This is a genomic window from Xanthomonas theicola (genome assembly GCF_014236795.1).
GTDB classification, from domain to species: Bacteria; Pseudomonadota; Gammaproteobacteria; order Xanthomonadales; family Xanthomonadaceae; genus Xanthomonas_A; species Xanthomonas_A theicola.
Genome location: NZ_CP049017.1, coordinates 3,564,977 through 3,621,042, shown reverse-complemented (window position 1 = coordinate 3,621,042; position 56,066 = coordinate 3,564,977). Strand labels below are relative to the sequence as shown.

The 56,066-nt window shown below is 67.1% G+C and carries 49 protein-coding genes, 11 pseudogenes, 1 riboswitch and 1 other annotated feature (2 of these 62 running past the window's edge); of the genes and pseudogenes, 36 read left to right on the top strand and 24 right to left on the bottom strand.

The genetic code is table 11. The features are described 5' to 3' along the window. Both G4Q83_RS23615 and G4Q83_RS16850 read right to left on the bottom strand, forming a co-directional pair. On the bottom strand, positions 1-38 hold the 5' end (the start) of the coding sequence (locus G4Q83_RS23615) for a hypothetical protein (protein WP_246432135.1). It extends 193 nt beyond the left edge of the window; only the first 38 of its 231 coding nucleotides appear in the window; its start codon is at positions 36-38; its stop codon lies beyond the left edge, outside the window. Between the two features lie 512 nt (positions 39-550). After that, positions 551-1,477: a phosphoribosylaminoimidazolesuccinocarboxamide synthase gene (locus G4Q83_RS16850; protein ID WP_170069150.1), complete on the bottom strand. Its 927-nt coding sequence runs from the start codon at positions 1,475-1,477 to the stop codon at positions 551-553. Between the two features lie 143 nt (positions 1,478-1,620). Here G4Q83_RS16850 and G4Q83_RS16845 point away from each other — a divergent pair, with 143 nt between their 5' ends. The 7 genes and pseudogenes from G4Q83_RS16845 to G4Q83_RS16815 form a co-directional block, all read left to right on the top strand. Beyond that, positions 1,621-1,953 (top strand): J domain-containing protein, encoded by a 333-nt coding sequence (locus G4Q83_RS16845; RefSeq protein WP_128419691.1) that lies wholly within the window; start codon positions 1,621-1,623, stop codon positions 1,951-1,953. A 9-nt stretch (positions 1,954-1,962) separates the two neighbouring features. After that, the gene (rpe, locus tag G4Q83_RS16840) at positions 1,963-2,631 is read left to right on the top strand and encodes a ribulose-phosphate 3-epimerase (RefSeq protein ID WP_128419690.1); all 669 of its coding nucleotides are present in this window, start codon (positions 1,963-1,965) and stop codon (positions 2,629-2,631) included. 1 nt (position 2,632) lies between these two features. Next, the gene (locus tag G4Q83_RS16835; RefSeq protein WP_128419689.1) at positions 2,633-3,115 is read left to right on the top strand and encodes a GNAT family N-acetyltransferase; all 483 of its coding nucleotides are present in this window, start codon (positions 2,633-2,635) and stop codon (positions 3,113-3,115) included. Between the two features lie 117 nt (positions 3,116-3,232). Next, a pseudogene (locus G4Q83_RS23610) lies at positions 3,233-4,378 on the top strand (ISL3 family transposase). Between the two features lie 301 nt (positions 4,379-4,679). Next, the gene (gene yegS / locus G4Q83_RS16825; RefSeq protein ID WP_128421823.1) at positions 4,680-5,618 is read left to right on the top strand and encodes a lipid kinase YegS; all 939 of its coding nucleotides are present in this window, start codon (positions 4,680-4,682) and stop codon (positions 5,616-5,618) included. A gap of 165 nt (positions 5,619-5,783) precedes the next feature. After that, the gene (gene trpE / locus G4Q83_RS16820; protein WP_128421822.1) at positions 5,784-7,259 is read left to right on the top strand and encodes an anthranilate synthase component I; all 1,476 of its coding nucleotides are present in this window, start codon (positions 5,784-5,786) and stop codon (positions 7,257-7,259) included. After that, a pseudogene (locus G4Q83_RS16815) lies at positions 7,256-8,178 on the top strand (threonine aldolase family protein); the annotation flags it as partial. The gene trpE and the pseudogene G4Q83_RS16815, both read left to right, overlap by 4 nt. 1,230 nt (positions 8,179-9,408) lie before the next feature. Here G4Q83_RS16815 and G4Q83_RS16810 read toward each other — a convergent pair. From G4Q83_RS16810 to G4Q83_RS16785, 6 genes are all read right to left on the bottom strand, one after another. Further along, on the bottom strand, positions 9,409-10,179 hold the full coding sequence (locus G4Q83_RS16810; protein WP_128421820.1) for a hypothetical protein: 771 nt from the start codon (positions 10,177-10,179) through the stop codon (positions 9,409-9,411). Between the two features lie 39 nt (positions 10,180-10,218). Beyond that, positions 10,219-11,025, bottom strand: coding sequence for an IS5 family transposase (locus G4Q83_RS16805; RefSeq protein ID WP_185817193.1), 807 nt, complete (start codon positions 11,023-11,025; stop codon positions 10,219-10,221). A gap of 90 nt (positions 11,026-11,115) precedes the next feature. Next, positions 11,116-11,970, bottom strand: coding sequence for a peptidylprolyl isomerase (locus G4Q83_RS16800; RefSeq protein WP_128421632.1), 855 nt, complete (start codon positions 11,968-11,970; stop codon positions 11,116-11,118). Between the two features lie 61 nt (positions 11,971-12,031). Beyond that, the gene (locus G4Q83_RS16795; protein ID WP_128421633.1) at positions 12,032-13,147 is read right to left on the bottom strand and encodes a glycerophosphodiester phosphodiesterase family protein; all 1,116 of its coding nucleotides are present in this window, start codon (positions 13,145-13,147) and stop codon (positions 12,032-12,034) included. An 842-nt stretch (positions 13,148-13,989) separates the two neighbouring features. Beyond that, positions 13,990-15,219, bottom strand: a complete 1,230-nt coding sequence (locus G4Q83_RS16790) for a phosphodiester glycosidase family protein (RefSeq protein WP_246432134.1) — start codon at positions 15,217-15,219, stop codon at positions 13,990-13,992. Then, complete coding sequence (locus G4Q83_RS16785) at positions 15,209-17,902, bottom strand: TonB-dependent receptor (RefSeq protein ID WP_128421634.1); 2,694 nt, start codon at positions 17,900-17,902, stop codon at positions 15,209-15,211. The genes G4Q83_RS16790 and G4Q83_RS16785 overlap by 11 nt, the downstream gene beginning before the upstream one ends. A 106-nt stretch (positions 17,903-18,008) precedes the next feature. On the opposite strand from G4Q83_RS16785, the gene G4Q83_RS16780 reads away from it, so the two are divergent. From G4Q83_RS16780 to G4Q83_RS16750, 7 genes and pseudogenes are all read left to right on the top strand, one after another. Further along, a complete protein-coding gene (locus tag G4Q83_RS16780) occupies positions 18,009-19,169 on the top strand; it encodes an ROK family transcriptional regulator (RefSeq protein ID WP_170069203.1) in 1,161 nt (386 codons plus the stop codon). Positions 19,170-19,427: 258 nt separating this feature from the next. Next, positions 19,428-20,113, top strand: a pseudogene (locus G4Q83_RS16775) (IS5 family transposase); the annotation flags it as partial. A gap of 99 nt (positions 20,114-20,212) precedes the next feature. Then, a complete protein-coding gene (locus G4Q83_RS16770; protein ID WP_128421996.1) occupies positions 20,213-21,250 on the top strand; it encodes an IS630 family transposase in 1,038 nt (345 codons plus the stop codon). Between the two features lie 123 nt (positions 21,251-21,373). After that, a complete protein-coding gene (locus tag G4Q83_RS16765) occupies positions 21,374-22,357 on the top strand; it encodes an IS5 family transposase (RefSeq protein ID WP_185817191.1) in 984 nt (327 codons plus the stop codon). Positions 22,358-22,610: 253 nt separating this feature from the next. After that, positions 22,611-23,042: pseudogene (gene tnpA / locus G4Q83_RS16760) on the top strand (IS200/IS605 family transposase). Positions 23,043-23,111: 69 nt separating this feature from the next. Further along, positions 23,112-23,881 (top strand): IS5 family transposase gene (locus tag G4Q83_RS16755; protein WP_246432384.1). Its coding sequence is split into 2 segments (ribosomal slippage): positions 23,112-23,433 and positions 23,433-23,881, totalling 771 coding nucleotides; the frame shifts between segments, so codons are not numbered across the junction. A gap of 319 nt (positions 23,882-24,200) precedes the next feature. Continuing rightward, positions 24,201-24,338, top strand: a complete 138-nt coding sequence (locus G4Q83_RS16750; protein ID WP_158255084.1) for a hypothetical protein — start codon at positions 24,201-24,203, stop codon at positions 24,336-24,338. Here the strand turns inward: G4Q83_RS16750 and G4Q83_RS16745 are convergent. After that, on the bottom strand, positions 24,323-24,514 hold the full coding sequence (locus tag G4Q83_RS16745) for a hypothetical protein (RefSeq protein ID WP_128421873.1): 192 nt from the start codon (positions 24,512-24,514) through the stop codon (positions 24,323-24,325). The two genes, G4Q83_RS16750 and G4Q83_RS16745, sit on opposite strands and share 16 nt — an antisense overlap. Positions 24,515-24,700: 186 nt before the next feature. On the opposite strand from G4Q83_RS16745, the gene G4Q83_RS16740 reads away from it, so the two are divergent. Next, complete coding sequence (locus tag G4Q83_RS16740; RefSeq protein WP_128421874.1) at positions 24,701-24,988, top strand: hypothetical protein; 288 nt, start codon at positions 24,701-24,703, stop codon at positions 24,986-24,988. Here G4Q83_RS16740 and G4Q83_RS16735 read toward each other — a convergent pair. The 6 genes and pseudogenes from G4Q83_RS16735 to G4Q83_RS16710 form a co-directional block, all read right to left on the bottom strand. Beyond that, positions 24,946-25,839, bottom strand: a complete 894-nt coding sequence (locus G4Q83_RS16735) for a lysylphosphatidylglycerol synthase domain-containing protein (protein WP_246432133.1) — start codon at positions 25,837-25,839, stop codon at positions 24,946-24,948. The two genes, G4Q83_RS16740 and G4Q83_RS16735, sit on opposite strands and share 43 nt — an antisense overlap. Before the next feature lie 55 nt (positions 25,840-25,894). Then, a complete protein-coding gene (locus G4Q83_RS16730; protein WP_128421876.1) occupies positions 25,895-26,638 on the bottom strand; it encodes an endonuclease/exonuclease/phosphatase family protein in 744 nt (247 codons plus the stop codon). 503 nt (positions 26,639-27,141) lie between these two features. Further along, positions 27,142-27,279 carry a hypothetical protein gene (locus tag G4Q83_RS24780; protein WP_386272966.1) on the bottom strand — a complete coding sequence of 46 codons (138 nt, stop codon included), beginning with the start codon at positions 27,277-27,279 and terminating at the stop codon, positions 27,142-27,144. Then, the gene (locus tag G4Q83_RS22655) at positions 27,218-27,760 is read right to left on the bottom strand and encodes a transposase (RefSeq protein ID WP_221893088.1); all 543 of its coding nucleotides are present in this window, start codon (positions 27,758-27,760) and stop codon (positions 27,218-27,220) included. The genes G4Q83_RS24780 and G4Q83_RS22655 overlap by 62 nt, the downstream gene beginning before the upstream one ends. Positions 27,761-28,226: 466 nt before the next feature. Beyond that, positions 28,227-30,143, bottom strand: a complete 1,917-nt coding sequence (gene thiC, locus G4Q83_RS16715; RefSeq protein ID WP_185817243.1) for a phosphomethylpyrimidine synthase ThiC — start codon at positions 30,141-30,143, stop codon at positions 28,227-28,229. Positions 30,144-30,254: 111 nt separating this feature from the next. Further along, a riboswitch (TPP riboswitch) is annotated at positions 30,255-30,355 on the bottom strand. 73 nt (positions 30,356-30,428) lie between these two features. Beyond that, positions 30,429-30,701, bottom strand: a pseudogene (locus G4Q83_RS16710) (IS30 family transposase); the annotation flags it as partial. Positions 30,702-30,952: 251 nt separating this feature from the next. On the opposite strand from G4Q83_RS16710, the pseudogene G4Q83_RS24270 reads away from it, so the two are divergent. The 12 genes and pseudogenes from G4Q83_RS24270 to G4Q83_RS16650 form a co-directional block, all read left to right on the top strand. Continuing rightward, a pseudogene (locus G4Q83_RS24270) lies at positions 30,953-31,072 on the top strand (BCCT family transporter); the annotation flags it as partial. A 668-nt stretch (positions 31,073-31,740) separates the two neighbouring features. Beyond that, on the top strand, positions 31,741-32,748 hold the full coding sequence (gene ilvC / locus G4Q83_RS16700; protein WP_128421738.1) for a ketol-acid reductoisomerase: 1,008 nt from the start codon (positions 31,741-31,743) through the stop codon (positions 32,746-32,748). Between the two features lie 43 nt (positions 32,749-32,791). After that, positions 32,792-34,513: an acetolactate synthase 2 catalytic subunit gene (ilvG, locus tag G4Q83_RS16695; RefSeq protein WP_128421739.1), complete on the top strand. Its 1,722-nt coding sequence runs from the start codon at positions 32,792-32,794 to the stop codon at positions 34,511-34,513. Further along, a complete protein-coding gene (locus G4Q83_RS16690; RefSeq protein WP_128421740.1) occupies positions 34,497-34,745 on the top strand; it encodes an ACT domain-containing protein in 249 nt (82 codons plus the stop codon). Before ilvG ends, G4Q83_RS16690 begins: the two co-directional genes overlap by 17 nt. 195 nt (positions 34,746-34,940) lie before the next feature. After that, positions 34,941-36,047 carry a threonine dehydratase gene (locus tag G4Q83_RS16685; RefSeq protein WP_185817242.1) on the top strand — a complete coding sequence of 369 codons (1,107 nt, stop codon included), beginning with the start codon at positions 34,941-34,943 and terminating at the stop codon, positions 36,045-36,047. Continuing rightward, positions 36,044-37,603 carry a 2-isopropylmalate synthase gene (locus G4Q83_RS16680; protein WP_128421833.1) on the top strand — a complete coding sequence of 520 codons (1,560 nt, stop codon included), beginning with the start codon at positions 36,044-36,046 and terminating at the stop codon, positions 37,601-37,603. Before G4Q83_RS16685 ends, G4Q83_RS16680 begins: the two co-directional genes overlap by 4 nt. Before the next feature lie 4 nt (positions 37,604-37,607). Further along, positions 37,608-38,390: a class I SAM-dependent methyltransferase gene (locus tag G4Q83_RS16675; RefSeq protein WP_128421834.1), complete on the top strand. Its 783-nt coding sequence runs from the start codon at positions 37,608-37,610 to the stop codon at positions 38,388-38,390. Positions 38,391-38,426: 36 nt separating this feature from the next. After that, entirely contained in the window at positions 38,427-39,842 is a 1,416-nt protein-coding gene (leuC, locus tag G4Q83_RS16670; protein WP_128421835.1) for a 3-isopropylmalate dehydratase large subunit, read from the top strand. Then, positions 39,842-39,985: a hypothetical protein gene (locus G4Q83_RS16665; RefSeq protein WP_170069208.1), complete on the top strand. Its 144-nt coding sequence runs from the start codon at positions 39,842-39,844 to the stop codon at positions 39,983-39,985. Before leuC ends, G4Q83_RS16665 begins: the two co-directional genes overlap by 1 nt. Beyond that, positions 39,985-40,563: a 3-isopropylmalate dehydratase small subunit gene (leuD, locus tag G4Q83_RS16660; protein ID WP_128421836.1), complete on the top strand. Its 579-nt coding sequence runs from the start codon at positions 39,985-39,987 to the stop codon at positions 40,561-40,563. The genes G4Q83_RS16665 and leuD overlap by 1 nt, the downstream gene beginning before the upstream one ends. Next, complete coding sequence (gene leuB / locus G4Q83_RS16655; RefSeq protein WP_128421837.1) at positions 40,553-41,632, top strand: 3-isopropylmalate dehydrogenase; 1,080 nt, start codon at positions 40,553-40,555, stop codon at positions 41,630-41,632. The genes leuD and leuB overlap by 11 nt, the downstream gene beginning before the upstream one ends. A gap of 69 nt (positions 41,633-41,701) precedes the next feature. Continuing rightward, positions 41,702-42,492 (top strand): annotated as a pseudogene (locus G4Q83_RS16650) (transposase); the annotation flags it as partial. Then, positions 41,987-42,107, top strand: a sequence feature (AL1L pseudoknot). It overlaps the preceding pseudogene by 121 nt. A 48-nt stretch (positions 42,493-42,540) precedes the next feature. Here G4Q83_RS16650 and G4Q83_RS23600 read toward each other — a convergent pair. Beyond that, positions 42,541-43,300, bottom strand: a pseudogene (locus G4Q83_RS23600) (IS701 family transposase); the annotation flags it as partial. 228 nt (positions 43,301-43,528) lie between these two features. On the opposite strand from G4Q83_RS23600, the gene G4Q83_RS16640 reads away from it, so the two are divergent. The 4 genes from G4Q83_RS16640 (at position 43,529) to G4Q83_RS24775 (ending at position 45,741) form a co-directional block, all read left to right on the top strand. Beyond that, positions 43,529-43,711 (top strand): hypothetical protein, encoded by a 183-nt coding sequence (locus G4Q83_RS16640; RefSeq protein WP_128421755.1) that lies wholly within the window; start codon positions 43,529-43,531, stop codon positions 43,709-43,711. A gap of 609 nt (positions 43,712-44,320) precedes the next feature. Continuing rightward, entirely contained in the window at positions 44,321-45,262 is a 942-nt protein-coding gene (locus tag G4Q83_RS16635) for a CgnE/CgnB domain-containing protein (protein WP_128421751.1), read from the top strand. Continuing rightward, positions 45,252-45,542, top strand: a complete 291-nt coding sequence (locus G4Q83_RS16630; RefSeq protein WP_170069207.1) for a PqqD family protein — start codon at positions 45,252-45,254, stop codon at positions 45,540-45,542. The genes G4Q83_RS16635 and G4Q83_RS16630 overlap by 11 nt, the downstream gene beginning before the upstream one ends. Before the next feature lie 22 nt (positions 45,543-45,564). Then, positions 45,565-45,741 carry a hypothetical protein gene (locus tag G4Q83_RS24775; protein ID WP_425480340.1) on the top strand — a complete coding sequence of 59 codons (177 nt, stop codon included), beginning with the start codon at positions 45,565-45,567 and terminating at the stop codon, positions 45,739-45,741. Between the two features lie 137 nt (positions 45,742-45,878). Here G4Q83_RS24775 and G4Q83_RS23595 read toward each other — a convergent pair. The 4 genes and pseudogenes from G4Q83_RS23595 to G4Q83_RS16615 form a co-directional block, all read right to left on the bottom strand. Then, positions 45,879-46,046: pseudogene (locus tag G4Q83_RS23595) on the bottom strand (peptidoglycan-binding domain-containing protein); the annotation flags it as partial. A gap of 45 nt (positions 46,047-46,091) precedes the next feature. After that, a protein-coding gene (locus G4Q83_RS16625) for an IS3 family transposase (protein ID WP_386273600.1) occupies positions 46,092-47,107 on the bottom strand; the annotation gives its coding sequence in 2 pieces (ribosomal slippage) (positions 46,092-46,909 and positions 46,909-47,107; 1,017 coding nt in all). Between the two features lie 425 nt (positions 47,108-47,532). Next, positions 47,533-48,102: a flavodoxin family protein gene (locus G4Q83_RS16620; protein WP_128421753.1), complete on the bottom strand. Its 570-nt coding sequence runs from the start codon at positions 48,100-48,102 to the stop codon at positions 47,533-47,535. Between the two features lie 162 nt (positions 48,103-48,264). Beyond that, positions 48,265-49,135, bottom strand: a pseudogene (locus tag G4Q83_RS16615) (LysR family transcriptional regulator); the annotation flags it as partial. Positions 49,136-49,254: 119 nt separating this feature from the next. Between G4Q83_RS16615 and G4Q83_RS16610 the strand changes: the two are divergent. The 4 genes and pseudogenes from G4Q83_RS16610 to G4Q83_RS16600 all read left to right on the top strand — a co-directional run bounded on the left by G4Q83_RS16610 (position 49,255) and on the right by G4Q83_RS16600 (position 52,556). Further along, the gene (locus tag G4Q83_RS16610; protein WP_128421754.1) at positions 49,255-50,061 is read left to right on the top strand and encodes a DODA-type extradiol aromatic ring-opening family dioxygenase; all 807 of its coding nucleotides are present in this window, start codon (positions 49,255-49,257) and stop codon (positions 50,059-50,061) included. 101 nt (positions 50,062-50,162) lie between these two features. Next, positions 50,163-51,296, top strand: a pseudogene (locus tag G4Q83_RS16605) (putative DNA modification/repair radical SAM protein); the annotation flags it as partial. Positions 51,297-52,074: 778 nt separating this feature from the next. Next, complete coding sequence (locus tag G4Q83_RS24770) at positions 52,075-52,368, top strand: helix-turn-helix domain-containing protein (RefSeq protein ID WP_128422014.1); 294 nt, start codon at positions 52,075-52,077, stop codon at positions 52,366-52,368. Beyond that, on the top strand, positions 52,257-52,556 hold the full coding sequence (locus G4Q83_RS16600) for a transposase (protein WP_425509774.1): 300 nt from the start codon (positions 52,257-52,259) through the stop codon (positions 52,554-52,556). Before G4Q83_RS24770 ends, G4Q83_RS16600 begins: the two co-directional genes overlap by 112 nt. 70 nt (positions 52,557-52,626) lie before the next feature. On the opposite strand, the gene tatC is transcribed toward G4Q83_RS16600, so the two are convergent. The 4 genes from tatC to G4Q83_RS16580 all read right to left on the bottom strand — a co-directional run bounded on the left by tatC (position 52,627) and on the right by G4Q83_RS16580 (position 55,276). Further along, positions 52,627-53,367: a twin-arginine translocase subunit TatC gene (gene tatC / locus G4Q83_RS16595; protein ID WP_128421126.1), complete on the bottom strand. Its 741-nt coding sequence runs from the start codon at positions 53,365-53,367 to the stop codon at positions 52,627-52,629. Further along, complete coding sequence (gene tatB, locus G4Q83_RS16590) at positions 53,364-53,888, bottom strand: Sec-independent protein translocase protein TatB (protein ID WP_128421127.1); 525 nt, start codon at positions 53,886-53,888, stop codon at positions 53,364-53,366. The genes tatC and tatB overlap by 4 nt, the downstream gene beginning before the upstream one ends. 16 nt (positions 53,889-53,904) lie before the next feature. Beyond that, the gene (gene tatA, locus G4Q83_RS16585; protein ID WP_128421128.1) at positions 53,905-54,132 is read right to left on the bottom strand and encodes a Sec-independent protein translocase subunit TatA; all 228 of its coding nucleotides are present in this window, start codon (positions 54,130-54,132) and stop codon (positions 53,905-53,907) included. A gap of 265 nt (positions 54,133-54,397) precedes the next feature. Further along, entirely contained in the window at positions 54,398-55,276 is an 879-nt protein-coding gene (locus G4Q83_RS16580; RefSeq protein ID WP_128421129.1) for a lipid-binding SYLF domain-containing protein, read from the bottom strand. Positions 55,277-55,439: 163 nt separating this feature from the next. Here G4Q83_RS16580 and hemH point away from each other — a divergent pair, with 163 nt between their 5' ends. Further along, a protein-coding gene (hemH, locus tag G4Q83_RS16575; protein WP_128421130.1) for a ferrochelatase crosses the window boundary here: on the top strand, positions 55,440-56,066 show its 5' portion. It continues 333 nt past the right edge of the window; the window shows 627 of its 960 coding nt (coding positions 1-627); it begins with the start codon at positions 55,440-55,442; its stop codon lies off the right edge, out of view.

Genomic DNA, 56,066 nt, shown 5'->3' with positions numbered 1-56,066 from the left:
TACAGCGGGTTCTGCGCGGTGCGGGTGATGCCCTGCACGCACACCAGCTCCCTTGCGCGAAGCGGGCGCGCGGCCGCGCGGCGCTGGCGCTGTCCGGGATGCGCTCGGACACGTCCACGTCCATGGCGACGCCGGCAAAGAAATCGCCTTTGCCGCAGTCGACGTCCAGGTCCACGCTGTAGCGCTCGCCTGCGGCGCTACAGCGCTGTAGGTGGCGGTGTCGCAACGGGCACCGCTGGCCCGGATCAGCGCTTGCAGCCGATCGCCCGCGGCGCTGGCGGCACCTGCGGCCGCTGCCTTTGCCGGCGCCTGTGCGGGCGCGGCAGGGCCAGGAGGGTCGCCCGGTGCGCATGCGCCCAGGCCGAGCAGCCGCCCGGCGCTGCACAGGCCAGGCAGAAAACGCGAGCGGATCGGCATGTTTGCATCGTGAGACCTTTGCGTGGGAGGAGCCCAGGCTTGGCAGGTATGCGCGCCGCGCACCGACGCCATCGCGGTTCGCGCGGCGGCGCCTGGCGGCGCCAGGGGCGCGGCGGCCTCGTCCCGGTGCGTGTCAGTCGACCGAAATCCCCGCCAGCCGCTGCAGCGCTTCAGCATACTTGCCGCGGGTGCGGTCGATCACCTCCTGCGGCAGGCGCGGGCCGGGCGCGGTCTTGCCCCAGTCCAGCGTCTCCAGGTAGTCGCGCACGAACTGCTTGTCGTAGCTGGGCGGGCTGGTGCCCACGGCGTACGCGTCGGCCGGCCAGTAACGCGAGGAATCCGGGGTCAGCATCTCGTCCATGATGTACAGGCGGCCGTCGGCGTCGGTACCGAATTCGAATTTGGTATCGGCCAGCAGGATGCCGCGCTCGGCGGCGAAATCGGCGGCGAAGCGGTAGATGCGCAGGGTAGCGTCGCGCACGCGCTCGGCCAGTTCGGCGCCGACCGTGTTGACCATGGCGTCGAAGTCGATGTTCTCGTCGTGGTCGCCGACCGCGGCCTTGGTCGACGGAGTGAAGATCGGTTCGGCCAGTTTCTCGGCCTGGCGCAGGCCGTCGGGCAGCTCGATGCCGCCGACCTTGCCGGTGCGATGGTAGTCCTTCCAGCCGCTGCCGATCAGGTAGCCGCGGGCGATGGCCTCCACCGGCACCGGCTTGAGCTTCTTGGTCACCACCGCGCGCCTGGCGTACAGCGCCGGGTCCACGCTGGCGGGCAGCACCGCGGCCACGTCGATGGTGGTGAGGTGGTTGGGCATCAGGTGCTCGGTCTTCTTGAACCAGAAGTTGGAGACCTGGCACAGCATTTCGCCCTTGCCGGGAATCGGATCGGGCAGCACCACGTCGAACGCCGACAGGCGGTCGGTGGCGACCATCAGCAGGTAGTCCCCGGGCGGGGCATCGGCAGGCAGGCGCTCGCGGGGAAGATCGAATACGTCGCGGACCTTGCCCCGGTGACGCAACGGCAGGCCGGGCAGATCGGATTGCAACAGCGTGGTGGACACAGGCACTCCTACGGACTTCGCAATGGCGGCTGTCCCGGAACCCGGCGAGCCGGCGGCTGGACAGCGGGCCGCGTAGTGTACGGCCGGAAAGGCCCGCTGTGCCGTAAAATGCGCGGCCTTGTCCGCCGAGCCCGCCCTCGCCCATGCACTGGTACGGAAAACTGCTCGGCGCGATCGCCGGGGCGCTGCTGTTGCGGCCCAATCCGGTGTTCGGCGCGGCGCTCGGGCTGCTGATCGGGCACGCCCTGGACGCCGACTGGTTCAAGCTCGGCCAGCGCGAGGATCCCTACCGCGAACTGGGCGTGACCCGCGACGCCAGCGACGCCGAGATCGAACTGGCCTACCGCCGGCTGATCTCCCAGTACCACCCCGACAAGGTCGCCGGCGGCGCCCCGGAGTTGCGCGCGCGCGCCGAGAAGAAGGCCAGCCAGCTCAACACCGCCTACGACCGCATCCGCACCCTGCGCAAGCGCTGAGACCTCGCCATGACCGATTGCATCATTTCCCCGTCCATCCTCTCCGCCGACTTCGCCCGCCTCGGCGCGGAAGTGGACGCCGTGCTGACCGCCGGCGCCGACTGGATCCATTTCGATGTGATGGACAACCACTACGTGCCGAACCTGACCATTGGCCCGATGGTGTGCCAGGCCCTGCGCAGGCACGGCGTCACCGCGCCGATCGACGTGCACCTGATGGTCAAGCCGGTGGACCGGCTGATCCCGGATTTTGCCGAGGCCGGCGCCAGCCTCATTAGCTTCCATCCCGAGGCCAGCCGCCACGTGCACCGCAGCATCCAGCTGATCCAGTCGCACGGCTGCAAGGCCGGGCTGGTGCTGAACCCGGCCACCCCGGTCGACATCCTCGACTGGGTGCTCGACGACCTGGACCTGGTGCTGGTGATGTCGGTCAACCCGGGCTTCGGCGGCCAGGCCTTCATTCCCTCGGCGCTGGACAAGCTGCGCGCGATCCGCGCCAGGATCGACGCCAGCGGCAAGCCTATCCGCCTGGAGATCGACGGCGGGGTCAAGCCGGACAACATCGCCGCGATCGCCGCCGCCGGCGCCGACACCTTCGTCGCCGGCTCGGCCATCTTCAATGCGCCGGACTATGCCGCGGTGATCGCGCAGATGCGCGCCGCGGTGGCGGCGCGCTGAGATGGCCGCGCTGCGCATCCGCCCGGCCACGGCCGACGACGCCGCGCTGATCCTGCGCCTGATCCGCGACCTGGCCCGCTACGAGCGCGCCGAGGAGGCGGTGCAGACCGACGAGGCCGGCCTGCGCGCCAGTCTGTTCGGGCCCGGCGCCACCGCGCACGCGCTGATCTGCGAAGCCGATGTGCAGCCGATCGGCTATGCGGTGTACTTCTACAACTACTCGACCTGGCTCGGCCGCAACGGCCTGTACCTGGAAGACCTGTACGTGGACCCGGCGCACCGCGGCAGCGGCGCCGGCACGGCCATGCTGCGACATCTGGCCAGGCAGACGCTGGCCGATGGCTGCGGCCGTTTCGAATGGTCGGTGCTGGACTGGAACCAGCTGGCGATCGACTTCTACGAAGCGGCCGGCGCGCGCGCGCAGCACGAGTGGACCGTGTACCGCCTGCAGGGCGAGGCGCTGGCCAGGTTCGCGGCCGGCTGAGCGGCGTGCAAAAAGAGGTTCATCGCCCAACTGAGTGGAGAGGCGCACGGCCGACCGGTCGGACTTGCTGTTGTCCAGGCAACCCACTGAAGGTCGGCCGCGGCCGAGCAGGATTGTATGTCCCGGCTGGGCGGCTGGGAGGGGTGCGGTGTCCGCAAGCGGCGGCATGCGTCCCGTGGGCAGCAGCGTTGGGGAGTGATCGACCTGGAGCCGGCGCCGGGTGCGCAACGGCACTGCATGGGCTGCGGGCAGACGGTGACAGCGATTGATGACCGCACGATGCGGCGCATCGGCGAGTTGCCGGTATTCGGCGATCCGGTGGAGTTGCATGTGCCGTGTCTGCGCCTGGCTTGTCCGAGGGGCGGCCCCCGGCGGCAGCGGCTGGACTGGCTGGATCGGCATGGCCGGGCGACACGACGGCTGGCCGAGAGCGTGGCGCGGCCATGCGCGGCGACCTCGGTACTGCACGCCGCCCGTTGGCATGGGATCGACTGGAAGACGGCCAAGACAATCGCTTTCAGGACCCTGGAGCGCACGCTGGGGCCGCTGGAGCTGGACGGGGTACGCGCGATCGCGATGGACCAGTTCGCGGTGCACAAGGGCCATCGCTACGCCACCGTCGTGGTGGACGTGGAGCGCAAGCCGGTGCTGTGGGTGGGACGGGGCCGCCCACGGGTCCAGGTCAGAGCCTTCTTCGAACTGCTCGGCCCCCAGCGCTGTGCCGACATCCAGGCGGTGGCGATGGACATGAACGCCGCCTAGGACCTGGAAGTGCGCCAGCACCGCCCAAACGCGCGCGTGGTCTACGACCTGTTCCATGTCATCGCCGAAGACGGCCGCGAGGTCATCGGCCGGGGGCGGGTGGATGCGGCCAACCCCCTGCGCCACGACAAGCCGGCGCGCAAGGCGGTCGAGCGTGCGCACTGGCTCCTGTTGCGCAATCGGGCCAACCTGGCCGAGTCCGAACGGATCCAGCTGAGCGAGGTGCTGCAAGCCAACCAGACGTTGATGACGGTCTACGCGATGAAGGAACAACGCAAGGCGCTGTGGAATGCAGGTACGGCCCGGGCCTGGCGCCGTGCCTGGAGGCAGTGGCGACGCCACGCCCGGGAGAGTGCGATCCCGGCCCTGATGCACTTCGCCAGGTGCCTGCGGCCCGACTGGCGCGGCATCCTCCGTCGGGTACGCTGGCCGAGGCACACCGGCTTGCTCGAAGGCATCCACAACAAGATCAAGGTCATCAAGCCCATCGCCTACGGCTAACGCGATGACGCCCACTTCTTCCTCAAGATCGCGCTGCCTTCCACGCAGTTGGGAGATGAACCAAAAAAGAGCCGCACTGTCGCCAGTGCGGCTCTGGGTAGAGAGCGGAGGCCGATCCTGCCTCCATCCGTCGTCCTTGCTATGGACTCCCATGGTCCGCGCGATCGGTGACGTGCGGATGACAGCACGGGGACATCGCAGCGGCGGTCGCGCGCTGGCGCGGCGCCGGCCCGCCGCGCGCATTCACGATTCCCGCATCCGCCGCCGGCTAGGCTGCGCGCCTGATCCCGGGAAGGTCTGCATGGCAGCACCGCATTGGCGTCTGATCCTCAATGGCAAGTCGGCGGGCGAGGAGCCGCTGCGCGAGGCCGTGGCCGCATTGCGCGCGCGCGGCATCCAACTGCAGGTGCGGGTGACCTGGGAGGAGGGCGACGCCGAACGCTACGTGGCCGAGGCCGTGGCCGATGGCGCGGACTGCATCGTCGCCGCCGGCGGCGACGGCACTTTGAGCGAAGTGGCCAGCGCGCTGGCGCACCATGATGCCGATGCCGCGGCGCTGCCGGCGCTGGGCCTGGTGCCGCTGGGCACCGCCAACGATTTCGCCACTGCCGCCGGCATTCCCGACACGCCGCTGGCGGCGCTGGAGCTGGTCGCGCAGGCGCCGGCGCTGGCCATCGACCTGCTGCGCATCGAGGCCGAGCACGGGCCGCACTGGTGCGCCAACGTCGCCAGCGGCGGCTTCGGCACCCAGGTGACGGTGGAAACCGACGAGGGTCTGAAGAAGATGCTCGGCGGCCTGGCCTACCTGATCACCGGCATGAGCCGGCTGGGCCGGATCGATCCGATCCAGGCGCGGTTCGAGGGGCCGGATTTCCGCTGGGAAGGCGAATTCATCGCGCTGGGCCTGGGCAACGGGCGCCAGGCCGGCGGCGGCCAAGCGCTGTGCCCGGACGCGCTGCTCGACGACGGCCTGCTCGACCTGACCATCGTCCCGGAGATGACCGGCGCGGTCGCCGCCACGCTGGGCACGCTGGTCACCGCCGGCAAGCAGGCCGCGCTGGAGCGGGTCGCGGTGCGCGCGCGCCTGCCCTGGCTGCGCATCGACGCGGCGATGCCGCTGACCTTGAACCTGGATGGCGAGCCGGAGACCTCGCGGCACTTCCGCGTCGATTGCGTCGCCGGCCGCCTGCGCATGCACCTGCCGCCACACTCGGCATTGCTGCGCGGCCGGGCAGGCTAGCGGCGCGCGCGGCTGCAACCGTTGCCAGTCGCCGCAGTTGCGGTAAAGTAACCGCCGTGTCCAGCCTGACGACCCCGCTTTCCCTCACTTCCGCTCGCCGTGCGTGGCGATGGTGGCCTGCAGCCGTCGTCTGCCCCGCCACCGCGTCCTGGAAGGAAAGCCGTCTTGATCACCCGCGAGCAGTTCCAGCGCTACGCCGCTGAAGGCCACACCCGCATCCCCGTCGTCCGCGAAGTGCTGTCCGACCTGGATACGCCGCTGTCGGTCTATCTCAAGCTCGCCGACGCACCGCACACCTATCTGTTCGAATCGGTGGAAGGCGGCGAACGCTTCGGCCGCTATTCGATCATCGGCCTGCCGGCGCGCCGCGTCTACACCTTCCGCGGGCATACGCTGGAAGTGCGCGATCGCGGCGAACTGGTCGAGCGCCGCGAGGTCGCCGATCCGTTCGCCGAGGTCGAGGCGCTGCGCTCGGCGCATTCGGTGCCCAAGCTCGACGGCGTGCCTGGCTTCACCGGCGGCCTGGTCGGCTGGTTCGGCTTCGAATGCATCGGCTACATCGAGCCGCGCCTGGCCAGCGGCGACAAGCGCAACGAGCTGGACACCCCCGACATCCTGTTGATGCTGTCCGAGGAAGTGGCGGTGTTCGACAACCTCAAGGGCCGCCTGTACCTGAGCGTGCACGCCGATCCGCGCGACGCCCAGGCCTGGGAACGGGCGCAGGCGCGGCTGGACACGCTGACCGCCACCCTGCGCCGGCCCGGCGCCGGCTATCCGGCGCCGCTGGCGCGCGAGGTGCTCGACGAACGCGACTTCGTGTCCGGCTTCACCCGCGAGGGCTTCATCGACGCGGTGGAGAAATCCAAGGAATACATCCGCGCCGGCGACATCTTCCAGGTGGTGCTGAGCCAGCGCCTGAGCGTGCCGTTCGGCGCGCGCCCGGTGGACGTGTACCGCGCGCTGCGCGCGCTCAATCCGTCGCCGTACATGTACTTCCTCGACGTCGGCGACACCCAGGTGGTCGGTTCCTCGCCGGAGATCCTGGTGCGGCTGGAAGCGGGTCAAGTCACCGTGCGCCCGATCGCCGGCACCCGACCGCGCGGCAGGACCGTGGAAGAGGACCTGGCATTGGAAGCGGAGCTGCTGGCCGATCCGAAGGAGCGCGCCGAGCACCTGATGCTGATCGACCTGGGCCGTAACGATGCCGGCCGGGTGTCGCAGGCCGGCACCGTCGCGGTCGGCGAGCGCTTCGTGATCGAGCGCTACAGCCACGTCATGCACATCGTCAGCGAGGTCACCGGCACGCTGCTGCCCGGGCTCAGCTATGCCGACGTTCTGCGCGCCACGTTCCCGGCCGGCACCGTCAGCGGCGCGCCGAAGATCCGCGCACTGGAAGTGATCCGCGAGTTGGAGCCGATCCAGCGCAACGTCTATGCCGGCAGCATTGGCTACCTGGGCTGGCACGGCGATGCCGACACCGCCATCGCGATCCGCACCGCGGTGATCAAGCATGGCCGCCTGCACGTGCAGGCGGGCGCCGGCATCGTCTACGACTCCGATCCGCAGAAGGAATGGGACGAGACCATGAACAAGGGCCGCGCGCTGTTCCGCGCGGTGGCCGAGGCGGCGAAAGGGTTGTGAGCGGGATCGTGCCGAGCGCGCGCATCAGCTTCCGCAACGACTACAGCCAAGGCGCGCATCCGCGCCTGCTCGCCGCGCTGGCCGCGGCCGGCGCCGCGCAGCACGGCGGCTACGGCCTGGACCGGCGCCGCGCCGCGCGGCGCCGCTGATCCACCGCCAGATCGCCTGCGCCCGCATCAGGCGGCGATCGCCGCCTGATGCGGGCCATGCCACCCACGAAACCGGCGCGATCGAGGCCGCCGGGCACAAGGTGCCGACGGTCGAGGCGGCCGACGGCCGGCTCGCGCCGGCGCTGGTCGTGCCGCTGCTGGCCGAGCACGGCAACGAGCACAGGGTGCAGCCGCGGCGGCTGTACGTATCCAACACCACCGAGGTCGGCACGCTCTACCGCAAGCGCGAGCTGCAGGTCCTGCGTGCATTCTGCGACGCGCACCGGTTGTGGCTGTTCCTGGACCGCGCGCACCTCGGTAGCGCACTGACCGCCGTGGGCAACGACCTGCAGCTGGCCGACATCGCCGCGCGGACCGATGCGTTCTACATCGGCGTTACCAAGAACGGCGCGTTGCTCGGCCAGGCGCTGGTGATCGCGAGCCCGACACGCAGTCCGACTTCCGCTACCTGCTCAAGCAGCGCCGCGTGCTGCTGGCCAAAGGCATGGTGCTGGGCGTGCAGTCCGCCGCGCTGTTCGAGGACGGCCTGTCCTACCCACTGGCCGCGCACGCCAGCCGCATGGCCGCGCGCCTGCGCGCAGTTCGCCTCGGACTCGCCGACCAACCAGCTGTTGATGGCCCTGCCCGCCGTCGCGGCGCTGGCGCAGCGCTACGATTTCGAGCGCTGGCAGCGGCTCGCCGATGGCCGCTGGGGGATCCGCCTGGCGACCTCGTGGGCCACGCAGGCGGAAGCGGTCGATGCATTGTGTCGCGTTTCGCCGCGCTTGCGGTTCCCCCGGCGCGCAGCGCGCGGCCGGATGACAACGCGATCGCGCCCGGCGCAGTGGGAGCCGGAGCGCGTCTGCGCCCTGGCCCAGGCGCCGGCCGCCAGCGCCGCGCGCAGGCCCGGCGCAGCATGCCGCCGGCGGCATGCTGCGCCGGGGCCGCACGTTAAGGCTTGGGGTCGCGATGCTGCGGCGATCAACGGCGGTGCGCTGCCATCAATGGGACGGACCGCCCCCGCCTCTTCGCGGATGTCACTGGACTGCCAGGCAATGGTCGTGGCGATGCGGCGATCTTTGAGATTGCCCGCTGAATCCCCGGCCTCGTTCTATCGCTTGTCTTCGAGGTAGGAACAGGACTATGAATTCGCCTAGCATGTGGGGTCGGTAGAAGTGATTCTGAGAAACCAGCGCCGCAGGCGCTGGTCCCTCGCCGGGAAGGCAGCCTTGGTGCGGCGCACCTACGAACCCGGACGAGCGTGTCGGAAGCCGTGGAGTGCGCCGCGGAAAACTAGAGTGGATTGCGCGCTCGTCCTTGAGATGCACCACGACCGCCAGTTCGAAGTACTTGCGATGCATCCATCCTGAGCCTGCCGTGTTGGCCTTCTTGCCAAGCACGTGTTCGCGCCAGAGCTTGGACATCCAGTCGAAGTCCTGACTCTGGCGCAGCTTAACAGGCTGCTGAAATACTTATTTCCGGGGTGAATTTTGATACTTTTCCCGCCCAAAATGACGCACGCCAAACGAAAGGTCAATGACTTGCATGGCAAGTCATTGACTTTCCTGATTAGCCCTGACCCTCAGCCGCTGCAATGGCGAGTCCCTCGCAGAACAGGCCACAGTCCAGGCTGGAAGCGCATCACGGCTGCGGAAAGTCGCGCCAGCACTTCGCGCAGGCAAAGCCTGAGGTTGAGGTTGAAACGATAGGAAGCTTCGGACAAGTCGCACCGTAAGCGGCCCATGCCTGAAAGCTGGCTGAGAATCAGGGCTAATCAGGTCGACTTTTGAAGGCTGTCGACCAGTATTTCAGCAGCCTGTTAAGGGGGGCGATCTCGATCAGCTCACGGCGTTGGTTGCGCAGGAGAGCACTGCGGCGGACACCGGCTCCATCCGAGCATCGCGGCTGGTGGAACGCAGATTCATCAGTTCCAGCCCGTTGGCAGCAGAGGCCGCGCCGGCTCCGCTCGCGTGCGTCCGATTATTGTGCATGGGCTGCATTCAACGGACACAACAAAGGGCGTGCAGATCACGTGCCATCGTCACGATCTGTTGTTTTTTGTCGGCATCCAGATCATCCAGCGCGGCTTCCCCCAAGAGCGGACCCGACGGCATCGGTCTACCCATGGGCTGTTGCACAACCAGTCCCCAGGCGGCCGAATACGACGGCTCGGACATTTCCAGCACGCTTGAGTCCATCGCCTGTTGCAGGCTGCTCATGGCGCGCCGATTACCGCGATAAGCTTGCTGCTCAAGCCCGAGCACAATCTGCTTAAACTGCTCGCGCTCGGCCAACGTCATCTCCACCCTCCCGTCGCCGTCTACCCGGGCCGCCAGCGTGTCCAGCAAGGCGCCGGTTTGCTGATCCAGCAATATCACCTTCGCGTCGCCGTCGCCTTGTGCGGCGGCCTGGTGCAACAGGCGCAGGGCCTCGACGCGAGCTCCGGGACCGAGTCGACCGCAACGCTGGCGACGATGCTTGGCCTCGGGCGTCTCCAGCGCCGCCACGTCTGTGGTTGTGATCCCCATGGCGGGGGCGTTCAAGGCATTCTCGGCCAGCGTGGCGCACTCGAGCAGATGTTCGGCAAGCCGGCGGAGCTCGTCCGCCGTATGTCGAGGTGCGGGCGCTCCCGACGCCAATTCGCCCGCAGCAGCAGCGACCGGAACTCCGGTAGAACGAGATTCGGCGGGAGCCAACGTCTGGCCATCGCCGTGACCGCAGCCAGCGGCCAGCATGATCCCAAACATCGTCATTACGCCAAGCCATTTCATGGGACGAGCCGTTTCATAGGATCTTTTTTTTAGAGCGTGTTATGAACTTTGAAGGATGGTAGCGGCGTTGCTGAGCATGAGCACGGTGAAGACGACGAAGTGCAAGCCAGCCAAGGTTTCCGGCAAGCGCTCATAGTCGCGTGCCAATCGTCGGAATCGGTTGACCCAGCCGAAGCTGCGTTCGACGACCCAGCGCCGAGGAAGCAAGACGAATCCTTTCTTGGCTTCGGGAAGTTTCACCACGTGCAGTTCGATTCCTTCTGCCTGCGCGGCTTGCGCCGGCTCCTGCCCGGTGTAGCCTTGATCCACGAACGCCAGTTTTACCGTATCGCCCGTGACATGTTGCACCTCTTGCGCCAGCGAGCGCACCTGAGCGCGTTCTTGCTCGTCGGCAGGTGTGACTTGCACTGCAAGCAAATATCCGAGCGTGTCCACCGCCATATGCACCTTGCTGCCCTTCTTGCGCTTATAGCCGTCGTAGCCTGCACGTGTGCCGCTCTCGCAGGTGGATTGCAGCGTCCGCCCGTCCAGGATGACAGCACTGGGTTGGCCATGTCTGCCTTGGGCAACACGCAGGATGGAACGCAGGTCGTTGACCATGGCTTCAAAGCAGCCCGCCTGCAGCCAGCGTTGTGTCTGTTGGTAGACCGCTTCCCATGGCGGGAAGTCCTTGGGCAAAAGGCGCCATGGCGCTCCAGCACGTGCCATCCAGCGCAGCGCATTGAACATTGCCCGCAGCTCGTACTTGCGCTGCGGAGCGTGCTCGGTCATCAGGCTCAGGTAAGGCGCTGCGAACGCCCACTCTTCGTCGGAAATGTCGGTCGGATATGGGCGTTTGCTCTGCATCCCGCTACGATAGCCGGATCGACTCAAAGTTCATAACACGCTCTAAGGCACGGTAATCGCGGAAGGATATCGTTCCACCCGCCGCTTGCGTCATTTCAGCGCCTGTTGGATCAGCATGTCTCTTCTCTCGACAATGATGGCGTCCCTTGCCTGCCGCCGATACACATCCTTATCGGGAGTGATCCGCCGATCCAGCCGCAGTACATGGTAGCCCGACTGCCCTTGCACCGGCCCGGCGGTGCCGCCCTCGGGCAGTTGGGCCAGTAGCGGGAAAAACGTGTCTGCGATGTTGCTGCCCAGTACGGGGGAAAGCAGGCCTCCCTCCGATGCGGTGGCAGCGTCGTCGGAATGCGTTTTCGCCAATGCGGAAAAATCGGCGCCCGAATCGATCTTGCGCTTGATTTCCATCGCCCGGCGCGATGCATCCGACTCGCTGCGTTTGGTTTCCGCATCGATCTGGCCGGACGCCACGAAGATGTGGCGAATGGCGTACTGATCGAAGATGCCCGGGTGGGCGGCTCCATAGCGCGCGATGTCGTCATCGGTGACAGTCGCGTCCCTCATGATCGATTCCCATGCGATCTCCGCCAGGATGACGGCCCGCACGGCGGAGATCGCATCCTGCGCCGCGCCAGAGTGATCCAAGCCACGCTTCTCGGCGATCGAGGCCAGGTTTCGGATCCGATGGATTTCAATCATCTGAGCGGCCGAAGGAACCGCCATCTCCGGATCAGAAGGACGAAGCAGCCACGACAAGTTGGTGCCGATGCGCAGCATCCTTCCTATGGCGCTGTCCAGATAGCGCTCACCTTCTGCTTTCGAAGCCGACGCGGGAATGGGAGGGGGAACCGCGGCAGGCGCCGCGGTTCCCTGAAATGCCGAACCCATTATCATGATGGAGGCCATCAAACGCGCGGCCGTCATACGCAAACGACGAAAGTCCATGGAATTCTCTGTAGAAGTGACAGGGTTCAGCGATTCCTACTACCAGATTCGCATTGCAGCACTACAGACGCTGGGGATGAGTCTTGCGGCGACCATTACGTGTTAGGAAATCGAGGTCGTCACGCATGCCATCCGTCGTGATCAAGCCAAATCCCTGATCGTAGAGGAAGTTAATGTCGTGGCGGCGATCGTCGGTGTCGCGACCGGCAATCTGGCCATTGACACGGTAGGTGAAGTGCAGATCCGACAGTTTGTAGCAGCACGCACCGGTGTTGTTGTAGAAGTTATTGGGATATGGACCGTCTGGGATGGCATGGAACACCGCTACTTTCCTCATGCGCTGGCCGGCCTGGGTTTTCTGGAAACTAAGCAATCCGTTCGGCTGCTTGACGTTTATCTCAAGCGTCCCTACCTCGGTGACCCAGGCGTTGAAGCTGCTGGCGATGCTGATTTTCTCCAGCATATTGGTGGTGAAGACCGGAATCGCGGTCACGTTGTTGGCGTATCGGCGGTAGTCCGCAGGTGTCGGGAAAAGCGAGGCATTGACCTTGATCGCAGCCGTCAGGTGGGGAACGGAACTGTATTTGGCGGCCAGCTTGTCCACCGCCGCGACGGCATCAGCCGTCTTGATGTCGAAGATGATCGGCGCAGGATTGGGCTTATCCGCCCATAACTGGAGCGCCATCTCGGCGGAGGGAACGGTGAATCGACTGATCGCATTGCGATTGTCGTACAGTAATTTGAGGTTCTTGACAAAATTCCAAGTCACGGAGGAAACGGGTGGATTGCTGCCTTGATTGGTTATCGGGTTGTACTTGGGCACCCGCATCACTTCATAGTAGTTCGTGGTACGCCCCAGGTTGAGATCGTGCATGAGGACGGGAACTCCGTCACTCGTCATCTTGACATCCACTTCGATGCCGTCCACGCAGGAATTCATGGCGCTCTCCACCGACCCCAACGAATTCTCCGGAATTTCCGGACGACTGTTGAGAGGACCCCACAGACCACGGTGCGCAAGTAAAAGCGTGTCCGCGGTCCTGTCGATGTTGCGTATCTCACGCATCCTTTGAGTGGCGCTCGCACAAGCTGATGCCTCTGCCGACACGCCGAGCATGGCAAACAGACACGCAGTGAAAAGCGCGCCACTGACTTGCATTTTCGGATAACTATTCATCTCACGGTCTCTCTCTACTATTGTGGGATAAGAACGAGGAAGCAATGTTCGATACTTTGGGGCGGACACTGACGCTTCTTTTAGCTGGCAGCACAGCGTTGAATACACATCAGTACAGCAGGAAGACAGTATGAGATGGAAATTATTATATTTTTCAAGATACACCCGCGCTGCCAGCAATGATGCTAGCAAGACTTTATTGAGTTATTATTTCATATTGATAATATATTTGTTTCGATATCGACCTGGCCGCCCGGAATTTTACGGAATAGATAGTGCCTTATTTAGGTTGCAGTATTGGGTCGTGCTGTGGATTGGGGTATTTATCCCAATTTCCACTTTTTTCCGACTTTCTATCAGGGCGTCAGGAAATTCCCTGTATACGAAAAGCGTCGCGCTACCTGATTGGCCCGGAGTTTCAGCGTGATCGCAGCCTGTGAGGGAACTGGAGCCGAGGATGAGTCCATCGTTCTCCTGAGACCTGACGGACGACCATGAAGCGCACGCAGTTCCAAGCCGTGACTTTCGCTGCTGCCGTTCCTCAAGCGCTGCGCGACTTGCCGACCTTCTCCGCTGAAACTCCGTGCTGATCAGGTCACGCTATACGAATCGAAAATGTGTGCGATGCGTAGTCCAGAGGTGTGGCGGCCAGAGCATTTCCGATTCTTGTATTTGCAGCCAGCGGAGTGCTGTGGGAGCGACTTCAGTCGCGAAGGGCTCTACCTGTAAAGCTCGTCGCGACTGACGTCGCTCCCACAAGTGGCATCACTATGGATCGAAAGTGTTCTGGCAAGCTGACGAGATCCGTCCGCGCCGGTGCAACTGCTGCATGCAGATGCCGCTCACGGCCGCGCGCGGATGCCGAGCTGATTGGCCACCGGGCGCTCACGGCCGGGAATGCCGGTGTGGATGCTGCTGTTGAGCACGCGCACCTGGCCGTCCACCCGCGCGGCCATGGTGCTGGAGCCGCCGCCGTCGAGGTTCATCGCACTTCTGGCGCCGAGTTGCTCGAACACCGCGCTCAGTTCGTCCAGGGTCATGCCCTCGCTGTAGTGCGGCTGGCGGCCGTCGACCACCACCAGCCACAGTGTCTGCCGCGCCGCGTCCAGGCCCAGCGCGGTGCGCGGCTCGCGTTCGTCGTAGTACGCGGCACGGCTGGCCTCGCGCGGCTGGCGCTTGCCGTCGAGCAGCAGCAGCGGACCGGCGCCGATGCCGACGCGGGTGCCGCGCGGACAGCCGCCGCGGACGATCCGCGCGCCGCGCGCGCCGGCGCAGAAGGCGCCGTCCACGCGCGCGTCTTCGGTCCGCGTGTCCGAGGCGAGCCGGCCGTCGCTGATCGCCAGGCCCTCGGCGGTGACGCCGCTGCCGGCCAGCGGCACGAAGGCCTTGTCGAGCAGGCGGCCGCCGTCGAACGGCAGGAAATAGTCGGCGTTGATCGCCAGCGCCAGGCCGTGCTCGCGCACGAAGGCGCTGGTCGGCGTGGCGACGAATTCCTTGCCGCCGCTGCGGTCGCCGGGAGTGCCGACCAGTTCCAGCCCGGGCGTGCGCAGGTCGATCTGCGCGATGTGCAGCATCGCCGGCGCCGGCGTGCTGCGCGCGCTGCGCCAGTAGCGCACGCCCTGCGCCAGCGCGATCGGCGCGCTGGCGCCCTGCGGACGCTGCAGCTGCGGTTCGATCGCCACGCGCGCGCCTGCGGAGGCGGCCTGCACCGCAGCCAGGACCGCATCGATGCGCCGCGGCGGCGTGCGTAGCAGCAGGCGCCGCTGCGGTGCAACTTGCAGCAGCTGCGCCAGGTCCGCGCAGCGTGCGCCGGCACAGCGCGCATCGAAGCCGGCGCGCGCCGGGCCGGCCTCGGCATCGGCGACCTGCAGGGCGATGCGCGTGCCGTCGGCCTTGCGGCAATCGCGCACGGCCTGCAGCACGTCGTCGGCGAACGCGCCCCAGCAATCGGCACTGAGCACGGTTTCCATCGGCACGAACGCCGGCACCGCCGGTGCCGGTTCTGCAGCGCATGCGCTGGCCGCCAACAGCGCGCCACCCAGGGTCAGCATCCAGCGCAGCTCAGAACACATAGTCCACTCCGACATAGTACGCGCGGCCGTTGTCCAGTTCCTCGCGCAGCAGCGTCTGGTCCACGCCGGTCGTGCGCGAGAGTTTGGCGTTGGCGAGGTTCTTGCCCTGCACGGTGATGCGCAAGTGTTCGCCGGCGCGGTAGGCCAGCTGCAGGTCGTAAGTGGTGATCGCGTCGTAGTAGCGGTCGTTGGCCGGGTTGTCGGTGGCGAAGGCGATCAGCTGCTTGTCGGTGTAGTTGCCGCTCAGGCGCGCGCTGAACGGTCCCAGGTCGTACAGCAGCGAAGCGTTGGCGGTGCGCTTGGGCGATTCCATCAGCGCCGGCAGCGCACGCAGGCTGCCGTCGGCCATCTGCAGGTCGCCGGTGCGCGCGTCGAGCACGGTGACGTTGAACATGCCGCCGAAACGCGCCAGCGCGCCGGGCAGGAAGTCGAAGTGGGTGTCGATCGCGGTGAGCTCCGCGCCGCGCACGCGCGCACCGCTGGCATTGACCTGTTGAGTGGTGGTGACCCGGTAGGTGCCGGTCAGTCCGCCCGGATCGGTCTGGGTATCGGTCGCGGTCCGGCGCACGATCTCGTCGCGGATGCGTTTCTGGAACAGGCCCAGCGACAGTTGCGCGTCGCGGTCCGGATACCATTCCAGCGACAGGTCCAGATTGTCGGCGCGGCGCGGGCGCAGCGCCGGGTTGCCGATGCTGCGCGAGATGGTGAACGCGGTGGTGCTGATCGTGGGCGTGCTGTTCTGGCCCAGATCGGCGTAGGTCGGCTGGCCGAGCGTGCGGCTGCCGGCCAGGCGCAGCTTCAGCGTCGGCGCGATGTCCCAGCCGAAGTCCGCCGACGGCAGCAGGTGGCGCTCGCTGCTGTCGGTGCGCTGGCCGACGTAGTTGCTGGTGCTGTTCAACGGTTGCGGTACCGGACTGGTCACCGAGCGCTGCAGGGTCTCGTTGCGCAAGCCGAACGCAGCCTGGGCGGCGTCGCCGTGCCAGGTGCCCATCAGATACGCAGCGCCGCCGCGCTCGTCGACGGCGAAGTCGCTGAGCGCGCTGTTGCGCAGGTTGCTGGCGGCCAGCGCGTAGCGCAACGGATTGGCCGCGAAGTAGGTGGCGACCTTGGCCGGATCGATCAGCAGCAGGCAGCTGAAGTCGGCGTACGGGCAGACCCGCGCGCCGTCGCTGCCGACGTCGGCCAGGGTGACACGGCCGAGCGGGGTGTAGCGCACTTCGTCCAGGTCGTAGCGCTGGCGCAGGTTGCGGTACTGCAGCCCGGTGCGCAGGCCCCAGCCGCGCGCGTCGGCGTCTGCGTTCTGGCTGTAGTCCAGCTTCAGCGTGGTGGTGTCGGTGCGGCTGTCCTCGAGGCGATTGAAGAAGTAGGACTGCAGGTAGTTGGCGGCGTTGCCGTAGTAGCCGGGGTTGTCCAGCGCCAGTGTCGGCCGCGCGCGCCCACGTAGCGCGTAGCCGAAGCCGAGCTGCGCCGATGCGGCGCTGGCGAACACGTCCTCGCGGGTGTCCTGGCGGTAGCTGCCGCGCGCGCGGTTGAGCAGGAAGTCCAGGTGCCCGCTGGCATTGGCGGTGTAGCGTCCGTCGAACTGCGCATAGCGCAGCTCGCGGGTCTGGTGGAACGCGTCCGCGTCCACCTGCGCGTTGCCCTGCGCGTAGTGGCCGCTGTCGGCCGACGCGATCGTCGCGTCGCCGCTGCGATTGACGAACTGCGCGCGGCGCTGCTCGTCGTTGTCGTGCTCGAAGCGGCCGGCGCTGAGGTTCAGCGTCAGCGCGTCGAAGTCGTCGTACTGCAGCTTGCCGAACACGCTGCGGCGCTGACGGACGTTGTCGTAGGTCAGCGGGCGGAATCGGTCCGGCGCCAGCGCCATGCCGGCGGTGTCCAGGCCCGGGCGCAGGGTCTGGCGCACGCCGTTGCGGTAGTAGCTGTAGCTGTCGATCGCGGTATCCAGCGACGAGGAGTCGCGGCGGAAATAGTCGGCCGACAGCACGAAGCCGAAATGGCCGTCGGCGCCGAAGGTGTCGCTCAGGGTGACCTGCGCTTGCCCGGACGGGCCGGAATCGTGCAGGTAGCGGCGGTTCTCCCAGTCGGCCAGGTTGGCGCGGACCGCGGCGAAGGGACCGGGCTTGTCGAAGGCGCTGCGCGTACGCAGCGCGGCCACGCCGCCGATCGCGTCGGCATCCATGTTGGCGCGGAACGATTTGTTGATGTCGACTTGCTGCACCAGCGAGGCCGGAATCACGTCCAGCGACTGGGTGCGGCGGCTGGTCTCGGTCGAGGGCAGGGCGACGCCGTCGATCAGCACCGCGTTGTAGTCGGGGTTGAGCCCGCGCAGGCTCATGAACTGCGCTTCGCCGCGACCGTTGTTGATCATCATCGACACGCCGGGCACGCGTTGCAGCGCTTCGCCCAGGCCGAAGTCGGGGATCGAGCCGACGTCGTCGGCGGAGACGCCGTCGGAGATCACCTCGGCCTCGCGCTTGGCGCCGATCGCCTGGCGGATCGACAGCCGCTGGCCACTGACGGTGATGGTGTCCAGTAGGGTCGGGTCGGCGGCCGGCGCGGTGCCTGCGGCGCCGAGCCCCGGACCGGTCGCGGCGTGGGTGCCGGCCGCGCTGCCCAGGGCCAGGGCCAGCGCGGAAAGGCGGAGTGGCCTGCCGGGCCGGCGGTGGGCGGAAATGTGATGCATGTTGCGTCCCCTGGTGTGTGGAATCGACAATTTACTAACTTGGCGTGAATTAAATGTTTCAACATGGCCCGGTATGCTTTCGCCGGTCTCCCACCCGCCTCCGTCCATGCCTGCTCCGGTCCCTGTCGCCCTGCCGCGTGCTTCCCGTGCCATCCATACCGTGCATCCCGGTCTCAGCGACAACGAGCGGCGCATGCTCGACAGCCTGCGCCTCGCCGGCACCACCACCCGCGCCGAGCTCAGCCGCATCACCGGATTGACCGTGCAATCGACGGTGCGGCTGATCGATGCCCTGGCCGAACGCGGGTTGGTCGTCATCGGCGCCTCGCTGGCGCATGGCGGCCGCGGCAAGCCGGGAGCGGCGATCGCGCTCAATCCCGGCCACGGCCACACTGTCGGCTACTCGATCGCCACCGACGTGCTATCGCTGGCGCTGCTGGACTTCAGCGGGCAGGTGCGCGCCACCGCCGAGCACCCGCTGTGCTCGGCCGAGCCGGCGGCTTTGCTGCTACAACTGCGCGAGACCGATGCAGCGCTGCTGGCCGCAGCCGGACCCGGACTCGGGCCGCGGTTGGGCGTGGGCGTGGCGATGACCGGTTTCTTCGTCGACGCAACCGCGCGCATCAACCCGCCCGATCCGCTGCGCGCACTGGGCGAGCTGTCTATCGGCGACTGGCTGGCCGAGGCGCTGGGCCTGCCGGTGTGGGTGGACAATGACGGCAGCGTCGCCGCGGTCGGCGAGAGCCTGCTCGGGGCCGGCCGGCAGTATCGCGATTTCGCCTACCTGTATTTCAGCTACGGCCTCGGCGGCGGGGTGGTGATCGACGGCGCCTGCCTGCGAGGCGCGCACGGCAACGCGGGCGAGTTCGCCGGCATGCTGCCCGAGCAGGGCTTGGAGCGCGGCACGCTGGAACTGCTGCGGCAGATGCTGATCAAGGACGGAGTAATGTTGGCCGACATCCGTGCGCTGCTGGCCGCTTATGATCCGGCCTGGCCAACGCTCGAGCGCTGGATCGCGCGCGTGGCGCCGGGCCTGTCGCTGATCGTCTCGGCGATCAGCGCGGTGTTCGATCCGCAGGCGGTGGTGTTCGGCGGGCGCCTGCCGCGCGACCTGTCGCTGCGACTGATCCCGCAGCTGCGCATCGACAACCAGCCGCGCCGCGGCCAGGTGCGGCCGCTGCCGGTGCTGCTGCCCGCCGCCGCGATGGCCGACGCCAGCGCGGTCGGGGCGGCCACGTTGCCGCTCAAGGCCCGCTACTTCCGCTGAGCGACATCGCACACAGTCCCTTGGGCGGCCACCAGTGCAACGGTGTGAGAATCTCTGCCGTTCCCGGAATGCGATCGCATTTGGCCGAGCGAGCCTGTCGGGCGCGCGCGCGCTGGTTTCGGGGAGCGGGAGGAATGCCACCGCATCTTGTTGTCACCACCTGCAAAGCCGACCGTGGTCGTTGCCTTGCACTCTTGTACGTGGCATCGCCTGGGCATAGCATCGTGCTGCTGTCCGACTGGTTGCTGGCCAAGTCCTTTGGGTTTCGGGGACGCGGAGTACAACGGCAAGGGCAAGCGGACGCGGCGAGAGGTGTTCCTGGCTGAGATGGATCAGGCGGTGCCGTGGAGTGGCCTGCGGGCGCCGATCAAGCCGCACTGCCCGAAGTCGGGCCAGCCGGGCCGTCAGCCGTACCCGCTGGAGACGATGTTGCGCATCCACTTTTTGCAGCAGTGATACGCACTGAGCGATCCGGCGGCGGAAGAGGCGTTGTACGACACGGCGTCGATGCGCCGTTTCGCGAAGATCGGCGGCCTGGATGATGTGCCGGACGAGACCACGATCCTCAACTTCCACCGGTTGCTGGAGACGCACGATCTGGCGCGCACACTGTTCAACTGGGTCAACGCGCACCTGTCGCGCAAGGGCCAGAGCCTGCGCGGTGGCACGATCGTGGACGCCACGATCATTGCCGCGCCCAGTTCGACCAAGAACCAGGATGGCGAACGCGATACGGAGATGCACCAGACCAAGAAGGGCAATAGTCCTCCTTCGGGATGAAGGCGCACATCGGCGTGGACGACGACTCCGGGCGGGTACACCACGTGGAATGCACAGCGGCCAATGTGGCTGACATCACCCAGGCGCACAAGCTGCTGCACGGCAAGGAAGACACGGTGTGCGGGGACGGCGGCTGCACCGGGCTGGAGCAGCGCCAGGAGATGGCGGCCAAGCGCAAGCTGCGCTAGTGTTCCGTCTCAAAAATAACGCTTCCTAAAAATTGTCTATGCTTCCCCTGTCAGCAACAGACCGGAGACGGGCAGATGAACTCGCAGAACATTACCCTGACACCCGAAGAGCACAGCGAACTCAGTCGTCGCGTCAGGGCTGCCGCCATCAGTCAGCGTGATGGCCGACGTGCGCGGGTCATTTTGTTGGCGGCTCAAGGCAAATCACGAGTCGATATAGCCCGCCTGATTGGTTTTTCACTTCCCTCTGTCACTCGATGGTGCCAGCGCTTTCAAGAGCTGCGATTAGATGGGCTGATTGATAAACCTGGACGCGGGCGCCCTTCGTCGTTACCCGCAGAGGCATTGAGTCGAGTACTTGAACAGGTGGTTCAACCGCGCATCGGGCAACCTCGCTGGAGTTGCCGAAGCATGGCTGAATTCACAGGTATTTCTCCGCCCAGTGTCCAACGAATCTGGGCCGCCAACGATATCAAACCGCATCTGACGCGCACCTTTGAACTCTCAAATGATCCGCACTTTGAAGAGAATTTTTGGGATGTGATCGGGCTATACATCAATCCGACAGACAGGGCACTGGTGCTCTGCTGCGATGAAAAAAGTCAGGTACAGGCTCTTGAACGCACTCAGCCGGGACTGCCACTGGGGATCGGCCATATCCGAACGCAATCGCACGATTATGTCCGCCACGGGACCGTCACTTTGTTCACCGCGCTGGACTATCTACAGGGACGCTTGATCAGCTGCATCGAGCGCCAACACCGGCATCAGGAGTGGCTGGAATTTCTCAAGAAAATCAATCGAGAAACGCCCAAATATCTTCAATTGCATCTGATCATGGACAACTACGCCACGCACAAACCCCCGGCGGTGAAGGCCTGGCTTGAAAAGCGCAAACGCTTGCACATGCATTTCATCCCCACCTCAAGTTCTTGGATGAACATGGTTGAACGCTTCTTTCGCGACACCACGGTGTACCTGCGCGATGGTAGCTTTGCCTCCGTGCGAGAGCTGGAAAGCGCCATGACTACCTTCTTGGCACTGCCCAATGCACAGCCCACTCGCTACGTTTGGAACGCCAAATGGGAAAACATCTTTAACAAAATTCAGTGAGCCCGCGAAGCAATGGCATCGCAAGCGTGAGGGATATTATTTCTGAGACGGCACACTAGGGATGGTCTGAACAACTCCCTCTGATCCTGCGACAATCGTACAAAGCCCAACAGGACAACGACGATGCAATTGTCTTTCGGCGACGCGGAGTACAACGGCAAGCGCAAGCAGACGCGGCGCGAAAGGTTGCTGGCCGAGATGGATCAGGTGGTGCCGTGGAAAGACCTGCTGGCGCTGATCGCGCCGCACTATCCGAAGTCGGGCCATCCGGGCCGTCAGCCGTACCCGCTGGAGACAATGCTGCGCATCCACTTTCTGCAGCAGTGGTACGCACTGAGCGACCCGGGCGCGGAAGAAGCCTTGTACGACACGGCGTCGATGCGCCGTTTCGCCAGGATCGGCGGGTTGGATGAGGTGCCGGACGAGACCACGATCCTCAACTTCCGCCGGTTGCTGGAGACGCACGATCTGGCGCGCACGCTGTTCAACCGGGTCAACGCGCACCTATCGCGCAAGGGCCAGAGCCTGCGCGGCGGCACCATCGTGGACGCCACGATCATTGCCGCGCCCAGCTCGACCAAGAACAAGAACGGCGAGCGCGACCCGGAAATGCACCAGACCAAGAAGGGCAATCAGTACTACTTCGGGATGAAAGCGCACATCGGCGTGGACGATGAGTCCGGGCTGGTGCACCACTTGGAATGCACGGCGGCCAACGCCGCAGATATCACCCAGGCGCACAAGCTGCTGCACGGCAAGGAAGACACGGTATGCGGCGACAGCGGCTACACCGGGCTGGCCAAGCGCGAGGAGATGGCGAGCAAGCGCAAGCTGCGCTATCTGATCGCGGAGAAGCCCTCGAAGCTGAAGCAGATCAAGAGCAAGCGCGAATTGAAGTGGGCACAGCGCTGGGAGCACGCCAAGGCCAGCCTGAGGGCGAAGGTGGAGCATCCGTTCCGGGTGATCAAGCGCCAGTTTGGCTACGTCAAGGTGCGCTATCGCGGCCTGGCGAAGAACACGGCGCAAGTGCTGACGCTGTTTGCGCTGTCGAACCTGTGGCTGAAGCGAAAGCAGTTGCTGCCTGTCGTGGGGAGGGTGTGCCTGTAATCCGGGAAATACCCCGGAAATGCGCCGGAAACGGCGAAAAACCGAGGGTCTGAGCGCCGTGGGCGTGGTCGATATGGCTTGCCTCATCCTCCGACCGCGTTGATCAGACTATCCCTAGGGCCTGTTAACACTAAACCAACCTGAGAGTTCCCCCGGCTCTGCCGGGGAGGCAGTAGAAGTTTGACGTATCCGGGAGTCCATCCCGGAGACTCCGCAACGTGAGCGGCCAAGCACACGAGACGGAGAAACCGAGATGGATGAGTTTGAGAGCTTAAGTCACACCGGGTGGGAGTGTCTGTACCACGTTGTGTTCATACCGAAGTGTCGCCGTAAGACACTGTATGTGGGTCTGAGGAAGCATCTAGGAGAGGTGTTCCGGCGATTGGCCGAGCAGAAGGAGAGCCGGGTCGAGGAGGGCCATCTGATGCCAGATCACGTCCATATGCTGTTGAAGATTCCGCCGAAGTAGGCGGTGTCGCAGGTGGTGGGCTATATCAAGGGCAAGAGCGCCATCCACCTAGCGCGGGTGTATGTGGAGCGGAAGCGGAACTTTGTAGGGCAGAGCTTCTGGGCGCGAGGTTACTTCGTTACGAGGGTAGGTCGGGATGAAGGGTTGATCGGGGCATACATCCAGAACCAAGAGGCGGAAGATCGGCGCTTGGACCAATTGCAGTTGCTGAGGTAGTCGGCCACCTTCAGGTGGCCCTAACAAGGGAGGCGCGTAGCGCTCCCGCAGCCGCTTTGAGCGGCTCACATCTCTAAAGCCCCCGGCTTTGCCGGGGGATATTTACTCGAACACTGCCTGCCGGCACAGCGCGGCAATGTCAGCATGACCAACCTGCAAGTGGTCAACGCCATCCTTTACGTTGCCGAGCATGGCTGCAAATGGCGCGGCCTGCCCAAGCGCTTTGGCAACTGGCACACGGTGTACACACGCATGAACCGCTGGGCCAAGGCGGGTGTGCTGGACCGGATGTTGGCCCAATTGCAGAAGTCCCAGATCGTGCGCATCAAAATCGAAGCAATCTCGCTGGACTCCACCAGCATCAAGGTGCATCCCGATGGCACGGGCGCATTAAAAAAAACGGTCCGCAGGCCGTCGGCAAGTCCCGCGGTGGATGGAACACCAAGATTCATATGGTTGCCGCAGATGCTCGAACAGCCATCACCTTTGGATTGACGCCTGGTAACGTGCATGACGCACCTGCAGGCCGCACGTTGCTTGAACACCTGGGGCCAGTGGAGCGGCCGATTCATTTGTTGATGGACCGTGCCTACGAAGGCAACCAAACCCGCCAGTTGGCGCTCGATCTTGGCTTCGTGCCGGTGGTCCCGCCGAAATCCAATCGGGTCGAGCCTTGGGAATACAACCGGGAGATGTACAAGCGGCGCAACGAAGTGGAGAGACTGTTCCGTCGCCTGAAAGGCTACCGCCGGATTTTCTCGCGCTTCGAGAAGCTGGATGCCATGTTCCTTGGATTCCTCAGCTTCGTCCTGGTCGTTGATGGGCTTCGGATGTGTTAACAGGCCCTAGAGCATTTTCGGCTTGAGTATTTGCAGCCAGCGCAGTGTTGTGGGAGCGACTTCAGTCGCGCCGAACTTTGTAGGCAAAGCCCTTCGCGACTGAAGTCGCTCCCACAAGTGGCATCACTTGGATCGAAATTGCTCTAGCGCCAGTCCCGGCGCCGGTCTCGCGGCGAGGCCGGTGGCCTGCTGCACCCGCCGTGCCCGACGCCACGCCGGCGCGCATCGCGGGTGGGCGTTCATTCCCAGAAGCTGTACTTGCGAGACAGCGCCAGATCCTTGCCGCCGCCGAAGCGCCCAGCGGCTCCTTGAAGCCGACTTGACCGCCGAAACGGGAGGGCGGGCAGCCCGGGAGCGAATGCGGCGCAAGCGCGATGCCGATCTGTTCCACCATCATCTCACCTGGCCGATCGGCGGCGGGCTGATCTTGCCGTCCGCGCACTACACGATCGCGTAGCGACCTGTGTCCGCGCCTGTCGCGCGGTCGCCCTGGATGATGAAAATCCCGTATCCGTCGACCAGGCCGTCCTCGCCCATCTCCAGGGTCGAGAACATCCCGGTCTTGCGTGGCTGGCAACCGGTCGATACCAGCAGCGTCAGGATGAGTGGCGCAACATGCCGCGCGGTGTTCATGGCGAGTCCGCCTGGTGGCTGCGCTGCGGTGCAGAGTGAGTGGGATGCCGACGGCCAGGCGCTCACCGCGATCCCGATGGCGGCGTTGACGGCGGCGTTGGCGCCAGTGGCACGGAAGCGGCGGCAGCACGGCCGTTGCACTGCAGGCCGCAGGGTGCGCGCCCGTTCCGCAGGATGATGCGCATCATGATCGCTGTGAGCGTTATGCTGCAGTTTCCGCGGACAACCGGCGTTGCCGCAGTGCCGGAAATCATCCCGTGGTACGGCCGGATTGCGCCAACCGGCCCGCTGCGCCGCTGGCCGGTCGGAGTGTCCGGGCGCACGCTGGACCGGAGTGCCCGCGAAAAATCGCGCCTTATCCGCGACCGGCCGGATCGCTGCGATCGCGGATCGGCTGTCGCTCCGGCCGCCATCGCCCATGGCGACCGGCCCTATCCCGTCGCGCCGCGCCGCCGCGCTTCCAGCGCGGCGTAACCGCCCGTCGCCAGCAGCAGCGGCCCCAGGTAGTAGCAGGCGCGATAGGCGAGCAGCGCGGCCAACAGCTGCGCCGACGGTGCCTGGTGGCCGAGCATGGGGATGGACACCGCCTCCAGCACGCCGATGCCGGCCGGGACGTGCACGATGGCCGAGACAACCGCCGCCGCCAGCAGCGCGCCGAGCACCGCAACGTAGTCCACGCCGGGCGGCATCAGCGCGAACAGCAGCGCGCCCATCAACGCCCAGTTGGCGCTGCCAAGCAACAGTTGCAGCAGCGCCGGTGCGTGCGCCGGCAGGCGCAGCGCATGCCGGCGTACCCGCCACGCGCGTCCGTGCGCCAGATGGCATGCGACCGGATACGCCACGGCGGCCAGCAACATCGCGATGCCCAGCCAGCGCAGGTCCGCGCCCTGCACTGGCCACTGCGGCGGCGTGCGCAGCTGGCCGCAAGCGAGCAGCGTGCCGGCCAGCAGCAGGTAGCCCACCCAGTTGGTCGCGATGGCGAAGGCGACGATGCGGCCGATACTGCCCGGCCCCAGCCCCGCATGCGAATACATGCGGTAGCGGAAGCCGGCGCCACCGACCAGCGCGCCGAGGTTGAGGCTGAATGCGTACGCGATCGCGGCGATCGCCATCACCCGCAGTGTGGGCAGCGTGTGGCCGGCGTAGCGGCGCGCGGCCAGGTCGTAGCCGGTGTACAGACCGTAACCGCCCAGGGCCAGGCCGGCCGCCAGGGCCAGGGTGCCGCCGCCGTAGCCGGCCAGGGCCGCGCCGACCTGCGCCCAGTCGAGCGAACGCCCGTAGCGCACCAGTAGGACCGCCACCAGCGCCAGGAACGCGCATTGCACGATCCGGTGCGCGCGTCGCCATCGATGGCGCGGCGGCGTCATGCCTTGCGACCGCTCACAGCGCGATCCTCGCCAGCAACGGCAGGTGGTCGGACAGATGCGACCACGGACGCCCCGACAGCACGTGCGCCTGCTCGATGCGGACGTTGCGCAGGTAGATACGGTCGACCGGCAACAGCGGCCGGCACGCCGGGAACGTCGGCGCCATGCGGCCATGCAGGCCGTCGAAGGCCTCGGTCAGGCCGCAGCGGCGCAGCAGCGGATGCCCGCGCCCGCGCCAGTCGTTGAAGTCGCCGGCCACGATCAGCGGCGCGTCCGTCGCGATCTCGTCGGTCACGATCCCGCACAGCAGCCCGATCTGCCGCTGCCGGTGCGCTTCGCGCAGGCCCAGGTGCACGCAGAGCGTATGCACGTCGACGTCGAGGCCCGGCACGCGCACGATGGCGTGCAGCAGGCCACGGCGCTCGTGGCCCGGCACCGACACGTCGCGGTTGCGCCATGCAACGATGGGGTACTTCGACAGCAGCGCGTTGCCGTGGTGGCCGTGCGCATAGACCGCGTTGCGCCCGTAGGCGGACTGCGGCCACAGCGGGTCGGCGAGGAAGGCGTGCTGGGCCTGCGCGGGCCAATCGGAACGACACCTTGCATGCAGCGCGTGCTCGCCCAGCACCTCCTGCAGGAACACCAAGCCGGCCGACACCGTGCCGATCGCGTCGCGCAGCGCGGGCAGCACGAAGCGCTGCTTGAGCAGGCTGAAGCCCATGTGCGCGTTGATGGTCAACACGTTGATCGAAGGCATGCGCTGTGAACGGACGGGGGCCTGGCCGCATTCTGCCGGGCGCTTGCGCCTGCCGCGTGAGCGCCGCCGGCCCGCAGGGCATGTTGCGCGCGCTGGCCGCGTGCCGGCGTTGCCGGGCCGGGTCGCGCCGCGGCTGCGCGCCTCGAACTGTTGCGGTGCAGCGGCGGCGCAGCACATGCCGGGTCGCCAGCGGTGCGATCCCGCGCCATCGAGGCGATCCAGCCATGCCAGCGTCCGCGCCGCATGGGCGCCCGCTTGCAGTCTCCCGGCAGCTTCCGAGGCGAACAGCCGCAGCTGGCGACCGTCAGGTCTGGGCAGAGCGCCGAGGCGCGAAGCGGCGCGGGTTCGCCCGCGCCGGCCGTGCGCCGATGCTCCGTTCTTCAAGGCGCTGTCGTTCGGGTCCGTCGCCGCATACGTGGAGGTTGGGATCTCCGCGTCTTGCGGATGCCGACGTCAATCCGACGTGGGCGGTTAGCCTGCTCTGTAATATGGGTCTTGGCGGATCAGTGTGAGTGCAATCTGGCGTTTCCGGGGAGTGGTGGCAGGACGCTGGCGATGACCTTGAGCTTGATGTAGTCCTCATCGCGGTCGCCATAGGCGCTGCGCTGGATGACCCGGATCTTGTTGTTCAGCCCTTCCACCAGACCGAGGCTGACCTTGTGGTCGGGATGGCAGTAGGCGGCGATGCCGTCCCCAATGCCGCTCGATCCTCTTCACGAACCTCTGGGATGGCGCCAGCCGCTGCCAGCGCAGGCTCTGCTTGCAGCGCTCGAAGAACGCCCGGGCGCCGCGTTCGCTGCGGTAGCTCCACCACTGGACGAACGATTCCTTCCACAGGTAAGCGGTGTTCAGCCGCTTGTTGGCCGCCAGTGGCTTCTTGAGTGCCTGGCGGCCGTCCAGCGTGAGGTTCTCGTGGTGGGACAGCAGGGTGTAGCGCTGGCTCTTGTGGATGGCGATCTCGTCGATGCCGATGGCCCGTGGCGCCGGCACCCCGGCCCGGCGCACCTGCTCGGCCACGTACCGCTTGGACAGGTCCGTGACCGTGCTGTCGTGCAGACGCTCCAACTCGGCCACCGCCTTGTTCGTCATGCTCCGGCACAGATGGCCCACATGCAGGGCCAAGCGCCCGGTGTAGCGCGGATTCTTCGCCAGCCAGGCCAGCCGCTCTACGTGCATGCCGCCGCACCGCGGACACTTGACCGGCTAGCGCTCGAACGCCACGTACAGGTACCAGCCGGCCACCCGCTGGTCGCGGGCGCGCCGCACACGCTGGCCGTAGCGGCTGCGGCAGCGATGCCCGCAGTTGGAGCACACAACCGTTTTTTCGGCCTCGCAAAGTCTCGATCCGCGCCTTCGGATCGCCGAACACGCCCTTGAGCGTGGACTGCGCCACGAAGCCGGGGAAGGCAAACAGATCACGCAGGCGGCGGCCCGATTTCATGCCCGAATCCACGTCCTCACGTCAGTGCAGGATGCACGTACCCGCACATCGCAGGAAAGCGCTTGTTTCCCAGGATCCAGCCTACCTCACCCTCCAGGAAGCGCCCACACGATTCCGCGATGAGCCAGTTTCTTGACGGACAGAACACTAGGTCGGGCCATGAATCTCGGCGCCGGCGTCCGCGACCTGCTCCGGCTTCCCGGCCGCGGCCGCGGCCGCGTGCGGTGCCGCACCGGCATCCACGGCATGCGCGGCGGCGGAGTCGCGCAGGTCCTGGATGTCCTGCCCAGGCGCGCCGCGCAAGTCCTGGGAAATACGCATCGAGCAGAAGTGCGGCCCGCACATCGAGCAGAAGTGCGCCAGCTTGTGCGCGTCCTTGGGCAGGGTCTCGTCGTGGAACTCCTTGGCCTTCTCCGGATCCAGGCCCAGGTGGAACTGGTCGTCCCAGCGGAACTCGAAGCGCGCCTTGGACAGCGCGTTGTCGCGCACCTGCGCGCCGGGATGGCCCTTGGCCAGGTCGGCGGCATGCGCGGCGATCTTGTAGGCCATGATGCCGTCGCGCACGTCCTGGCGGTTGGGCAGGCCCAGATGCTCCTTGGGCGTCACGTAGCACAGCATCGCGGTGCCGAACCAGCCGATCATCGCCGCGCCGATCGCCGAGGTGATGTGGTCGTAGCCGGGCGCGATGTCGGTGGTCAGCGGCCCCAGCGTGTAGAACGGGGCCTCGCCGCACTCGCGCAGCTGCTTGTCCATGTTCTGCTTGATCAACTGCATCGGCACGTGGCCGGGGCCTTCGACCATGGTCTGCACGTCGTGCTTCCACGCGATCCTGGTCAGTTCGCCCAGCGTTTCCAGCTCGCCGAACTGCGCCGCGTCGTTGGCGTCGGCGATGCAGCCCGGGCGCAGCCCGTCGCCCAGCGAGAAGGCCACGTCGTAGGCCTGCATGATTTCGCAGATGTCCTCGAAATGGGTATAGAGGAAGTTTTCGCGGTGGTGTGCCAGGCACCACTTGGCCAGGATCGAGCCGCCGCGCGAGACGATGCCGGTGACGCGCCCGGCGGCCAGCGGCACGTAGCGCGCCAGCACCCCGGCATGGATGGTGAAATAGTCCACGCCCTGCTCGGCCTGTTCGACCAGCGTGTCGCGGAAGATCTCCCAGGTCAGTTCCTCGGCGCGGCCGTCGACCTTCTCCAGCGCCTGGTAGATCGGCACCGTGCCGATCGGCACCGGCGAATTGCGCACGATCCACTCGCGGGTCTCATGGATGTGCTTGCCGGTGGACAGGTCCATCACTGTATCCCCGCCCCAGCGGATCGCCCATACCAGTTTCTCCACCTCTTCGGCGATGCCCGAACTGAGCGCGCTGTTGCCGATGTTGGCGTTGATCTTGGTCAGGAAGTTGCGGCCGATGATCATCGGCTCGCTCTCCGGGTGATTGATGTTGCTGGGCAGGATGGCGCGGCCGCGGGCGATCTCCGCGCGCACGAACTCGGGCGTGATGGCGTGCTGGATGCTGGCGCCGAACGCCTCGCCGGGATGCTGCCTGCGCGGCAGCGCGGCGCACGCCGCCTGCAGCCGCTGGTTCTCGCGGATCGCGACGAACTCCATCTCCGGGGTGACGATGCCGCGCCGCGCATAGTGCATCTGGGTGACGTTGGCGCCGGCCAGCGCGCGCCGCGGCAACTGCAGGGCCGGGAAGCGCACCGCGTCCAGCCGCGCGTTGCGCTCGCGGTCACGGCCGAAATCGGAGCTGAGCCGGTCCAGCGCGGCGGTATCGCCGCGTTCCTCGATCCAGCGCGCGCGCAACGGCGGCAGCCCGGCGCGCAGGTCGATCGCCGCGTCCGGATCGGTGTACGGGCCGGAGGTGTCATAGACGGTGACCGGCGGATTGTCTTCGCCGCCGAACAGGGCCGGGGAGCGGCTTAGGGCGATCTCGCGCATCGGCACGCGCAGGTCGGGACGCGAGCCTGGCACGAAGATCTTGCGCGAACCGGGAATCGGCCGGGTCACCGACGCGGACAAGGTCTCGGCCTGCTGCAGCAACGGGCTGGGTAAGGCATTCATCGGCATTCGTCCTGGTTGTGGAGGCCCACAGCGGGTGCGGGCGGTTGCGAGCGGACTCGCATCACGGACGAAGCGGCGGCGCGGGCACGGCCCCGGCGCGGGAGGCGCACGGACCGGGCTTGCGAAGCTTCCCTACGCCGGTATCAACCGGATCAGGTTCGAAGGGACTGTCTCAACCGCGGCCTGCGCCGACGGTACCCCCGCTTCTGCCGCTATTAGACCCCTTTCTCGCGCCGCCGCCAACCGGGCGCAGCTGAATCGCCGCACAACCGGACCAGGGCGGTCTCAAGAATCAAGTGCAACGCGTGATCTGAATTGGAGGATTTCCTTCTCCAGAGCCGCGGCCGGTGTAGCCCAACCCAGTGTCTGGCGCGCACGTCCATTCATCCGCTTGGCCAGGTGATTGAGGTATTCCTGACGGGCCTGCGACAGGTCCGCGCCCTTGGGCAAGAACTGGCGCAGCAAGCCGTTGGTGTTCTCGTTGCTGCCGCGCCGCCACGGCGCATGCGGGTCGGCGAACCACACCTCGATCTTCAGCCGGTGCATCAGCTGCTCGTAGTCTGCCCAGCCTCGTGTCAGCCCCGCCGCGCGCGGCGCTCCGGCAAACCACGGCGACATGCCGCGCCTGGGCTGGGCCGCACAAGAAGGACGTCTCTCCCTGCCGCCGGCTCATCCCCGGTGGTGTTTTTTGTGCGGGATTCGCCGTGGCTCACTCCAGCAGGCAAGGCCGCGGGCTGGTCGGCGACAATGCCGCAGCCGGTCGTCGGCCGCCGCCACCGCGATCGGCGTGGAGGGCAAGTATGCCCGTGCAGATGGGCATCATCGCCGTGGCCTTCGTGCTGTACATGGCCTCCACCGCCAGCGGCGTGGAGCGCGGCATCAAGTGGCTGTCCAACTTCAACCTGGCGCTGGCCGCGCTGCTGCCGGCGCCTGACGGACCTGTGCTTCCCCACCGCGGATCCCGCGCCACCCCAACCGAGTGTCGCCGCACGCGCCGCGGCAGCGGCGCCGTCGGCGCCCGATGGATCTTGCGCAATGCCGGTGCTGCAGCTGCGGCGCGCGCGCAGGTGGCGCCAGGGACTGCCCGGCCTCCCGCGCCGGTTGGTGCCGCCGCACGGTTGGTGCGCCGAGCGAGGCCAGCGCCGCCTGCGCCGCCACCCGGTGCGCAGCGCGGCGCGAACGGGGCGAGTTTCCGCGCAATCGGCCGGGCACGCACTGTGCCGGCATACCGTTTCAGGCGTAACGATGCAGTGCTGGCGCGGTTTTCGGCACATTCGCCGCGGCGCGCCCGGACCAGGGTTGACAGCCCTGCCGAGCCCATGGTTACCTCGCCGCATGTTGCAGCGCCACACCAGCCAGAAGCCGACCCGCCTGCCCGCCGCCGCGTTGCGCGCGGATGCCGCTGCGTCGCTGCTCGTACTCGTGCTTATTACCTCGACCACAAGTGCGGGACGAACCGGCATGTAAGCGACAAGCAGCCTCGATTCGATCAGACCCCGCACCGGCAACGGCGCGGGGTTTTTCATTTTGGTAACCGCGAAAACTTTAAGTCACCGCGAAACGCCCCTACCCACACCCTCCCGAGGAAATCCGCCCCATGACCAGTTCCGTCCAACCCACCACCAAGATCGCCATCGTCGGTTATGGCAGCCAGGGCCGCGCGCACGCGCTGAACCTGCGCGAGTCCGGCTTCGACGTCACCGTCGGCCTGCGCGCGGGCGGCCCGACCGAAGCCAAGGCGCAGGCCGACGGCTTCGTGGTGAAGCGCCCCGCCGAGGCGGTCAAGGACGCCGACCTGGTCGCGGTGCTGGCCCCGGACATGGTGCAGAAGACGCTGTACGACGAGGTGCTGGCGCCGAACATGAAGCAGGGCGCCTGCCTGCTGTTCGCGCACGGGCTGAACGTGCATTTCGACATGATCAAGCCGCGCGCCGACCTGGACGTGGTGCTGGTCGCGCCCAAGGGTCCGGGCGCGCTGGTGCGCCGCGAGTACGAGATCGGCCGCGGCGTGCCGTGCATCTGGGCGGTGTACCAGGACTGCAGCGGCAAGGCCGAGCAGTTCGCGCTCGCGTACGCCGCCGGCCTGGGCGGCGCCCGCGCCAACCTGATCCAGACCACCTTCAAGGAAGAGACCGAGACCGACCTGTTCGGCGAGCAGGCGGTGCTGTGCGGCGGCGCCTCCTCGCTGGTCCAGGCCGGCTTCGAAGTGCTGGTGGAAGCCGGCTACCAGCCGGAAATCGCCTACTACGAGGTGCTGCACGAACTGAAGCTGATCGTGGACCTGTTCTACGAAGGCGGCATCGCCCGCATGCTCGAATTCGTCTCCGAGACCGCGCAGTACGGCGACTACGTCAGCGGCCCACGGGTCATCGACGCCGCCACCAAGCAGCGCATGCGCGACGTGCTGACCGACATCCAGAACGGTACCTTCACCAAGAACTGGGTCGCCGAGTACGACGCCGGCCTGCCGAACTACAGCAAGTTCAAGCAGGCCGACCTGGAGCACCCGATCGAAGTGGTCGGCAAGCAGTTGCGCGCCAAGATGGTCTGGCTGAACGACCAAGCCGCCGCCAAGCCGACCGCGACCGGCCAGCAGGCCGCGTAACCCGCCCTTCCCCCACCCGTTTCCACCGAAAGGTCGCCACCGTATGAACTCCTCCGCTCACGGCACGCCCGGCAACGGCGCGCGCTGGCTGACGCAGGCCCTGGAAGCCGAAGGCGTGGACACGCTGTTCGGCTATCCGGGCGGCACCATCATGCCGTTCTACGACGCGCTGGTAGACAGCCAGCTCAAGCACATCCTGGTCCGCCACGAGCAGGGCGCGGCGCTGGCCGCCAACGGCTACGCCCGCGCCAGCGGGCGGGTCGGGGTCTGCGTCGCCACGTCCGGCCCGGGCGCCTCCAACCTGGTCACCGGCATCGCCGACGCGATGCTGGACTCGGTGCCGATGATCTGCCTGACCGGGCAGGTCGCCACACCGCTGCTGGGCACCGACGCGTTCCAGGAACTGGACGTGTTCGGGCTGACCCTGCCGATCGTCAAGCACAGCTTCCTGGTGCGCCGCGTGGAAGACCTGCCGCAGGTGGTGCGCGACGCGTTCCGCATCGCCCGCGAGGGGCGTCCGGGGCCGGTGCTGATCGACCTGCCCAAGGACGTGCAGCTGGCCGACGCCTCGCAGCTGCCCGAGCATGTGCCGGCCGCGGTGCCGGCGCCGCCGGCGCCGTCCGCCGCGGCGCTGGCCGAGGCGCTGGCGGCGATCGCCGGCGCCGACAAGCCGGTGATCTACGGCGGCGGCGGCATCGCCCTGGCCGACGCGGTGGACGCGTTCGGCCAGTTCGTGGACGCCACCCGCATTCCCACCGTGCTGACCCTGCGCGGGCTCGGTGCGCTGCCGCACGGGCATCCGCACTACCTGGGCATGCTCGGCATGCACGGCACCCGCGCCGCCAACATGGCGGTGCAGGAATCGGACCTGCTGATCGTGGTCGGTGCGCGCTTCGACGACCGCGCCACCGGCAAGCTGGCCGAGTTCGCCCCGTTCGCGCGCGTCATCCATCTGGACGCCGATGCCTGCGAGATATCCAAGCTGCGCCATGCCGACATCGCCGTGCCCGGCGACGTGGCCGGGGCGCTGCGCGCGCTGAGCGCGGCCACCATCACCTGCGAGGCCTGGCACGCGCGCTGCGTCGGCCATCGCGAGAAGTTCGGCGCCCGCTACGACGCGCCGGGCGAGGACATCTACGCGCCCGGCCTGCTGAAGCGGCTGAGCGAGCTGGCTCCGGCCGACACGGTGATCGCCTGCGACGTCGGCCAGCATCAGATGTGGGTGGCCCAGCATTGCCGCTTCAACCACCCGCGCAACCACCTGACCAGCGGCGCGCTGGGCACGATGGGCTTCGGCCTGCCGGCGGCGATGGGCGCGCAGTTCGCCTGCCCCGATCGCACCGTGGTGCTGGTCAGCGGCGACGGCAGTTTCATGATGAACGTGCAGGAGCTGGTCACCATCGCGCGCTGCCGGCTGCCGGTGAAGATCGTGCTGCTGGACAACAGTTCGTTGGGCATGGTGCGGCAGTGGCAGGAGCTGTTCTTCGCCGAGCGCTACAGCGCCATCGACCTGTCCGACAACCCGGACTTCGCCGCGCTGGCGCAGGTGTTCGGCATCCCGGCCAAGCGCATCACCGCGCGCGGCCAGGTCGAGGACGGCCTGGCCGACCTGCTGGCGCAGCCGGGCCCGGCGCTGCTGCACGTGGCCATCGACGCGCGCGCCAACGTGTGGCCGCTGGTGCCGCCGAACACCGCCAACAGCACCATGCTGGAGAGCAACCCCGCGACCCAGCGCCAGGAGATCCCCCATGCGATACCAGCTTGACCTGGTGCTGAAGCCGGCCGAAGGCGCCTTGCTGCGCGCGATCGGCATGGCCGAGCGCCGCGGCTTCGCGCCGCTGTCGATCACCGGCGCGCCGGTGGCCGACGACGCCGGCCGCTGGCACCTGCAGATGGTGGTCGACGGCAGCCGCCCCGGCGAGAGCCTGCGCCTGCAGATGGAGAAGGTGTACGACTGCGAGTCGGTGCGGGTCACCGCGCTGGATGGGACGCCATGAACAGGTCGGGACTTGGGACTCGGGACCCGGGACTCGTGGGCGGCGCTGGCAGCTCCCTGGTCTCGGGCTTCATGCCGGCCGTGCGGCAGCGCCGCGCGACGGCGCGGAGGCGCCTTCTTCCACGGAGGAGTCTTCTTCGCGCCCACCCGCTTTCCGGGTCCCGAGTCCCGAGTCCCGAGTCCCGGCGGCAGCCCCATGCCTGACCGCGGCCGTCCCGCCCCCAAGGAACCGGACGTAGGCGACGTAGCGGTCAGCGTCGCCGACGTGCTGGCCGCGCAGGCGCGGCTGCGCCGCTACCTGCCGCCGACGCCGCTGCACTACGCCGAGCGCTTCGGCGTGTGGCTGAAGCTGGAGAACCTGCAGCGCACCGGATCCTACAAGGTGCGCGGCGCGCTGAATGCGCTGCTGGCCGGGCTGGAGCGCGGCGACGAGCGCACCATCATCTGCGCCTCGGCCGGCAACCACGCGCAGGGCGTGGCCTGGGCGGCGCATCGGCTGGGCGCGCAGGCGATCACGGTGATGCCGCACGGCGCGCCGCAGACCAAGATCGCCGGCGTCGCGCACTGGGGCGCCACCGTGCGCCAGCACGGCAACAGCTACGACGAGGCCTACGGCTTCGCCCGCGACCTGGCCGAGCAGAACGGCTACCGCTTCCTGTCCGCGTTCGACGACCCGGACGTGATCGCCGGCCAGGGCACGGTCGGCATCGAGCTGGCCGCGCACGCCCCGGACGTGGTGATCGTGCCGATCGGCGGCGGCGGCCTGGCCGCCGGGGTGGCCCTGGCGCTGCGCTCGCAGGGCGTGCGCATCGTCGGCGCGCAGGTCGAGGGCGTGGATTCGATGGCGCGGGCGATCCGCGGCGATCTCCGCGCGATCGACCCGTTGCCCACCCTGGCCGACGGCGTCAAGGTTAAAATCCCCGGGTTCGTCACCCGCCGGCTGTGCGCCAGCCTACTCGACGACGTGGTGATCGTGCGCGAGGCGGAACTGCGCGAAACGCTGGTCCGCCTGGCGCTGGAGGAGCACGTCATCGCCGAGGGCGCCGGCGCGCTGGCCCTGGCGGCCGGCCGCCGCGTCGCCGGCAAGCGCAAGTGCGCGGTGGTGTCCGGTGGCAACATCGACGCCGGCATGCTGGCGACGCTGCTGTCGGAGGTGCGCCCGCGCGCGCCGCGCAAGCCGCGCCGCCGCAGTGCCGAGCGACTTCGCAACCAACGTGCCGCCGCCCCGCCCGCTCCCGCCCGCCCCGCTTCCCCGCTCCCCCATCCGCCAGCCACCGCCGCCGTAGAGGAAACCATCTGGTGAACACTTCTGCTTCTTCCCAGACCCCCCGCATCCGCATCTTCGACACCACCCTGCGCGACGGCGAGCAATCCCCCGGCTGCAGCATGACCCCGCCGCAGAAGCTGGTCATGGCGCGCGCCCTGGCCGAGCTGGGCGTGGACGTCATCGAGACCGGCTTCCCGGCCAGCTCGCAATCCGACCGCGAGGCGATGGCGCTGATCGGCCGCGAACTGCGCGAGCCGACCCTGGCGGTGCTGTCGCGCTGCCTGGCCACCGACATCCAGACCTCGGCGCGTGCGCTGGAGGCGGCGGCCAGGCCGCGCCTGCACGTGTTCCTGTCGACCAGCCCGCTGCACCGCGAACACAAGCTGCGGATGAGCCGCGAGCAGGTGCTGGAATCGGTCCGCAAGCACGTGTCGCTGGCGCGCCAGTACGTGGACGACGTGGAGTTCTCGGCCGAGGACGCCACCCGCACCGAAGAGAATTTCCTGGCCGAGGTGACCACGGTGGCGATCGCCGCCGGCGCCACCACCATCAACTTGCCCGACACGGTCGGCTTCACCACCCCGGAAGAGATCCGCGGCCTGTTCGCGCGGCTGATCGCCAGCGTGCCCGGCGCCGAGCGGGTGATCTTCAGCACCCACTGCCACAACGACCTGGGCCTGGCCGTGGCCAACTCGCTGGCCGCGGTGGAAGGCGGCGCGCGGCAGGTGGAATGCACCATCAACGGCATCGGCGAGCGCGCCGGCAACTGCGCGCTGGAAGAGATCGCGATGGCGCTGAAGGTGCGCAACGCGTTCTACGCGATCGACACCGCGATCAACACCCAGCGCATCGTCGCCAGCTCGCAGCTGCTGCAGCGGCTGGTCGGCATGCCGGTGCAGCGCAACAAGGCGATCGTCGGCGGCAACGCCTTCGCCCACGAGTCGGGCATCCACCAGCACGGCATGCTGCGCCACCGCGGCACCTACGAGATCATGCGCCCGGAAGACGTGGGCTGGGAGTCCTCGCAGATGGTGCTGGGCCGCCACAGCGGCCGCGCCGCGGTCGAGCAGCGCCTGCGCGCGCTGGGCTACGTGCTGGAAGAAGCCGAACTGAACCTGGCGTTCGACACGTTCAAGGCGCTGTGCGAACAGCAACGCGTGGTCAACGACGCCGACCTGCAGGCGATGATGCAGGACGCGCCGGAAAGCCAGGGCTACCGGCTGTCGTCGATGACCGTCAGCGACCGCGGCCAGCGCGCCAGCGCACAGGTCGAGCTGTCCGATCCGGACGGCCAGCGGGTCAGCGAGCGCGCCGAAGGCGACGGCCCGGTGGATGCGCTGTTCGCCGCGCTGGCCGCGGCCACCGGCGTGCAGCTGACCCTGGACAGCTACCAGGTGCACAGCGTCGGCATCGGCGCCGACGCGCGCGGCGAGGCCAGCCTCAGCGTGCGCCACGGCGAGACCGAATACGACGGCAGCGGCACCAGCCGCGACATCATTGAGGCCAGCGCGCTGGCCTGGCTGGATGTGGCCAATCGCGTGCTGCGCCAGCGCCAGGGCGCGCAGGCCGGCGCCGCCACCGCCGCCGCCTGACGCCATGAGCGCGAGCATCGTGCCCGCCGCCGGCCAGTGCTGGAACGCGCAGGGCTATGCCGACGACGCCGGCTTCGTGCCGGCGCTGGGCGCGCCGGTGCTGGATCTGCTGGCACCGCAGCCGGGCGAACGGATCCTCGACCTAGGCTGCGGCGACGGCGTGCTGACCGCCAGGCTGGCCGCCAGCGGCGCCGACGTCCTCGGCGTGGACGCCTCGCCGGAGTTGGTCGCCGCCGCACGCGCACGCGGAGTGGAGGCGCAGGTGCTGGACGGCCACGCGCTGGCGTTCGAGCCGCGCTTCGATGCGGTGTTCAGCAACGCCGCGCTGCACTGGATGCGCGAGCCGGACCGGGTGCTGGACGGCGTACGCCGCGCACTGCGCCCGGGCGGGCGCTTCGTCGGCGAATTCGGCGGCCACGGCAACGTGGCGGCGATCGTCACCGCGCTGCATGCGGCGCGGCGCCTGCATGGCGTGCCGGCGCCGGCGTTCGCCTGGTTCTTTCCCAGCGCCGACGCCTATGCGCAGCGCCTGCAGGCGCACGGCTTCCAGGTCACGCAGATCGCACTGCTGCCGCGGCCCACGCCGCTGCCGACCGGCATGGTCGGCTGGCTGCGCACCTTCGCCGATCCGTTCCTGATCGGCGTGGACGCAGCGACGCGGCAGGACGTACTCGCCACCGCCGTCGCATTGCTGGCGCCGACGCTGTGCGACGATCGCGGCCGCTGGAGCGCCGACTACGTCCGCCTGCGTTTCCACGCCATTTTGTCGGCCCAGGCCCACGCCTGAGCCCGCTCGTTCCAGACCCACGCAAGGTTATCGGCAATGAACCCAGCCCCCCGCACCCTGTACGACAAACTGTGGGACGCGCACGTCGTCGTCCCCGAAAGCGGCACCGCTCCGGCGGTGCTGTACATCGACCTGCACCTGATCCACGAAGTGACTTCGCCGCAGGCGTTCACCGAACTGAAGTCGCGCGGCCTGACGCCGCGCCGGCCCGACCGCACCAAGGCGACGATGGACCATTCCACGCCGACCCTGCCGCGCGGCGCCGACGGCAAGCTGCCTTACTACACCAAGGCCTCCGAGGCGCAGGTGGACATGCTCGCGCGCAACTGCGCCGACTACGGCATCGAGCTGTTCGACATGGCCTCGGACGACCGCGGCATCGTGCACGTGATCGCGCCCGAGCAGGGCTTCACCCAGCCCGGCATGACCATCGTCTGCGGCGACAGCCACACCTCCACACATGGCGCATTCGGAGCATTGGCGTTCGGCATCGGCACCAGCGAGGTCGGCCACGTACTGGCCACCCAATGCCTGCTGCAGCGCAAGGCCAGGACCATGGCGATCACCGTCGACGGGCCGCTGGCGCCGGGCGTCGGCGCCAAGGACGTGATCCTGCACATCATCGGCGTGATCGGGGTCAACGGCGGCACCGGCCACGTGCTCGAGTACCGCGGCTCCACCATCGAGGCCATGGACATGGAGCAGCGCATGACCCTGTGCAACATGTCGATCGAGGCCGGCGCGCGCGCCGGCATGGTCGCCCCGGACCAGGTCACCTTCGACTGGATGGCGAACACGCCGCGCGGGCCGAAGGGCACCGACCTCGACGCCGCCGTGCAACGCTGGTCGCAGCTGCGCAGCGATGCGGGCGCGCGCTTCGACGTGGACGTGCGCATCGACGCGCGCGACATCCGCCCGACCCTGACCTGGGGCACCCACCCGGGCACCGCGATCGCGGTGGACCTGCCGATTCCGGCAGCGCAGGACGCGGCCGCGCAGAAGGGCCTGGACTACATGCACTTGGCCTCCGGCCACGCCCTGATCGGCACGCCGGTGGACGTGGTGTTCGTCGGCTCCTGCACCAACGGCCGGCTCAGCGACATGCGCGAAGTGGCGCAGGTGCTGCGCGGCCGCCGCGTCGCGCCGAACGTGCGCATGCTGGTGGTGCCGGGGTCGGAGATCGTCAAGCGCCAGGCCGAAGCCGAAGGCATCCACGAGGTGGTGCGCGCCGCCGGCGCCGAATGGCGCGAATCCGGCTGTTCGATGTGCATCGCGATGAACGGCGACCTGGTCGCGCCGGGCCAGCTGGCGGTGAGCACCAGCAACCGCAATTTCGAGGGCCGCCAGGGTCCCGGCTCGCGCACCCTGCTGGCCTCGCCGATGACCGCGGCCTGGGCCGCGGTGAACGGCAAGGTCAGCGACCCGCGCACGCTGTTCGCGGAGGTCGCGTGATGGTGCCGCACATCGCCGCGTTCGCGGCCACGCTGACCTTCGTCGCCGCCACCACCCGCGCCTTCGCCCATCGCGGCAAGCCGCTGCTGCCGCCGTCCGGCGCCGCCGCCGACCCCGCCACCGTGTCCCAGGAGGCCTGCTGATGGCCGGATTCGCCGCCCTCACCTCGGCCAGCGTGGTGCTGCGCCAGACCAACATCGACACCGACCAGATCATCCCGGCGCGGTTCCTGTCCACCACCGAGCGCGCCGGCCTCGGCCGCAACGCGTTCAACGACTGGCGCTGGCAGGCCGACGGCGCGCCGAACCCGGAATTCGCGTTCAACCAGGCACACAACGCCGGCCGCCAGATCCTGCTGGCCGGGCGCAACTTCGGCTGTGGCTCCTCGCGCGAGCATGCGCCGTGGGCGCTGACCGACCTGGGCCTGCGCGCCATCGTCAGCAGCGAGATCGCCGACATCTTCCGCAACAACAGCCTCAAGAACGGGCTGCTGCCGATCGTGCTGGACGAGGCCGACGTGCAGACCCTGATGCAGCGCCCGGACGACGCGCTGACCGTGGACCTGGCCGCGCGCGAACTGCGCACGCCCGACGGCCGCGTCTACGCCTTCCCGCTCGACGCGTTCTCGCAGACCTGCCTGCTCGAAGGCGTCGACGAACTCGGCTACCTGCTGCTGCGCCAACCCGCCATCGAACAGTACGAGGCCGCCCATGCACGCTGACATCGTCGTCCTGCCCGGCGACGGCATCGGCCCCGAGGTCACCGCCGCCGCGGTCTCGGTGCTGCGCACCATCGCCCGCCGCTACCAGCACACCTTCGAATTCCACGAACACGACATCGGCGGCATCGCCATCGACCGCCATGGCGAACCGCTGCCGGCGGCGACGCTGGCCGCCTGCCAGCGGGCCGATGCGGTGCTGCTGGGCGCAGTCGGCGGGCCAAAATGGTCCGACCCCAACACCAGGATCCGTCCCGAGCAGGGCCTGCTGGCGATCCGCCGCGGCCTGGGCCTGTTCGCCAACCTGCGCCCGGTCAAGCCGCATCCGGCGGCGCTGGACGCCTCGCCGATCAAGCCGCACCTGCTCGTCGGCGTGGACATCGTGGTGGTGCGCGAACTGACCGGCGGCATCTACTTCGGCGACAAGACCCGCAGCGCCACCGAGGCCAGCGACCTGTGCCGCTACAGCGTCGAGGAAATCGAGCGGGTGCTGCGCAGCGCGTTCCGCCTGGCGCGGCAGCGCCGCAACCACGTCACCTCGGTGGACAAGGCCAACGTGCTGGAGACCTCGCGACTGTGGCGCGACGTGGCCGCGCGCATCGGCCGCGACGAGTTCCCGGACGTGCGCCTGGAGCACCAACTGGTCGATTCGATGGCCATGCACCTGCTGGCCAAGCCGCGCGAATACGACGTGATCGTCACCGAGAACATGTTCGGCGACATCCTCACCGACGAGGCCTCGATGCTGGCCGGCTCGCTGGGCCTGCTGCCGTCGGCGTCGCTGGGCGAAGGCCGGATCGGCCTGTACGAGCCGATCCACGGCTCGGCCCCGGACATCGCGGGCAAGGGCATCGCCAACCCCTACGCGACCATCCTCAGCGCCGCGCTGCTGCTGCGCCACTCACTGGGATTGAACGCCGAAGCCGAAGCGATCGAGCAAGCGGTGGACGCCGCGCTCAACGCACAGGCGTTCACCTCCGATCTGGCTGCGCCCGGCCACGGTATTTCCACCAACGCCGCGGCGCGCGCGGTGGTGGCGCACGATGCAGTCGCGGCTGCGATCCAAGAGTAAGCCCCCGCAAAGCCGGGGGTGAACCGCCGCGGGATTCCAGGAGGCTCCAACTGTTGAGAGGATGGCGTCATGAGCAAGCCAGTGAAGTATTCCCCCGGACGTGCGGGGGCGGTCGGCGCCGATGGTGCTGGAGCGCCAGGACAGGCACGGCTCGCCGTGGGCGGCGATCGAATCGATGGCCGGGAAGATCGGTTGCACGGCCGAGACGTTGCGCTGGTGGGTGCGCCGAGCCGAGCGTGACCAAGGCCAAGGGCTGCGGCCTGGCCTGACGGCGCAGGCGCGGGCGCGGATGAAGGCGCTGGAGCGCCAGGTCCAGGAGCTGCGGCAGGCCAACGGGATCCTGCGCAAGGCATCGGCGTCTTTCGCCCAGGCGGAGCTGGACCGCCGCTTCACGCCATGACCGGGTTCGTCGCCGCGCATCGCGATGCCGACGGGGTCGAGCCGATCTGCCGGGGACTTCGTGCTCGATGCGCTGGAGCAGGCCGCGCAGGCCCGGGCGCGGGTCGGAAACCAGGCACTGATCCATCACCGCGACCGCGGCGTGCAATACGTCGGCATTGGCGACAGCGAACGGCCGACCGAGGCCAGGATCGCGCCGTCGGTGGGCCGCGTCGGTGACAGCTGCGAGCGCGAAGCCTGCCCTGGGGCACACCGCGCTGGCCGAGACGATCAACGGTCTGTACAAGGCCGGGGTGATCCACCGCAGGACGTGGGGCAACCGCGAGCAGGTGGAACCGGCCGCGCTGGATGGGGTGCACGGGTACAACCACAAACGACGGCTGGGGCCGATCGGGCACAGCCGGCCGGCAGAAGCCGAAGCGGCTTACCCTCGGCAGCAAGCCGGTCGGGCCGAGGCGGCCGGACTCAAACCGAACGGCCTCCAGAAAAGCCGGGGCGGTTCACCCCGCAGGACGGCCTTTGCCTTTCCATGGCGCCGGCGGTTCGGGCGTGATGCCCGGTGGCCAGACCTTCACGCGCGAAACGATGCCGACCGCGTCGTCCAGCGTCAAGGCTGCCAACGCATCGCGCCAGGCGGTGTTGCTGCCATAAGCCGCATCGGCCGGCACCGTGCCGCGCCACACCGGCGGCATCGGCCGCTTTCATCTGCGCCAGCGCCAGCTCCGGCTTGGTGGCAAACGCCACGTCTTCGGGAACTCCCGCCTTCTCCCGCCGGGCCGTCGCGGCGGCCCAGGTCTCGGGCAGGTACAGGCCGAAGGCGATGGGCGCCCTCGCCACCGGCCTCGCCAGCGACACGCTCACCGCCACCTGGCAATTGTCCTGCTTGCCAAGCTCACCGCCGCACTACTGGCGGGCCACCCCGACCGAATGCCGCCCCTTCATTGCGAAAACCGGTGTCGTCCACGATCCAGTACACCTCGCCCTTCAAGTCCATCCGCCACGACACGTACTCCCGTACCCGTGCCAACACGGCTTCATCGGACCATTGCGACTTGGCCACACGAAGTTGTACAAGGCTCGATGCCGGGGGCGCGCACCCGCAGCGGATCCAGATGCGCGGCCAACGACTCCACGCTCTTGCGCTCCAGCGGCAGCATCAACCCACTGCAATCGCCGCGCAATCCTGGCCTCACGATCGGCATGGCCCAGTGCGGCGCACAATTCATCCAGATAGGCTGAAAAACGAGTCGCGTTGCTGCTTGCCACCATGACGATCCGGTCGCTTCGTAGTTCCGTATAGGGCAACTCATTTATGGCACAGTTAAGGCCAGATCGATAGGCGCTCTCAGTTGGAGTCGATAAATCGATCAACTTCAAGAATTGCGATCACTGATTTTGACATGGAAATCAATTGACAAGTAACAGGGAAAAGCCTAGCTTAAGATCGTGATCAGATCGATAGTAGATCACGTCCTCAACTTATGAGGTATAAAAATGATGAATCACAGCCATGCCGCTGAGCAGCAGAAAACGCTATTCCAGCCATCGTTGGTTGGAGATCTCGACTCTCCGAGCATCACTTTGCTTGGCTCTCTCGATGATGATCGGGGAACTGGCGGAATGAAGCTTGAGGCCGAAAATCCAAAGCCGTTCCTGGCAATTATCTACACGGGAATTTAGTTTTCAGGCCATCGGTCTTACCAGTCGACGTCAATCTCAAGGTTGGCGTCGATTGTTTTCCCTGATTAGCGCTGAGTTTCAGCCAGCTTTCAGGCATGGGTCGCTTGCGGTGCAACTTGTCCGAAGCTTCCTATCGTTTCAGCCTCAGGCTCTAGCCTGCGCGAAGTGCTGCCGCGACTTTCCGCAGCCGTGATGCGCTTCCAGCCTGGATTGTGGCCAGTCCAGTACTGCGAGGGACTCGCAGAGGGGCTCGCAATTCCTGCGGCTGAGGGTCGGGGCTAATCGGATTGTTTTTTGCATCTGAATTACCAGGCTTGATGATATTTAAGATTTCAATCCTCCAAGTTAGTTGGAAAGTAAAAAAATGGCAAGACGCATCTGGGTCGCAGAGGGTTTTTCTAGCGATGGACACATATACGGCCGTGCTTTGCAACTGCCCACCGGGGATGTGCGCAATCGTTTTGCGTCATTGAGCAGTGGAAGCGATGTGCAGCGCATGCAAGCTGTAGTTCTCAAGACGCACTTGGGCGACATACCTTCATGTCCGTGCCTTGATGTCCCGTCGCCTCAGGGGCATGATGATGAATAATCCGGCCTCAGAGGTAACTCATGCATGATGGATTGAAAAAAAACCTTAATCAGATTTTTGCGAATGACAATGCTGTTATCGTCACGGACGATCAAGTGCTTGCAGATTGGCTCGTAACGTCCGAAGTACAAACGGTAACCTTTGATGAGTTACTGCGCGATACCAGCAACGTCCCGCCAAAAGCTCTCGCAATCCCCTTGGATTGGGAGCGTCTTCCTTCCCGCCAGTTATTGCGCGAGATGTTTTCTGCTTCTAGCGTACTGTGGATGCCGCTGGCATCTTTTTCTTCCGATGTGGATACGGCAAAATATGCCGTAGAGCGGTTCTCGGAAGTTGATGTCGCTGAGGCCGTGAGCATGAATCGTCGGGTCCTGACTCAACTTCTTTTGGCTCGAGAGGTGGTCACTCTGTCAGGACCCGATACAATGTTGAAGTTGCGTCTGTCGGAAGACCTTCAACTCCTTTGCCGCACTCGTCTAGCGATGCTGCCCGATGAGCATGCGACTATTGGGAATTATTTCGAAGTGGCAATGTCGCCGACCGATCTTTCTGGTCATGTTGACACAGAGTTATCCATGTCAGGGGTGTTCCGCGTCGATGCTGTATTGGTGGCGAAGCACCGCGAGTTGAAATTTGAAAAAGCGGCTTCCTTTATTGCTGCGACCAAACTGGCTAAGGAAATCAGGCAGGCATGCCCCCTGCAGCTCTCGATTCGCGACAATCGGATTGTCGATGGCCTCGGTCCTTGGATGGGTAGCCTCTATGCCCTGAGCGGACCTGGTTATACGGCTATAACGGAAGTCGCTGTAGGCACAGGAATATTGCCACTAAGTCGCGTGAACTGGGATCTCAATTGCTTACTCAACGAAGGCGCGTGTGGCATCCATATAGGAATTGGCAATGGTCTAAACGGTATGCATTTCGACTTCATATCAATGGAGGCGCATCTTGATGGAATATGACACGTCATTCGAGTCTCAAAGAACGATGCAACTCATCAGTGCTGTTCACCTGCAGCCAGAGGAGGATGGCGGAGCTATCGTCATTGACGATCGTACCTTGACGGCAGCCTACATCAATAAGGCCGCTTATGTCATTCTTCAGGCGCTTCATCAACCATGCACCAAAGAACATCTGGTTGTGACACTTGCCGAAGCAGCCAATTGCGATTTAGAAGATGCTGCGGCACCTGTCATTAAACTGATAGATGAACTCACAGAACTGGGCTGGTTGAGTTCCTGAGCAATGGGGCGGCACAGATCTCCTGCGGTTCCTGCGGGCCATCAAGACCAGTGTGCCCGCCGAGTTGGACGTGCATCTGGTGATGGACAATTACGGCACGCACAAGACGCCTTCGATCAACGCCTGGTTTGCTCGGCATCCTCGCTTGCAAGTGCACTTCGCGCCGACATGCAAGTTGGGCGCTGGTTCGCAACGCTGACCCACAAGTACATCCGCCGCTCCGCGACGCGAGGCACATTGCGATAGCACGCCCGATCGAAGACCGAACCGCCACCGGCTGTCGTCCGACATCGCTGTCGGCGGCAACCGATGCCGGCGACGCCGATCAGCGGGTCGGCGACTGCGTCTGGCCTGGGTGCGCTGCTGGTCCTGGGTCTGCTGCTCCTGCGTCTGGCGCCGGGTCTCGGCCGCCAGTTGCTGTTGGCTCTGCTCCAGCGTCACCATCGCGGCATGCTGCTTGTCCACGTAGGCGCGATTCACGGCGTGCGGATTGTTCGGATTGCGCCGACGTCCCCCCGTCTTCAGTAGCGGTCCGGTTTGAGTCCGCAATTACTGTAACTGCTTTGCATAGGCAGCGGGCATCAGCCCGCCCAGCATTTTCTTCGGTCGCTCCTCGTTGTATTCGCGGCGCCAGTTTTCGATCGCCGTGCGGGCGTGCAGAAGGCTGGGAGACCAGTGTTCATTGAGGCATTCGTCGCGAAGGCGGCCGTTGAACGATTCGATATACGCGTTCTGGTTCGGCTTGCCGGGTTCGATAAGTCTTAGTTGCACGCCGCGTTCGTGCGCCCAGGCGACCATCGCCTTGCCGCAGAACTCCTTTTCGTTGTCGCTACGAATCACCCTCGGCAGCCCGCGCGTGACGGCTAGGCGATCCATGACACGCGTCACGCCTATGCCCGAGATGGCTCGCTCGATTCCGATGGCGACGGCCTCATGCGTTGCGTCGTCGACGATCGTCAGGCATTTGATGACGCGTCCTTCCGCTGTGCGATCGAACACAAAATCGATGGACCAAACCACGTTCGCCGTGTCCGGGCGACCCAGTGGCTGCCTTTCGGCCGGAGGGACTTTCTTTCGCTTGCGCCGACGCACCTGGAGGCTGGCTTCCTGATACAAGCGCTCGACCCGTTTGTAATTTACGACATGTGCCGCCTGGCGAATTTTTAAGCAGATCATCCCGACGCCGTAGCGTTTATGGCGATTGGCCAACGCACAGATTATTTTGCGCAGCTCGACGTTACGGTCGGGCCGCGGTTCGTAGCGATAGGCGCTTGCGCTCATGCCGGCAATCGTCAGCGAGCGGCGCTCGCTCAGTTCCCGGCCGACCAAGTAGCGCACCAGCTCACGCCGGTCCGGTGCGCGCACCATTTTTTTCGCAGGGCTTCCTTGACGACCTCATTTTCCAGAAGCTGCTCGGCCAGCAGCTTCTTCAGGCGGCCGTTCTCCAACTTCAGGTCCTTCAGCCGCTTAGCCTCCGGCACGCTCATGCCGCCGAACTTGCTTCGCCAGAAAGAGTACGATGCCTCGCTGAAGCCGTGCTTGCGGCACAGGTCCTTGACCGGCATGCCTGCCTCTACCTCACGCAGCAAGCCAATGATCTGTTCTTCGGAAAAACGCCTCTTCACGTCCAATCTCCTTCTCGCGGGGGATTGAACTCGAAACCGGGGCGCTACTCAAAATCGGGGGGACGTCGAGCCGCGGACATTGTCCGTCCTGCAGCCTTTGACTGGTCTGTCGCGCAAGACGATTTTCGCCGCCGCCGCGCCTGGACCTGCAGGCTGCTCCGCACTGGCAGCGACTTGCGTGCGGAAGTGGAGGGCCCGCTGTCGGCGCACGGCGCGGCAAGACCATTGTGGCCCTGCGGGCGGCGTGCGCCGGCGTGGGCGGCGCATCTGGTCGAGGCGACGGTGGCCGTTCGCAGCGGCGCCGGCTCGGTAGGCCGGCGCCGCCGCGCAGGAGGCGGCTGCCGCTGCGCCGCCAGGGATGCGACTCAGCCCTTGAATCTGCCGGCGAACTCTGCCACGCGCTTGCCGAGCAGCCTGGCGGTTTCCAGGTCGCCGGCGCGCGGCGCTTCCTCCGGCGAGGCATCCGAGGGCGAGATCGCCAGCGCGCCGCCCGAACCGGCGGTCCAGTTCACGTCGGCCGGGCCGTGCGCCTTGGTGTTGGCCGGCAGCAGGCCGGTGCCGACCCAGATCTGGCCGTGCTGCTGCGACAGGGTCCAGAAGTATTCGATGGTGGCGAACTTGTCGCCGTTGATCGAGGCCGAGTTGGTGAAGCCGGCGGCGATCTTGTCTTTCCACGCCTGCGAGAACCATGGCTTGGAGCTGGCATCAGCGAATTTCTTGAACTGCCAGGCCGGGCCGCCCATGTAGGTCGGACTGCCGTAGACGATCGCATCGGCCTGGCCGATCGCCTCCCAGGCGGCGTCGGCCAGGTTGCCGTCCTGGTCGATCCGGTACAACGTGGCCTCGCCGACGCTGGCGGCGCCGGCGTGCACGGTCTCGGCTTGTTTGGCGGTGTGGCCATAGCCGCTGAAATAGACGATCGCGATCTTGCTCATGGGTGGACTCCTGGAACGAGGGAAGGGGCCAAGCGCGGGCATTGTGCGCATGCGCCGCCGCCTGGATCAGCGCCACGCGCGGGATGTTGTGTCCGACCGGTGCCTGCGCTGCGCCGGCCCGGCATCCCGGTTCAAGGCGCCGCCGCCGCGCCGCTCGTGCTCGATGCCGACCTTGGCCAGGTAGTCGATGCAGCTGCGCACCTTCGGCGCCAGGTGGCTGCGGCCGGCATAGACCGCGTAGACGCCGATCGGCGCGAGCTGGTGGTGGGCAGCTCGCGCACCAGGCGGCCGTCCTGCAGCGCCTCTTGCACGATGAAGTCCGGCTGCAGGACCATGCCCATGCCGGCCACGGCGGCCTCGCGCAGCACGTCGCCGCTGTTGGCGTGCAGGCCGCCGCGCACCCGCTCCCGGGTCTTGCCGTCGCCGCCGTGCAAGAAGATCTTGTCGAGCGGCATGTAGCTGTCGGTCAGGAACGCGTGGCCGCGATGTCGGCGGCCAGGCGCGGCGTGCCGGCGTGGCGAAGGTAGGTCGGCGCGGCGTACAGATGGATCTGCGCTTGGCCGAGCTCGCGCGCGATCAGCGCCGGCGTGACCTGGAGGGTGATGCGGATCGCCATGTCCTAGCCTTCCTCGACGAGGTCCACCATCCGATCCGGCAGCGACAGGTCCGGCGTCACCTGCGGATAGCACGCCCGGTAGCCGGTCAGGCGCGGGCCGAGCCGGGCGATGCCGACGTTGAAGGGCGCGTTGATCCGCAGCGTGCCGGACCGCGTCAGCGCCTGCTCGCCGGCCGCCGTCTCCATGTCGTCGAATTCGGCCAGCAGCACCTGGCAGCGTTGGTAATAGGCGGCGCCGACGCTGCGCTGGCTGACCCGGCCGGTGGTGCGGTTGAGCAGCCGCAAGCCCAGCGGCTTCTCCAGCCACGCCACCTGTCGGGTGACGCTGGCGGTGGACATGCCCATCGCGGCGTCGGCGTTGAAGCCGTTGTGATCGACCACGGTGACGGACACGCGCATCGTCTCCAGTGTGTCCATCGTTTCGTTTCCGGAATAGATATCCGGTGGGGGAGTGATTTATCTCCCCTGGCGCCGGGAATACCCTGTACGCCTGCCGCCGCCGCAGGCACCGTCCATCGTCACTGGAGAACTGCGCCATGTCCCGTCTGCCTTCGCTGTACGTCTCGCACGGCTCGCCGATGACTGCGTTGTATCCAGGCCTGGTCGGCGCGCGGCTGGCCGAACTGGCGGCGACGCTGCCGCACCCGCGCGCGATCGTGGTGGCGTCCGCGCACTGGCTGGCGCGGCAACCGTTGGTCGGCGCCGCCGCGCCGCCGCCGACCCTCCACGATTTCGGCGGCTTCCCGCGCCAGCTGCACGAGATGCAGTACCCGGCGCCGGGCGCGCCGGCGCTGGCGCGCGAGGTCGCCGAGCGGCTCGCACGCGCCGGCCTGCAGCCGCTCGTGGACGAGCGCCGCGGCCTGGACCACGGCGTGTGGGTGCCGCTGTCGCTGCTGTACCCGCAGGCCGACATCCCGGTGCTGCCGTTGTCGATCCAGCCGGAACTGGGCCCGGCGCACCAGCTGGCGATGGGCCGCGCGCTGGCGCCGCTGCGCGAGGACGGCGTGCTGCTGGTCGGCTCGGGCAGCATCACCCACAACCTGCACGACTTAGGCCGCTACGCCGACGGCAAGAATGCGCCGTATGTGCGTCCGTTCGTGGACTGGGTGGAGCAGGCGCTGCTGCGCGAGGACCTGCCGGCCCTGCTCGACTACCGGCGGCAGGCGCCGTTCGCCGAGCGCGCGCATCCGACCGACGAGCACTGGCTGCCGATCTACTTCGCCATGGGCGCGGCCGGCGGGGACGGACTGGGCGCGCAGCGCATCGATGCCGGCATCGACGCCGGGGTGCTGGCGATGGAGCTGTACCGGTTCGACGGGCGGGCGTCGCGCGCTGCGGCCTGAGCCGGAGTGGCGCGCGGCACCGGCCGGAGCGATTCATCGCGGTACAAGCGCTCGCGCCTGCCGTCTCACCGGCTGAGCCGGCAAGCGGGCATCGTCGGCGGGTGAATACCCTGGAAAAGCTCGCCGTGCTCGCCGACGCGGCCAAATACGACGCGTCCTGCGCCTCCAGCAGCGCGGACAAGCGGCATTCGCTGCGCAGCGGCGGCATCGGCAGCACCGAGGGCATGGGCATCTGCCACTCGTACACGCCCGATGGCCGCTGCGTGTCGCTGCTGCAGATCCTGCTGACCAAACTTCTGCGTGTTCTTTTATTGTGCGTACTGCATCAACCGCGTCTCCAGCAACGTGCGCCGCGCGCGCTTCGCGCCTGCCGAGGTGGTGAAGCTGACCCTGGATTTCCACAGACGCAACTACATCGAGAGCCTGTTCCTGTCCAGCGGCATCATCCGCAGTAGCGACTACACGATGGAGCAGCGGGGGGGGGGGGGGGGGGGGGGGGCGGCAACTGCGCCAGGAACACCGCTTCGCCGGCTACATTCACCTCAAGACCATTCCCGACGTGGCGCCGGATCTGCTGGCCGCGGCCGGCCGCTACGCCGACCGGTTCAGCATCAACGTCGAGTTGCCGACCGAGCATGGCCTGGCGCAGTTGGCGCCGGAGAAGAACGGCGGCGGCATCCGTGCGGCGATGGGCGAGCTGCGTTGGCGCATCGAGGAAAACAAGGAGGTGCAGCAAGGCCGAGCACAAGCTCCGGACCAAGCCGCCGCGCTTCGCGCCGGCCGGGCAGAGCACGCGAATGGTCGTCGGCGCCGACGCGGCCGACGACCGCGCGATCCTGCACACCAGCCACAATCTCTACGGCAATGACCGGTTGCGTCGGGTCTACTATTCCGCGTTCAGTCCGATCCCCGATGCGTCGTCGAAGTTGCCGCTGCAGGCGCCGCCGCTGCAGCGCGAGTATCGCCTGTACCAGGCCGATCGGTTGTTGCGGTTCTACGATTTCGCGGTGGAGGATATCGCGCCGCAGGCGGCCAGCGGCATGCTCGATCTGGACGTGGATCCGAAGCTGGGCTGGGCGTTGCGCCATCCGGAGCGGTTTCAGGTCGATTTGAATACGGCGGCGCGCGCGATGTTGTTGCGGATGCCGGGGTTGGACGCGCGCAATATGGAGCGGTTGTTGTCGTCGCGGCGGCATGCGTGGTGGCGAGTCGATGATCTGGCGCGGTTGCGCATGGGGCGGCGATCGCGTCATGGCGTAAGCCGGCAATGAAGGCGGTGGTCTTCCAGTGACCGTAAGGGGCCGAGGCGATACAGCGCTGGCCGCGTGGCGAACGCCCTCGCCGTCGCGTCATGCGGGTCGTCGTCGCTGTGTCGTCCAGAAGCACCAGGTGCGTTGAATCCCACCGGGACTGATCGTGCGCCCACTCAATCCGCGCCTGTTGCACGTCGGCGCGAGATCGCTCGCCGGCGTGCAGCAAACTCCACTTGTCGAGTTGATGCCACAGCGCCGGCACCTTGAGCTCCATCCCTTCCCCGGCCGGACGCTCGCTCAACTCCACCAGTGCCAGGTCCGGCGTCGCAGCAATCCACTGTCGAATCTGCGCTTCCTTGTGCGCGATCGACGATCGTCGATGACCGCCCATCGGCAGACTTTGGCGCTGCCCTTCTTTTGGGTTCTTCACCCAACCGAGTGGAAAGGCGCACGGCCGACCGTCAGCATTAGTGTCGTTGTCGAGGCAACAAAATGGCGATCGGCCGTGGCCGCCGGGGAGGGTATTGCGCCGTTGGGTGGCGGGGAGGGGAATGGGGTGTCGGGTTGGCGGTAGGAGCAGCCGGGTAACGGCCGTGGGTGGATCCTGGATCTGGTGCCACAGGCCGATGCCGCGCGTCGTTGCTCGGGCTGCCACGAGGTGGTCAGCGCGATCCACGATTGCAGCGTGCGTGGTCTCCGCGACCTGCCGGTGTTCGAGCATGCGGTGGAATGACGGGTACCGCGGTGGCGCCTGGCCTGCATGGGCGGCGGGCCGCGTTCGGAGCGCCTGGATTGGCTGGATCGGCACGCCGGCCCGACGCGCCGGCTGGCCGACAACGTGGCGCGGCTGTGCACGGCGACCTCGACCGTGCAGGCGGCGCGTTGGGTCGGGCTGGCCTGGACGCACTGCTGGCAGCCAACCGCGCCTTGCTGGCGGTCTACCTGCTCAAGGACGACCTCAAGCAGCGATGGCGCTGCCGCAGCCAGGCGTGGGCGCGCAAGATCTGGAAGAGCTGGAAACCTCGTGTCCTGCGCAGCGGCCTGGAGCCACTGAAGGTCTTCGTCGGCCGGCTGGAGCCGTACCTGCTGGGCATCCTGGCGCACTGTCGCTGGCCTCTGGGCACCCATCTGGTCGAGGGCGTCCACAACAAGATCAAGGTCATCAAGCGCATCGCCTATGGCCACCGCGATGATCACTCCTTCTTCCCCAAGATCAGGGCGGCCTTCCCCGGACTTGAGTGAAGAACCAAATTAAAGACCCATCCGCCGACGGAAAGAGATGGATCTGAAGAGTCAAGGTTTCAGACGAACGCTAATCCCGTATCTCCACTTCTGCCTTCCTGGTCACCGCGCTGGCGGCGAGGATGCCGATCTCGTACAGCAGGCACATCGGGATCGCCAGCATCAGCTGCGAGACCACGTCCGGCGGGGTCAGCACTGCGGCCAGCACGAAGATGCCGACCACCGCGTAGCCGCGGCCTTCGCGCAGCTGTTGCGGGGTCACCCAGCCGAGCAGGGCCAGGATCACCAGCGCCACCGGCAGCTCGAAGCTGGCGCCGAAGGCGAAGAAGATCGCCAGCACGAAGTCCAGGTAGGAGCCCGCGTCGGGCGTGAGCTGGATGATGTCCGGCTTGAATGTGGTCAGGAAATGGAACACCGCCGGCAGCACCAGGAAATAGGCGAACGCGCAGCCGACGTAGAACAGCAGTACCGCCGACCCGAGCAGCGGCAGCGCCAGGCGCTTCTCGCGCTGGTACAGGCCTGGCGCGACGAACGCCCAGGCCTGGTACAGCAGCCAGGGCACGGCGATGAACACGCCCACGAAGAAGGTCAGCTTGAGCGGGGCGAACACCGCGCCGGCCGGGTGGGTGGCGATCACGCTCTGCCCGATCGGCAGCTGCGCCAGCATTGGCGCAGCCAGCCAGGTGTAGATCGGCTTGGAGAAGGGCAGCAGCGCCAGCACCACCACGCCCAGGCCGATCAGCGCGCGGACCAGGCGCGCGCGCAATTCGACCAAATGCTCAATCAAGCTGCTTTCGGCTTCCGGATTCATCGCGACGCCTCAGGATCGCCGCCGGGCGGTGCGGCGCCAGGTGCCGGCGTGGCGTGGGCCACCGGATCGTGCACGGAAACCCGCGGCGCATCGGTGGGTGCGTGCAGGTGTGGCGTCGGGGTCGGCGTCGCGGCGGGCGCGGTGGACGGCGGCAACGGTTCCGGCACCGGCATCGCCGGCTGCGACTCGATGACCGCCGGTGCGGCGTCGGCGTGCGGTTCCGGTCCGGTCGGATCGATCTCGCGGCGCAGCGCCTCGGTCCCGCGCTGCAACTGCTGGCCGCTGTCGCACAGTTGCGATTCGGCCTGGCGCAGCGAGACCTGCACGTCCTGCAGGCTGCGCTTGAGTTCCTCCGCCTCCAGTTCGCGCTCCAGTTCCTGCTTTACCGAGTCCCACTGCGCGCGCGCGCGGCGCACCCACAGTCCGGCGAAGCGCGCGGCCTTGGGCAGGCGTTCCGGGCCGAGCACCACCAGCGCCACCACGGCGATCAGCAGCAGTTCGCTGAATCCGATATCGAACACGCCGGCGGCTTCCTATTCAGCGGGCGTCGCGGTCGCGTTCGGCCTGGCTCTCGCGGGACTGTTCGCTGTTGCGTGATTCGTCGCCGAGCTGGCCGGCGGGCTTGTCCTCGTCGCGCATGCCTTTCTTGAATTCCTTGACCGCACTGCCCAGATCCTTGGCGCCGCTGGTCAGCCGCTTGGTGCCGAACACCAGCAGCACGATCACCAGCACGACAAGCCAGTGCCAGATGCTAAAACCGCCCATGATCCGCTCGCAGAGAAGTCGTAAGGAACGAGGAGCATAACGCACCACGCCGCAGTGCGTTCGCTGTCGCGCGCCCGCATGCGCGCCATTGGTCTCCGCACCGGTCGCGCCGCCGTCGCCGCTCCTCGGCGCCGGTCGCCGCGAGGACGCGGATCCGGGTCCGGGTCCGGCGGGGATGGTTCGGGGCGGGCCCGGAAGCCGCCCGGCAGGCGCCGCGCCTGCCGGGGCTGCGCATTCAGGCGCAACCCGGGCCCGCCCGACGCCGCTAGCGATTGCCGTCGAGTGACTCGGTGCGGATCTCGCCTTCGGATACCGGCTGGAACCCCTGCTGCGGCGCCTGCGCCGGTGCCTGCAACGGCGCGGTGCGGACGGCGTCGGCGGGCGGCGCGGCCACGCTCGGCGGCGTCGCCTGGGCCGACGGCGGCGGCGGCGCGGTGCGGGCGCTGCCGCGGTTCTGCCGCGCAGCGTAGGTGGCTTCTTCGAGCTTGTCGCGGAACGCGACCACATCGTTGGACGGCGGGCTGCTGGTGCGGCCCTCGAAGATCATCCGCGGGGTGGTGTTGGCGCCGTACACCTTGAGGTTGGCCGCGTCGTCGATCTGCAGCGCCGCGCCGTCCAGCGCCACGCCGGCGAACAGGCCGCGCGCGCGCGACCACGACCAGATCTCGGCCTTGAGCTGCCCGTCGGTGGCGGCGGAGGCGTTGCGCCCGACCGGTCCGGCGGCCACGCCGGCATCGGCGCCCAGGGTGAACTTGCCGTTGACGATGTTGTCCAGGCTGCGGTCGTTGCGGAACACCAGCACCACGTCGGAGGACTGCACGCCGACCTGGAAGCCGATGCTGCCGCCGGTGAGCTTGACGAACACCGGGCTGGACCAGGTGTCGTCGGGCCGCTTGATCGACATCAGGCCATGGCCGCGGCGGCCGCCGATGACCAAGCCGGCCTTGAGTGTGTCGGGGATCACCACGATCGCGCGGCCCTCGTCGAGCAGCTTGTCGGGGATGGACTGCTCCGGGATCTCCTGGATGTCGGTCAATACGCGCAGCGCGTTGCGCGCGCGTTCGTCCTCTTCCGGGCCGGCCACGGCATGGCCGACGAACAGCGTGGCGCTCAACAACAGGGCGAGGCGCGGCAGGCGGGGCATGGCGGGCTCCAGAGCAGGTCCGCAGCAAGATACTGCAAGTGCTCGAAGTTAGTCATGGCGCAATGAATCGGCAATGAGTGGCGGCGGCCGCCACGCGCGCGCCGATCGCTGCGATAGAGACGATGGCAACGCGCGCGGCGGCCGCCTCTGCCACAATGCGCGCATGTCCGACGTACCCGATACCGCCGTGCTGGTGGTGAACCTAGGCACGCCCGAGGCGCCGACCGCGCCTGCGGTCGCCCGCTATCTGGCCGAATTCCTCGGCGACAAACGCGTCGTGGCGATTCCCCGGTTGTTCTGGTGGCCGCTGCTGAACTGGGTGATCCTGCCGCGGCGCTCGCCGCGCTCGGCGCAGAAATACGCACTGGTGTGGCTGCCGGAGGGCTCGCCGCTGGCGGTCTACACCCGGCGCCTGGCCGAGGGCATGCAGCGCGAACTGCCCGATCACCGCGTGGCCTGGGCGATGCGCTACGGCACTCCGGCGCTGGCGCCGGCGCTGGACGCGCTGCGCGACGGCGGCGCGCGCCGCATCGTGGCGTTGCCGCTGTACCCGCAGTATTCGACCACCACCACCGCCTCCATCAAGGACGTGGTGCAGGCGTGGCAGGCGCGCAATCCGCAGCTGCCGGTGACCCTGATCGAGAACTATCCGACCGACCCGGCCTGGGTCGCGGCGGTCGCCGACAGCGTGCGCGCGCACTGGGCGCAGCACGGCCGCGGCGAAACGCTGTTCTTCTCCTTCCATGGCCTGCCGCAGCGCGTGGCCGACAACGGCGATCCGTATCCGCAG

Bases quoted from the DNA above. Each gene is read 5' to 3' on its own strand.
- G4Q83_RS16845 (WP_128419691.1), top strand. From the start codon at position 1,621: ATGCACTGGTACGGAAAACTGCTCGGCGCGATCGCCGGGGCGCTGCTG.
- rpe (WP_128419690.1), top strand. From the start codon at position 1,963: ATGACCGATTGCATCATTTCCCCGTCCATCCTCTCCGCCGACTTCGCC.
- G4Q83_RS16835 (WP_128419689.1), top strand. From the start codon at position 2,633: ATGGCCGCGCTGCGCATCCGCCCGGCCACGGCCGACGACGCCGCGCTG.
- yegS (WP_128421823.1), top strand. From the start codon at position 4,680: ATGGCAGCACCGCATTGGCGTCTGATCCTCAATGGCAAGTCGGCGGGC.
- G4Q83_RS16810 (WP_128421820.1), bottom strand. From the start codon at position 10,179: ATGAAATGGCTTGGCGTAATGACGATGTTTGGGATCATGCTGGCCGCT.
- G4Q83_RS16805 (WP_185817193.1), bottom strand. From the start codon at position 11,025: ATGCAGAGCAAACGCCCATATCCGACCGACATTTCCGACGAAGAGTGG.
- G4Q83_RS16800 (WP_128421632.1), bottom strand. From the start codon at position 11,970: ATGGACTTTCGTCGTTTGCGTATGACGGCCGCGCGTTTGATGGCCTCC.
- G4Q83_RS16795 (WP_128421633.1), bottom strand. From the start codon at position 13,147: ATGAATAGTTATCCGAAAATGCAAGTCAGTGGCGCGCTTTTCACTGCG.
- G4Q83_RS16790 (WP_246432134.1), bottom strand. From the start codon at position 15,219: ATGTGTTCTGAGCTGCGCTGGATGCTGACCCTGGGTGGCGCGCTGTTG.
- G4Q83_RS16785 (WP_128421634.1), bottom strand. From the start codon at position 17,902: ATGCATCACATTTCCGCCCACCGCCGGCCCGGCAGGCCACTCCGCCTT.
- G4Q83_RS16780 (WP_170069203.1), top strand. From the start codon at position 18,009: ATGCCTGCTCCGGTCCCTGTCGCCCTGCCGCGTGCTTCCCGTGCCATC.
- G4Q83_RS16770 (WP_128421996.1), top strand. From the start codon at position 20,213: ATGAACTCGCAGAACATTACCCTGACACCCGAAGAGCACAGCGAACTC.
- G4Q83_RS16765 (WP_185817191.1), top strand. From the start codon at position 21,374: ATGCAATTGTCTTTCGGCGACGCGGAGTACAACGGCAAGCGCAAGCAG.
- G4Q83_RS16745 (WP_128421873.1), bottom strand. From the start codon at position 24,514: ATGAACACCGCGCGGCATGTTGCGCCACTCATCCTGACGCTGCTGGTA.
- G4Q83_RS16740 (WP_128421874.1), top strand. From the start codon at position 24,701: ATGATCGCTGTGAGCGTTATGCTGCAGTTTCCGCGGACAACCGGCGTT.
- G4Q83_RS16730 (WP_128421876.1), bottom strand. From the start codon at position 26,638: ATGCCTTCGATCAACGTGTTGACCATCAACGCGCACATGGGCTTCAGC.
- thiC (WP_185817243.1), bottom strand. From the start codon at position 30,143: ATGAATGCCTTACCCAGCCCGTTGCTGCAGCAGGCCGAGACCTTGTCC.
- ilvC (WP_128421738.1), top strand. From the start codon at position 31,741: ATGACCAGTTCCGTCCAACCCACCACCAAGATCGCCATCGTCGGTTAT.
- ilvG (WP_128421739.1), top strand. From the start codon at position 32,792: ATGAACTCCTCCGCTCACGGCACGCCCGGCAACGGCGCGCGCTGGCTG.
- G4Q83_RS16690 (WP_128421740.1), top strand. From the start codon at position 34,497: ATGCGATACCAGCTTGACCTGGTGCTGAAGCCGGCCGAAGGCGCCTTG.
- G4Q83_RS16685 (WP_185817242.1), top strand. From the start codon at position 34,941: ATGCCTGACCGCGGCCGTCCCGCCCCCAAGGAACCGGACGTAGGCGAC.
- G4Q83_RS16675 (WP_128421834.1), top strand. From the start codon at position 37,608: ATGAGCGCGAGCATCGTGCCCGCCGCCGGCCAGTGCTGGAACGCGCAG.
- leuC (WP_128421835.1), top strand. From the start codon at position 38,427: ATGAACCCAGCCCCCCGCACCCTGTACGACAAACTGTGGGACGCGCAC.
- G4Q83_RS16665 (WP_170069208.1), top strand. From the start codon at position 39,842: ATGGTGCCGCACATCGCCGCGTTCGCGGCCACGCTGACCTTCGTCGCC.
- leuD (WP_128421836.1), top strand. From the start codon at position 39,985: ATGGCCGGATTCGCCGCCCTCACCTCGGCCAGCGTGGTGCTGCGCCAG.
- leuB (WP_128421837.1), top strand. From the start codon at position 40,553: ATGCACGCTGACATCGTCGTCCTGCCCGGCGACGGCATCGGCCCCGAG.
- G4Q83_RS16640 (WP_128421755.1), top strand. From the start codon at position 43,529: ATGAATCACAGCCATGCCGCTGAGCAGCAGAAAACGCTATTCCAGCCA.
- G4Q83_RS16635 (WP_128421751.1), top strand. From the start codon at position 44,321: ATGCATGATGGATTGAAAAAAAACCTTAATCAGATTTTTGCGAATGAC.
- G4Q83_RS16630 (WP_170069207.1), top strand. From the start codon at position 45,252: ATGGAATATGACACGTCATTCGAGTCTCAAAGAACGATGCAACTCATC.
- G4Q83_RS16620 (WP_128421753.1), bottom strand. From the start codon at position 48,102: ATGAGCAAGATCGCGATCGTCTATTTCAGCGGCTATGGCCACACCGCC.
- G4Q83_RS16610 (WP_128421754.1), top strand. From the start codon at position 49,255: ATGTCCCGTCTGCCTTCGCTGTACGTCTCGCACGGCTCGCCGATGACT.
- G4Q83_RS24770 (WP_128422014.1), top strand. From the start codon at position 52,075: ATGGGCGGCGGGCCGCGTTCGGAGCGCCTGGATTGGCTGGATCGGCAC.
- tatC (WP_128421126.1), bottom strand. From the start codon at position 53,367: ATGAATCCGGAAGCCGAAAGCAGCTTGATTGAGCATTTGGTCGAATTG.
- tatA (WP_128421128.1), bottom strand. From the start codon at position 54,132: ATGGGCGGTTTTAGCATCTGGCACTGGCTTGTCGTGCTGGTGATCGTG.
- G4Q83_RS16580 (WP_128421129.1), bottom strand. From the start codon at position 55,276: ATGCCCCGCCTGCCGCGCCTCGCCCTGTTGTTGAGCGCCACGCTGTTC.